Source organism: uncultured Brevundimonas sp., assembly GCF_947305955.1.
GTDB lineage: Bacteria > Pseudomonadota > Alphaproteobacteria > Caulobacterales > Caulobacteraceae > Brevundimonas.
Genome location: NZ_CAMZFB010000021.1, coordinates 1 through 45,660, shown reverse-complemented (window position 1 = coordinate 45,660; position 45,660 = coordinate 1). Strand labels below are relative to the sequence as shown.

Genomic DNA, 45,660 nt, shown 5'->3' with positions numbered 1-45,660 from the left:
GGTGCGCTGGCGCGACGAGTCGGGTCCTGTCCTGTTCGCGGGCGAGCGCCGCCCCGAGCTGATCACCCAGTTCGAGCGATCCTATGTCCTGTTGGGCGATGCCGATGTGACGCGGGGGGATGGCCTGACGGCGGTGATCGATCCTGCCTTGCCGGAATGGATGGCTGGCACGCTGGCCGATGCCGCCCCTGCGACGGGGCGGTGGTATCTGCAACGACTGGGCGCAGCCTCGGCAGGGGCGGAAAAGCCGGTGCTGATGGCGGCATGGAACGGCCCGACCCAGCGCATGACGAGCATGGGCGGCAGTGTGCTGCCCGGCCTGATCGTCATGAATTTCGAAGGGCGCGGCATTACCGAACCGGATGAGGAAATCCGCGAACGCGCCCTGTGGTTCATCGCCCATGAGGCGGCGCATTTCTGGCTGGGCCAGACGGTGCGCTATGAATTTGCGCGCGATGCTTGGATTACCGAGGGCGGGGCCGATCTGATGGCGGTGCGGGCACTGAAGGCGCGCGATCCGTCCTATAACGACAAGGCCGAGCTTCAGACCGAGATCGACGACTGCGTGAAATATGGCCGCCAACCTATCGCCACGGCAGGGGATCGGGGCGAGCACCGCGCCTATTATGCCTGTGGAGCCGTTTTTGCCATGGCCGCCGAAATGGTCGAACGCCGCAAGAGCGGCGGGGACTTTGTCGATTTCGTACGCCAGTTGGTCAGCGAAAACCGCCGCGACGGGGTGGTGACGGTTCGCGACTGGACCGACCTTTATGTCCGGCGTGGTGGGCGGCCGCAGGACGTGGCCGTGATCCTCGACTTCATCAACAACGGCTCGCGTGACCCGCAGGCGACCGTCGCCGGTATTCTGGCGGGCTGGGATATCGCCCTTGAGGGCGATCGCGTCGTCCTGCGCTGATCAACCCGCCGCGAATGGATAGGGGCTGAGTGACTTGGCCCAGTCATCGACGGCCAGCGGGCGATCGATGGGGGCGGCGGCCCGCTCGGCGCAGGGGTGGCGGTGGCAGAGGCGACAGGCGGGGCCGATGGGGGTGACCTCGGGGTTCTGGAGGTCCAGCCCCTGGGCATAGATCAGGCGGTGCGCGTGCTGCAGCTCGCAGCCCATGCCGATAGCCAGATCCTGCGCCTCGCCGAAGCCGTCGCGGCCCTGACGTTCCACCGTGCGGGCGAAGGTGAACCAGCGACCGCCGGGTTTGCCGTCCTGTTCCGGCGTTTCGATGATCTGGGTGATAATCCGGCCCGGCGTGCGGAAGGCTGAATGCAGCCGCCAGCGCGGACAGGCCCCGCCGAAGCGCGAGAAGGGAAAGGCCCCCGTCGCATAGCGTTTGGAGATATTGCCCGCCTGATCCACCCGCATCAGGAAGAAGGGCACACCCCGTGCCGTGGGGCGCGACAGGGTGGTCAGCCGGTGGGCGACCTGTTCGTATGACACGCCAAACCGTGCGGCCAGACGGTCCAAATCATAGCGCGTTTCCTCCGCCGCCCGATGGAAGGCCGTGTAAGGCATCAGGATGGCGGCGGCCAAGGTATTGGTCATGGCCACTTTCAGCAGGCTGCGCGTGGCCGGATCGGGCGCGCGGGCGGCATCGGCCATGGCGTTGAGGTCGCCACCGTGTTCGGACAGGGCCAGTTGATAGGCCACGGCGAACGCCCGCGAGGACGGGCCGAGACTCTCGCTCAGCAACAGGCGGCGGCGGTGCAGGTCAAAGCGACGCGTCCATTCCACCATCACCTCCGACGGCACGGTGCGGACCGTCAGGCCATGGGCGACGGCCAGCCGCTGGCGGGCGGCGGCCTCGAACCCCTCGGCATGGGGCGGTTGTTCCCGCGCAAGAGTATGTGCCAGTGCCTCGCCCATCTGGTCGAGGTCGGGGAAGTGGTTGCCGCGTGACTGAACGAACTCGCGCACCCAGTCGGCGGGGGCGGCATCGTCCAGCCCCTCGCCATGTTCGGCGGCGGCACGGGCGCGGGCGCGCTGGTCGTCAAAGGCCTGATAGAGGCGCAGCAGGGCGTCGGCCACGGCGGGCGCTTCCTCGATCACCTGCATCAGTTCGTGGCGCGGGGCCGAAACGCCCTTGAACACCGGATCGGCAAGGATTTCGCCCAGACGCGCTTCGTCGATCTCGCCCGCGCGGTTCAGGGTCCGCAGATCGACATCATAGGTTTCGGCCAGCTTCAGCAGCAGTTGCGCCGAGACGGGCCGCTGGTTGCGCTCGATATGGTTCAGATAGGAGGGTGAGACCGACAGGTCCTCGGCCATGGCGGTCTGGGTCAGGCCAAGGTCGCGGCGCAGCCGTTTCAGGCGCGCCCCAAGGAACAGTTTGCGGTCGGCATTATCCTGCATATCGCAGTTAGGTCATAATGTGACTGATTTGGTCAAGTCATATTGTGACTAAGTGACTTCAATATCGGGCCTGTTGCTGTGTCTTTTGTGACTGGCCCGTGTTCTTTGACCTGTGACGCGGCGTTGACCGCACCATCGCAGAGACGAGAACGCACATGACCACCTTCGCTGATCTGGTTCCCGCCCCCAAGGGCCGCTTTGACGGCATCGAGCGCCCCTACACGCCGGAAGACGTCCTGCGTCTGCGCGGCTCCGTGCCGATCACCCACACCCTCGCCGAGCGCGGTGCCAACCGCCTGTGGGAGCTGCTGCACTCTGAGCCCTACATCAACGCTCTGGGTGCCGTGACGGGCAACCAAGCCATGCAGATGGTCCGCGCGGGCCTGAAGGCCATCTATCTGTCGGGCTGGCAGGTTGCTGCCGACGCCAACACCGCCTCGGCCATGTATCCGGACCAGTCGCTGTATCCGGCCAATGCTGCGCCGGAACTGTGCCGCCGCATTAACCGCACCCTGCAACGTGCCGACCAGATCGAGCATGCCGAGGGCGGTGCCAAGCGCGACTGGTTCGCTCCGATCGTGGCCGACGCGGAAGCCGGTTTCGGTGGTCCGCTGAACAGCTTTGAAATCATGAAGGCCTTCATCGAAGCCGGTGCCTCGGGCGTCCACTTCGAGGACCAACTGGCTTCGGAGAAGAAGTGCGGCCACCTGGGCGGCAAGGTTCTGATCCCGACCCAAGCCCACGAGCGCAACCTGATCGCGGCGCGTCTGGCGGCTGACGTCTGCGGCACCCCGACCCTGACGGTGGCCCGCACCGACGCGGAATCGGCCCAGCTGATCACCTCGGACATCGACGAGCGCGACCACCCCTTCATCGACCGCGAGAACCGCACGGCAGAGGGCTTCTTCCGCCTGAAGGAAGGCACCGGCCTCGACCACTGCATCGCGCGCGGCCTGAACTATGCCAAGTACGCCGACCTGCTGTGGTGGGAGACCTCCTACCCGGATCTGGACGACGCCCGTAAGTTCGCGGAAGCCATCCAGAAGAAGTATCCGGGCAAGCTGATGGCCTACAACTGCTCGCCGTCCTTCAACTGGAAGGCCAAACTGGATGACGAGACCATCGCCAAATTCCAGCGTGAGCTGGGGGCCATGGGCTACAAGTTCCAGTTCGTGACTCTGGCCGGTTTCCACAGCCTGAACAACGGCATGTTCGAACTGGCTTCGGGTTACCGCGACCGTGGCATGGCTGCCTATTCGGAGTTGCAACAGCGCGAGTTCGCCAACGAGGCTTCGGGCTACACCGCGACCCGTCACCAGCGCGAAGTCGGCACCGGCTATTTCGACGATGTCGCCACCGTCATCTCGCAAGGCCAGTCCTCGACCACGGCCCTGAAGGACTCCACCGAAACGGCCCAATTCCACGCCGCCTAATCCCCCGCGGAGCCGGCACCGTCCGGCTCCACACTTCCTGCGAAGGAGAGACTTTGATGACCACCTACACCAGCCCCCGCGCGATCATCGACTACTGCCTCGCGCCGCTTGAACTTGATGCGGGTGCAGACACGACGCAGGAAGTGCGCCGCCGTCTGGAACACGTCATCAAGACCTTTCAGGCCAAGGCCAGCGCCCCGCTGAGCGTGGACTTCTCCGCCATGCCCAGTCAGGTGATCAACGAAGCCGCGCACGGCTACGAGTAAATCCGCCGCTCATAGCTGTGTTTCGGTCAGCCCGCCTGAGAGATCAGGCGGGCTGATTGTTGTGGGTCAGGTTGTAGGTCAGCTCCAGCATCTGGGCGACGTTGAACGGCTTGGCCAGATGGGCATCGGCGCCCGCTTCCAGCGAGGCTGCAATATGCTCGGGCATGGCATTGGCGGTCAGCATGATCAGCGGCGTGCGACCACGCCCGCGCTCGGCTTCCATACGCCGGATTTCCCGTGTAGCGGCCAAGCCGTCCATGACGGGCATCTGCATGTCCATCAGCACCAGATCAAATCGGCTGGCCGCCACGGCCTCGACCGCTTCCTTGCCGTTCTCGACTTCGACCAGCTGGATGTTGTTGGCGTCCAGGATGAGTTGGACAACGCGGCGATTGGTGGCGTTGTCATCGGCCAGCAGAATACGCAGCGCCTGTCCTTGCTCGGGCGTATTGAGCTGTTGGGCCGTTTTGTTGATGCTCTCGTCGACCAGGTTTTCTCGCTTTGGAAGCGGAGCGTTGATGGGGGGGAGGGGCACGACGAAGGTGAACGTCGAGCCTTTTCCGGGCTGGCTTGTGGCGCTCAATTTACCGCCCATCAGCTCAGCCAACTCCGCGCAGATGGCGAGGCCAAAGCCGGAGCCCCCAAAGCGGCGCGTGTGCTGGTCATCGGCCTGCCAGAACCGCTCGAAGATCCTTGAGGCATTGGCGCTATCGAAGCCGATGCCGGTGTCTTCCACGCGGATCGTCACCTGATCGGCGTTTCGGGTGACCGAGAGGGATATCTCGCCACGGTCCGTAAATTTTACGGCGTTGGAGAGCAGGTTGTTCAAGATCTGGCGGGTGGCCTTGGCATCACCTGTGGCCCAGCTGCCGACATTGGGGTCGAACCGGTATTTGAACGTAATGCCCTTTTCGTGGGCCGCATTGGCCCACAGCTGCTGGGTTTCATTCAAGGTGCAGGCCAGATCGAACGGGGCCTTCTCGATCTTCATTCCGCCTGACTCGATACGGGCCAGATCGAGAATGTCGCTAAGCAGGGTTTGCAGTGTCCGGCTGGAGCTTCCGATCATCTGGACCATTTCGGCCTGACGCGGGTCGAGATCGGATCGTGACAGCGCATCGGTCACCGCGATGATCCCGTTCAGTGGCGTGCGGATTTCATGGCTCATCGTGGCCAGAAATGTCGTCTTGGACGCACTCGCACTACGGGCGCGCTCAAGCGCCTCGGCCAGCTCGGCTTCATGGTTTTTTTCGTCGGTGATGTCCGAGGTGATCGTCACCATGCCGCTGTTGGGCAGGCGGCGGTTCCAAAGCCGGATCCAGCGCTTGCCGTCATACGATTGAAGGACCCAGTCACCTGGTCCGCGCTCTTTGAGGCGCTGCTCGAGCCATTTCGGGTCATGCGCGCTTCCGGGAGGGAAGAGGCTCGCCTTCATGCCAGCCTTGAGCGCTTCGGAATATTCCATGCCCCATTTCAGTTTGTGGGCATTGGGACCAGCCAAATTGGCATAGTGCCTGCTCCACAGCAGCAGGCGGTCGCGATCGTCGTAGAGCGCAAGGCCGATGGGCAGGGCATTGATGGCGCTAACGAGGTTTTTCATGAACCGCCGCTGGCCATTCCATAGATGGGCCGCGAACAGGGTCCCGCCGGTCGCCAGACTGACGAAAACCGCGATCATCCATGCGACATAGAGGGGGACGCCGCCGTTAAAGGGCACGGCACCCGCGATGGCCATTTCATAGCCGTGCAATATCGACAGGCTGCCCAGCCCGCCGAGCGCGGAGGCGCACATAACCTGCTGGACCGGCGTGCCCCGTAGCAGAGCGATGGACACAAGTCCCAGGTTCAGCGGAACCGCAAAGACGAAGGTGATGGTCCGCGCATCAAAGGCCCAGCTTCCGGCCTGTGTGAAGGCCAGTACCGCCAGCGTTATGGAGGCCAGATTGCTGAAGGTGAGGGCGCAGACCGTGATCGTCGCGATGCGTATCGGATGATCTGTCTTGCGGCGAAAGATGTGGCTGCGCAGCACGGATACGCAGGCCACCGTCAGGATCGCCTGACCCAGCGCTAGCAGCCAAGGATTGGCGCTAGCTTGAAGATCGGGTTGCACCTGCAGGATCGGAATGAGCCAGAGCGCGTGAGACAGTACAGTCATCACCGAGAAGCCGAACATTCGCCGTTCGGATGTCGGCCTGTTGCGCACAAGAAGAACCGCCAGCATGGCCAAACAAAAGGCGGCAAATATGCTGCTGGCAGAAAGCCACATCTGCATTGGTGGCAGATGGACGCTCAGCTGCGTACCCCGACTCATCACACTGCCTCCCACTCGCGGAACAACGTTATGCTTAAAATGGGGTGGCGTATAGCGGCGCTTCTTCTCGATCGCCTGTCGTGCCTTTGTTGCAGGGGTGTGCGACAAGGCGGAGAACAGCCAGAGACTTCGCGGAACCCCATGAGTTACGAACCGAACCAGTCGCCTGTCGCCCCGATGGCGTCGTCCCGCTTGTGGACGGCAGGGGCCAGCGGTGGGCTGGCCGTTATCATCATGCTGGTGATTGCTGTGCTGCAGCCCGCCGTGGCGGTGTGGATGGTGCTGGGTTCGCTTGCAGTCGCCTTCACCACCTGGTTCGTGAATCGTGCGCCGATCAGCGTGGACACGGCCGAGGCGGGCACCACGGGGACCGATGTGGAACTGCCTACGGATGGCGGTCTGCTGGCCGATGCGTTCGAGGTCAGTCACGACCCGATGCTGATCATCGCGGGCGGCGAGGCCGACGATATCGCGGGGCGCCGCATTGTGCGGGCCAACGCGGCGGCACGTGAAGTTTTGCCGATTGGCTCAGCCGGAGGGCTTTTGGTCGCGGTCATCCGCGAACCCTTCGTGCTGGAGGCCGTGGACGATGCGTTGTTCACGGGCGAGGTGTCGCGCGTCGACTATCTGGCGGGCGGCTCGCAGGACCGCCACTGGCGGGCGCAGGTCCATCCTCTGCCGGTGCGCGAGATCAACGGCCAGCAGGAGCGGATGGTCCTGTTGACCCTCAAGGACGAAACCGACCTGCGTCGCAGCGAGAAGATGCGCGTCGATTTCTTGGCCAATGCCAGCCATGAGCTGCGTACGCCGCTGGCATCGCTGTCGGGCTTCATCGAAACCCTGAAGGGCCACGCCAAGGATGACCCCAAGGCGCGTGACCGCTTTTTGGATATCATGTCCGCGCAGGCCGACCGGATGAGCCGTCTGGTCGCGGACCTGCTGTCACTTTCCCGCATCGAACTGAACGAGCACATCGCGCCCGCCGGACGGGTCGATCTGGCGCGGGCGACGTCCGACGTTCTGGATGCGGTCAGTGTCCTGTCGCGCGAGCGTTCGGTGACGATCAACGCCGATCTCGGCGTCGGTGGTGCCGATGTGATCGGCGAGCGCGACGAGATTTTGCAGGTGGTGCAGAACCTCATCGACAATGCGCTCAAATATTCATCCGAAGGCGGTGCCATCGAGGTCGTCATCGAGCGCGACTTGACGGTGGACGATGTCTTCCAGTCGCGACTGGCTGACAGCACGCGTCTGTCGCTGGTCACGCCGGACCGCGAGCAGGGCGCGCGCTATGTCGCTGTGACCGTGCGCGACCATGGGCCGGGTATGGCGCGTGAACACCTGCCGCGTCTGACGGACAGATTCTACCGGGTCGAAGGACAAAAAAGCGGCGAGCGGCAGGGCACTGGACTTGGTTTGGCCATAGTGCGTCACATTGTCATTCGCCACCGCGGCGTACTTTCTGTGGAAAGTGCGATGGGATCAGGCGCTTTATTTGCGGCTGCCTTCCCTATAGCCCCGCAAAGACCTCAGGCCCTTCCGGAACGATTGGAAGAAATCTTATAGATTTTAAAGACTTCGCATTATTCTTGCGGTTGTCTTGGGGCGGGATTGTGTCTCGCGGCGTGTGTAACAGAACTGTCATGCATCCGTCTTAATCCGCTCGCCTTTCGCGGGCAGGTTCTGCCCCGAATTGAGGCCCGTCCTGCGTGGGTCGAAATCTAAGTTTCTGCGGATCTGAATGACCTGGATTTTCGTGATTTTCATGGCTGTGTTCGCCGTGCTGTCCTACTGGGGCGGTGCGCGACTGGCCGTGCGCCGTAGCCAGGGCCAAAAGGCCCATTCGCGTCCGCAACAACACGGCCGCTATGCCCTGATCGGCGTTCTGGCCCCGTGTCTGGCTGTCTTGATCCTTGGCGGTGTTTTCTCGGCCCCGATCGAGCGCCAGCTCGTTACGGCCGGTGCTCCGGCGGCTGTCGAACAGCTGGAGCCGCTGCGCCGTCAGGCGTTCGAGGCCGATGCCCGCCGCGTGGGGCAGGGCGATACCCCGCACCAGATCTGGACGGCCCCCTATGCCGAACTGCTGGCCAGCGAAGGCGGCCGCATCCACAACATCCATAACGCCTTGCAATGGGGCGGTATGACTGCAGCCATTCTTGCGGCTATTCTGGGCGCTGTTTTTGTGGCGATCCGCATCCGTCCGCAGCTCCGCGCGCGCAACAAGGTCGAGGCCTGGATTGTCGGTGTGCTGCTCGCCTGTGCCGCAGTGGCGGTTCTGACGACGGTCGGCATCATCTTCTCGCTGGTCTACGATTCCCTGCGCTTCTTCAGCATGGTGTCGGTGTTCGACTTCCTGTTCGGCACCCAGTGGAGCCCGCAGATGGCCATCCGCGCCGATCAGGTCGGCTCGACCGGTGCCTTTGGCGCTGTGCCGCTGTTCGCCGGTACCTTCCTGATCATGCTGATCGCCATGGCGGTGGCGGCTCCGGTCGGTCTGTTCTCGGCCATCTATCTTTCGGAATATGCCAGCAAGACCACCCGCGCGGTTGTGAAGCCGCTGCTGGAGGTGCTGGCCGGTGTTCCGACCGTGGTTTACGGCTTCTTTGCCGCCCTGACGGTCGGTCCGGCGCTGCGCGTCTTCTTCAACAACATCGGCAATATGCTGATTGGCGGTCCGCTGGACGGTCTGGGCCAATACCTGTCGCTGGTTCAGAACCAGATGGCACTGGTGGCGGGCTGCGTCATGGGCATCATGTTGATCCCGTTCGTGTCGTCGCTGTCGGATGATATCATGAACTCGGTGCCGCAGTCGCTGCGTGACGGCTCCTATGCCATGGGCGCGACTAAGTCCGAGACGGTGAAGAAGGTTCTTCTGCCGGCCGCCCTGCCGGGTATTGCCGGTGCCATGCTTCTGGCCATGTCGCGTGCGATTGGCGAGACCATGATCGTGACCATGGCCGCAGGTCTGGCCGCAAAGCTGACGCTGAACCCGCTGGAAACCGTCACCACGGTCACCGTCCAGATCGTCACCCTTCTGACGGGTGACCAGGAGTTCAACAGCCCCAAGACCCTCGCCGCCTTTGGTCTGGGCTTGACCCTGTTCGTGGTCACGCTCGCCCTCAACATCGTCGCCATGCGTATCGTGCAAGCCTATCGTGAGCAGTATGACTGACGCCGTTTCCCAAACCGGCGCCGTGAGCGCCCGCACGCAAAAGCTTCAGGCGCGCCTGAAGAGCCGCTACGCGCGTGAAGCCCGTTTCAAATGGGCAGGGCGCGGGGCCATTGCTGTGGCTCTGGTGTTTCTGGCTGTGCTGCTCGGCAGCATTGTCATGCAGGGCTATACGGCCTTCTACGCCCATACGGTGACCCTGCCGGTCTATATGGATCCGGCCCGTATCGACCGCGCCTATCCGCAAGGCGCGAACTATGAGCTGATGGTCGCCGAGCAGCAGCTGGCCCGCATGGGCGTGGTGGATGATGCCGACGGCACCAAGGCCGATGCCATGCGTAAGCTGCTGTCGTCGGAACTGAAATTCATCTCTGCGGACCGTATCCGCTCGCAGCCGGGCCTGATCGGCAAGACCCTGCCCATCGCATCGCCGCTGTCGGACGATGCCGAGATGTACCTCAAGGGCAAGATCACCCGCGCCACCCCCGAGGACCAGCGCCGCGTCAGCAACCAGCAGATGGAATGGCTGGATGCGATGAAGAAGGACGGCGTCATCCGCGCCCACTTCAACACCGCCATGTTCACCAATGGCGACTCGACCCAGCCGGAACTGGCGGGCGTGTTGGGCGCGGTCATCGGCTCGGCCCTGATGCTGATGGTCACCGCCATCATCGCCATTCCCGTGGGCGTTTTCGCCGCCGTGTGGCTTGAGGAATATGCCCCGCGCAACAAGCTGACGGCCATTATCGAGGTGAACATCAACAACCTCGCCGCCGTGCCGTCGATTGTTTACGGCCTGCTGGGTCTGGCGCTGTTCATCAACTTCCTGCACCTGCCGCGTGCAAGCCCGATGGTGGGGGGGCTGGTTCTGGCGCTCATGGCGCTGCCGACCATCATCATCGCCACGCGCTCGGCGCTGAAGGCAGTGCCGCCGTCAATCCGCGAGGCTGCCCTCGCCATGGGTGCCAGCCGCACCCAGACCGTGTTCCAGCACGTTCTGCCGCTGGCCATGCCGGGCGTGATGACCGGATCGATCATCGCCATGGCGCACGCGCTGGGCGAGACGGCCCCGCTGCTGCTGATCGGCATGATCAGCTTCGTGCCGGGTATTACGGCGGCCATTGATGCGCCCGCCGGTGCCCTGCCGTCCCTTATCTATATCTGGGAGAATGCCTCGGAGCGCGCGTTCCACGAACGGACCGCTGCGGCCATCCTTGTCCTTCTCGCCTTCATGATCGTCATGAACGCCGCCGCCATTGTTGTGCGTCGTCGCTTCGAACGTCGGTGGTAATGTCTATGAGCTCCAAGATCACCCGTGCACCGGAAGGCCTGTCGGCCGGTAACAGCTCGGCTCCGGCCATGTCGTCGGCAGCAGCGCTGGGCGATTCCGCCCGCGCCCCGCTGGGCCCGATCAAGATTTCGGCCAAGGACATCAAGGTCTTCTACGGCGAGAAACAGGCCCTGCATGGCGTTAGCCTCGACATCCCCGACAAGGCCGTCACCGCCCTGATCGGCCCGTCGGGCTGTGGCAAGTCCACCTTCCTGCGGACGCTGAACCGCATGAACGATACCGTCCCCGGCGCGCGCGTCGAGGGCCGTATCGAGATGGATGGCATGGACATCAACGACAAGAAGATCGACCCCGTGCTGCTTCGCGCACAGGTCGGCATGGTGTTCCAGAAGCCCAATCCCTTCCCGAAGTCGATCTTCGAGAACGTGGCCTATGGCCCGAAAATCCATGGCCTCGCGTCGTCCAAGTCGGAACTGGAAGATATCGTCCAGTCGGCGCTGAAGCGTGCCGGTCTGTGGGATGAAGTGGCCGACCGCCTGCACGCGCCGGGGACCGGCCTGTCGGGTGGCCAGCAGCAGCGTCTGGTCATCGCCCGCGCCATCGCGGTCGAGCCGGAAGTCATCCTGATGGACGAGCCTTGCTCGGCACTGGACCCGATTGCTACCGCCAAGATCGAAGAGCTGATCGACGAACTGCGCGAGCGCTACTGCATCGTCATCGTCACCCACTCGATGGCGCAGGCCGCCCGCGTGTCCCAGCGCACCGCCTTCTTCCACATGGGCAACATCGTGGAAACGGGCGACACCGAAGACATCTTTACCAACCCCCGCGAGCGTCGCACGCTCGACTACATCACCGGACGTTTCGGTTAAGGTCGATATGAACCAGCACACCGTCAAAGCCTATGGCGACGAACTGAACCAGCTGACGGCGGAAGTCGTCCGTATGGGCGGCTTGGCCGAGGCTCAGGTCGCGGACGCCATCGAATCCGTCGCACGCCGCGATGTGGCACTGGCCCGCGCCGTGATCGAACGCGATGCCAAGCTGGATGCCCTGCACCACGACATCGAAAAAAAGGCCATCCGCCTGATCGCCCTGCGCCAGCCGGTGGCCAGCGACCTGCGCCGCACGCTGGGCGCGATCAAGCTGGCCTCGGACCTCGAGCGCACGGGTGACCTCGCCAAGAACATTGGCAAGCGCGCCCTGATCCTCGCCGAGGGCGAGCCGATGCAGGTGCTGACCCGCTCGATCGAGCGCATGGGCCGACTGGTGTCCAACCGCCTGCGCGACGTGCTGGACGCCTATACGGCCTCGGAGGTCGAGCGCGCCATGAGCGTGTGGCAGACCGACGACGAGGTGGACGAGCACTACAACGCGCTCTTCCGCGAGCTGCTGACCTATATGATGGGCGACCCGCGCACCATCACGGCCTGTACCCACCTGCTGTTCATGGCCAAGAACCTTGAGCGCATCGGGGACCACGCGACCAATATCGCCGAGGCCGTCTATTACGAGATCACCGGCGAGGACATGATGGGCGAGCGCCCGCGTGCCGTGCCCGCACCGGGGGAGGAGGCATCGCCCACCCCGACGGTCTCGACCGACCCGAACGCCGACGACTGACCTTGCCGTTGAACTGACGTCTCACGAACCGGAGAGCCAGCCATGCAGCCCTACATACTGGTGTTGGAAGACGAGGACGCCCTGTCCACCCTGCTTCAGTACAATCTGGAGAAGGAAGGCTATGAGGTGGCCATCGCTGGTGACGGCGAGGAAGGCTGGCTGATGATCGAGGAGCGCCAGCCCGATCTGATCCTGCTGGACTGGATGCTGCCGAAACTGTCGGGCATCGAACTGTGCCGCCGCATCCGCGCCAAGTCGGAAACCCGCAACCTGCCGATCATCATGCTGACCGCGCGGGGCGAGGAAACCGACCGCGTGCGCGGGCTGGATACCGGTGCGGACGACTACATGACCAAGCCGTTCTCGATGACCGAGCTGACGGCGCGTATGCGGGCCGTGCTGCGCCGCCTTCGCCCAGGTCTGGCCGATGATCGTGTGAACCACGCCGATATCATCATGGACCGCGTGGCCCACCGCGTCTCGCGCGCGGGCAAGGAAATCCACCTCGGCCCGACGGAGTTCCGCCTGCTGGACCACTTCCTGAAGCACCCGGGCCGCGTCTTCAGCCGCGAACAGCTTCTGGATGCCGTCTGGGGCTCGGACGTCTATGTCGAGGCCCGCACCGTGGATGTCCACGTCGGCCGTCTCCGCAAGGCCCTGAATGTGGACGGCACGGTCAATCCGATCCGCACCGTCCGTTCGGCAGGCTATTCGCTCGATCTGAACAACTAGGCGATCTCGCGCCGGATTGTGAGGCGACAGATTCTCGCATAGCGTGCCTTTCAGGGAGGAATGCTATGCGAGCCTATCGCCATGTTGGCCTGTTGATCGGGATGTCGGTGGTTTTCGCTTCGGCGGCCGCCCACGCCCAGACTGTGGCGCAGTTCTTGGAGACGGCAGACCGAATTCCCCGCAATCCCAGTGCCATGTTGCACCCGGGGTTCAGGCGATTGCGCGGTCAGCTTTCGGATAGTTTCAGAACCATCCGGCAGGAACAAAATGCGAGGGTGGCTCGGTCGCAGCCGCGCACAATATGCTTGCCGGACAGTGTGCCAATCGAGCCGCAGGCCCTGCTCAATCGCTTTAATGCCATTCCTCCGGCTCGTCGGGATATGACGGTGACCCAAGCGGTTAGGGAATGGATGGCAGAGCGCTATCCGTGCTGATCGCAGATCGAATCTGACCATTAAAAAAGGGGCGCTGTGGCCGAAGCCGCAGCGCCCTTTATTGTTTATGCGACAGCCTTAGTGGCGGCTGGCGGCGGCGTCTGCGTCGGCGGCCACCACTTCGCTCGGGTCGATGATGTAGTCGGTCGAGCAGTATTCGCAGTTCGCGTGGATCTTGCCGTCGTCTTCGAGCATGTCGTTACGGTCTTCTTCCGAGAAGGACTGAAGCACGGTGACGATACGCTCGCGCGAGCAGCGGCAGTGGGCGATCAGCGGGGTCGGGCCTTCCAGACGCACGCCGTCCTCGTGGAACAGGCGATAGAGCAGGGTCTCCGGCGTGATGGTCGGATCGACCAGCTCGTCGTCGGTCAGGGTGGCGAACAGGGCGCGGGTGCGCTCCCACACTTCCTCGGTCGAACCACGGGCTTCGTCGCCAGCGATGACCTGGATCAGTGCGCCACCGGCACGCCATTGGGTGCCTTCGTCGGTGGTGATCTGGCCAACGGCGAGGTTCACCTTGGTCGGAATCTGTTCGGACTGCACGAAATAGTGCTCGGCGCAGGACGACAGGCTGTCACCCTCGATGGGGGTCATGCCCTGCGTACGCTCGAAGTCCGGACCACGGTCCAGCGTCATGATGAAGATGCCCTTGCCCAGAAGCTCTTCGGCACCGGGGCGGGCGTTCTTTTCGCAAGCGGCGGCCAGTTCGCCTTCGTCGTAGCGGCAGAAGCCGCGCATGGTGCCATCGGTGCCATAGTCGGCCAGCACATAGCGCACGGGGCCGTCGCCTTGGGCCTGAACCAGCAGGCGGCCTTCAAACTTCAGCGCCGAGCCGACCAGAGCGGCCAGCGCGCACGCTTCGCCCAACAGGTTGGCGACAGGGGCAGGATAGTCGTGCGACGACAGAATGGTGTCGATAGCCTTGCCCATCCGAACCAGACGGCCGCGCACCGGCCAGCCGTCGATCTGGAAAGCCGCGGCCAGATCATCATGCAGGGCATTGATAGGGGCGGTAACGTCGGTCACTTTGGGTCCTGAAAAAACTGAACGGTCTTGAAGCCGCGCAACATAGGGATGCGCAGGGCGTTTTGTAAGGGGCAGGGGACAGGTGCATGGTTGCACGGCTCCCGCCCGATTGTTGTTTGTTATTGCTGCAGTGCACGAAAATCGGGAACTCCTTCGTTCGCAAACCGCTGAATCGCGCAGGAACCCATAGATCATCAGAAGGTAGGCATGTTCGAGGATAAGACCCTGACCGAAGACATCGTCGCGGAAATCCGTAAGCACCCGGGTATCGTCGGCGGCACTGTCGCTATTCTTGCAGGCGTCGGTTTCGCGACCCTTTTCCTGCGCCAACGCACCGGCCCGCGCCGTTATGAAGTGATCCGCGATCGTCTGGACCCGCGCGTGTGGGCCGACGAACTGTCGCTGGGCGAGCGGCTGGGCAGCTTTGGCCGCCGTGTGCGCGACGATGCCGCCGATGTGGCCGACGTGACCCGTGACCGCGCCGCCGATTTTGGCGAGCGCGCGCGCGACTTTGGCCATGATCTGGGCGACCACGCCCGCGATCTGGGCGATCGTGCACGTGACCTTGCGGACGAGGCCCGCGACCGCTTCGACCGCTGGCGTGGCAAGCGCGGCCGTCGTCGCCAACAGCGCGCCTTTATGAACGCCACGCGTGATGCGGCCAGCAATGCCCGCGATTTCGCGCAGGATCACGCCCGCGAGGGTGCGGCCCTGCTGACGGTGGCTCTGATTGCCGCCGCCATCGGTGCCATCGCTTTGGAAAACCGCAAAGTCAGCGGCGAGTGATCACCTGACGCACCGTCTTGGAAAATTCATGCGTCTGAGGGGGCTTAATGCCCCCTTTTTATTGCTGCACTTGCGAAGCTGAGCTAGTTGCGAGGCATGACCTCGCCCAACACTGCTTCGCCCGTATTCGTGTTCGATTTCGATTCGACTCTGGTTCGGATCGAGACGTTGGAGGCTCTTGCCGAGCTTTCACTCGCTGCTGCGCCTGATGCCGATGAGCGCAAGGCGAAGATTGCCGAACTGACCGAAAAGGCCATGGGCGGTGAGCTGGGCTTCGGCGAAGCGTTGAAGGCGCGTCTTGAGCTGCTGGGTCTTCGCAAGGAACACGTCGAAGCGCTGGCCGACCGTATTCTGGACGAGGCCACTGTTTCGGTGCGCCGCAACGTCGATTTCTTCGAGCGCAACGCCGACCGCATCTACATCCTGTCGGGTGGCTTTACCGAGATCATCGCCCCGCTGGCGGATCGTCTGGGCGTGGCGCGTGACCACATCCTGGCCAACGACCTTGTCTATGATGACGAGGGCCGCGTGACCGGTGTGGACGAGGCCAATCCGCTGGCCCGCGAAAACGGCAAGCCGACCGTCATCAACAGCCTGAACCTTGAGCGCCCCATCGTCATGGTCGGCGACGGCTGGAACGATGCCGAGGTCAAGCTGTCGGGGGCTGCCGACCGTTTCTATGCCTTCACCGAAATCGTCACCCGTCCCAAGGTGGTCGAGGTGGCCGATGCCGTCGCTAGCTCCATGGACGAGCTGCTCTATGCCGAGGGCGTACCGGGCCGCTGGTCGTATCCGCGCAGCCGCATCAAGATGCTGTTGTTGGAGAACGTTCACCCCGCCGCCGTCGAGCGTCTGGAAGAGGCGGGCTATACCGTCGAGACGATGAAGGGCGCTCTGGATGAAGACGACCTGATCGAAGCGATCAAGGGCGTCCATGTTCTGGGCATCCGTTCCAAGACCACGGTGACCAAGCGCGTTCTGGAACACGCCGACCGCCTGATGGCGGTGGCCGCCTTCTGCATCGGCACCAACCAGATCGATCTGGACGCCTGTGCCGACAAGGGCATCGCCGTGTTCAACGCGCCCTATTCCAACACCCGTTCGGTGGTGGAACTGGCCCTGGGTCTGATGATCGTCATGATGCGCGATGTCGCCGACAAGTCGCGCCAGATGCACAAGGGCGTGTGGAACAAGTCCGCGACCGGATCGCGCGAAGTGCGCGGCAAGACGCTGGGCATCGTCGGCTATGGCGCTATCGGCAGCCAGCTGTCGGTGCTGGCCGAGAACCTCGGCATGCGCGTGCTGTTCTATGATCTGAACGAGCGTCTGGCGCTGGGCAACGCCCGCCGCGTCCGCAAGCTGGACGATCTGCTGGCCGAGGCCGACGTGGTGACCCTGCACGTCGATGGCCGCAAGGAGAACGCCAAGCTGTTCGGCGCGGACCAGTTCGCCAAGATGAAGAAGGGAGCGCTGTTCCTCAATCTGGCGCGCGGCCACATCGTCGATGTCGATGCTATGGCCGAGGCCGTGAAGTCGGGTCATCTGGGCGGTGTCGCCGTGGACGTCTTCCCCGAAGAGCCGCGCACCAACTCCGACCCGTTCGAAAGCCCGCTGATCGGCCTCGACAAGGTCATCCTGACCCCGCACGTCGGCGGCTCGACCGAAGAGGCGCAGGAAGCCATCGCCGAGTTCGCAGCCGAGCGCCTGCTGAACTATCTGAACCGTGGCGATACGACCTTCTGCGTGAACCTGCCGAACGTGCAGCTGTCGGAAGTCAGCCTCGCACACCGCCTGCTGCACATTCACAAGAACCAGCCGGGCGTTCTGGCCGAACTGAACAAGGGCCTGTCGGAAGCGGGTCTGAACATCCTCGGCCAGCACCTCAAGACCGACGAGCGCACCGGCTATGTCATCATCGACGTGGATCGCCACTATGACATCGAGGCCGTCAAACGCCTCAAGCTGATCCCCGGCACGGTGAAGTTCCGCATGTTGCACTAATGCTTGTGTTGTGACCGGAAATCGCTCCCAAGGCGATTTTTGACGTAACGCTGTATTGTAATCGCCACAAACGGGCGCATCCTCCCCTGATTACAGCCACGCAAATGATGGCTGACGGGAGGATAATATGAAGGCTTTGATGACGGGCGCTGCGTCGGCAGCGCTGGCTGTGGCATTGACTGTGTCTGCAGGGGCGGCCTCGGCCCAGTCCTATGACCGTCTTGTCGTTCTGGGTGACAGTCTTTCGGACAATGGCAACCTATACGGCGCGACGCAGGGCGCGCAGCCCACATCTCCGCCTTACTGGCAGGGCCGTTTCTCGGATGGCCGCACCTTTGCCGAGCAACTGGGCTTTACGACCGCGAATTTCAGCGGCCCAGTGACGGGCAGTATCAATCTGGCCTTCGGCGGTGCCCGCACGGACGCCCAGACCATGCCGCCCGGTATGCAGGTCCAGCTGGCCAGCTATCTGCAGCGCGGTGGCCGTTTCGGCAGCGGCGATCTGGTCAGTGTGCTGGGCGGGGCCAACAACATCTTCCAGGGCCTGCCGGTGGCGGGGGCGTCGACCAACCCGACAGCCTCTATCGCGGCGGTGTCCAAGTCGGCGGCCAATGATGTTTCTGGCATCGTCGGCTCCATCGCTCAGGCAGGGGCGGGGACGATTGTGGTGACCAATCTGCCGCGCCTCAGCATTACGCCCCAGTTCCGCGGGACGGCTGCGGCCCCTCTGGCCGACTATGCGGTGACCCAGTTCAACTCGGCCCTGGCGACCAATCTGGCCAGCGTGGCGGCGGCGAACGCCAACACCAACATCATTCAGGTGGACTTGTTGGCGACCGGAGATGCGCTGGCCGCCAACCCCGAGGCCTTCGGGATCAAGAATGCGACGGGGGCCTGTTTCAACGGAGTGACGGTCTGTTCCAACCCCAATGAGTATTTCTATTTCGATGGCGTCCACCCGACGACCAAGGGCCATTCGCTGATGGCGGCCATGGTCGAGGACTACATCTATTACGGCACCTTCGGCACGCGAATGGCAGTGCTGGGCGAAACCTCGTGGCGTCACCGCGAGGACGATCTGGACGAGGCGACGCGCCTGCTGTCCACCCGCGAAGGGTGGGGCGAGGGCACCCGCATCGCCATGAGCGCCTTTGCCAGCAGCGCAAGCGTTGATGCGCGCGGTGTCATCGGCGAGACGGACACCGAGGGCTATGGTGTTCGTCTGGCGCTGGAAACCGGCAATGAGACGTGGCGCTTTGGTCTAGCCGGCGGTCTGCGCCAGTCCGAACTGGATGCCGGCGTGGTGAAGGCCGACATCGATAACTACAGCCTCGACATCTATGGCGCGTGGCGTTCGGACAATGTCTTCATCAACGCCGCTGGCGGTGTCGCGACCGATGACTATGACGATGTGCAGCGTCTGACGGCTCTGGCTCCGCTGGTGCATACCTCCTCGGCGCGGGGGCAGTCCTATGGTGCCCGCGTGCAGGGCGGCATGTGGTTCGAGAGCGGCAGTCTGTCGATCTCGCCGCGCGCCGCCGTCGCATGGGTGAACACCAATGTGGACGAGTTCTTCGAGGCCGGTCCGGTGGCCGACTATCTGTACGCTGACCGCACCTTGTCGGCGGTGACGGGCGAGATCACCGTGCGCGTCGAACATTCGACCGACCGCACCCAGATCTTCGCGGAAGGCGGCTGGCGCGATGTGCTGAGCGACAGCAGCGATGACGCCCGCACCCGTATCTATGGCAACACCGCCCATGTGCTGGGCCAGCAGGTCGATCTGCCGTTCGGCTCGCAAGGTCTGGCCACGGTCGGCTTGCAAACCCAGCTGGGTGAGCGGGCCCGTGTGGAGCTGGCCTATCGCGGTCGGTTCGGCAGCGACTTCAGCAGCCACAATGGCGGCATCCGGTTGAGCTATAACTTCTGACGACGCTCAAAGTCTGACGACAACGGCCAGCGAGGGGAGACCTTCGCTGGCCGTTGATCGTTTCGGAAGGATTACAGCCATTTAATATTCACCGCCCTGACGGCTGGGTGCGTGGCTGCTACCGTCGGGCTCTAGACGACTGGAGGTTCAATGGCGGCGGTTCTGGAGCTGACGAATGTCAGCAAAAACTATGGAAGCTTTCAGGCCGTACGGAACCTGAGTTTCAGCGTCGAAAAGGGCGCGATCTGCGGCTTTCTCGGTCCGAACGGGGCGGGCAAGACCTCGACCATCCGTATGATTCTTGGCCTTCAGGCGGCGTCCTCGGGACGGCTGATGGTGCTGGGCGCGGACGATGGCCGCAAGGTGCGCGACCGTATCGGTTTCCTGCCCGAAGAGCGCGGCCTGTATAAAAAGATGACGCCCGTCGAGGCGATTGCCTATCTCGGCTCGCTCAAGGGGCTTCCGGCGTCCGAAGGGGCCAAGCGCGCCCGCGACATGCTGGAGCAGATGGGTCTTGGCGACGCCCAGAAAAAGAAGATGAAGGACCTGTCCAAGGGCATGGCCCAGAAGGTCCAGCTGATTGCCTCGGTGGTACATCGTCCCGAGTTCGTCATTCTGGACGAACCCTTCTCGGGCCTCGATCCCATGAACCAGCAGGGGCTGGAAGAGATGATCCGCGCCTTGGCCGCCAATGGGGCAACGGTGCTGTTCTCGACCCACGTCATGCAGCACGCCGAGCGCCTTTGCGACAAGGTGGTTTTGCTGGCCCGTGGACAAAAGGCCTTTGAGGGCACGGTGGACGAGGCCAAGGCGACCTCGCCGCGCTACCTCGAGATCGAGGGGGCGCTGGACATGATGTCGGTGGCGGCCCTGCCGGGGGTGACGGGGCTGGAACTGGTGTCGCAGGTTGGTGATGTGCTGACCCTCAAGGCGGGCCTTAACCCGACCGTAGAGGCGCAGGAGACGCTGCGCGCCGCCTTTATGAGCCATCTGGACGTGCGCCGCTTCCAACTGCGCGAGCCGTCGCTGCACGATGCCTTCATTTCCCTGACCGGAACCAATCCGGATGACGACCAACGACAGACTGTGGCCGATGCCGCGGAGGTGACCCGATGAACCGCGCGCTCCTGATCGCCCGACGTGAGATCATGGCCTATGTGAAGACGGTCGGCTTCTGGCTGTCCTTGCTCAGCCTGCCGTTCTTTGCGGTGCTGGGCGGGTTTGTGCCGGTGCTGATGAAACGGGCCGAGCCGGTCAGCGCCTATGTGCTGGTCGATGAAAGCGGTGGCCAACTGGCCGATGCCGTCCGTGACAGCTTCGAGCGCGAATACCAGCGTGAGGCCATGTCAGGGCTGGCAATGGCCGCCGTGGGCGAGGCTGGCATCAATGGCCGCGACAAGGTGCGCGAGGCCACCAACACGGGCGGCTATGAGGCCGGTCTGGCCGAGTTGAAAGTCGTCGCCCCGCGCGCCGGTGCCAACTACAAGCCGCCGCGCCGTGATGCGGTGGAACTGGCCGCTCCGGCGGAACTGGCTGCGGCCGCAACGCCGGATGCCCGCGATGCGCTGGCCCGCGAATGGGTCGGCGAGGATCGCACGCTGGAAGGACAGGAACTGTCGGCGGTGGTGATTCTGGCCAAGGACGCCGATGGCGCGCCGACCTCACGTATCTGGAGCCGCCGTGCGGGCAATAATCCGTTGGAAAGCCGCGTGCGCGATGCCCTGTCGGATTCCTATCGCCGCGAGATTCTGGGCGCGGCGGGCATCGACCATGCACTGGTGCAGAAGGCGGACGACTTCCGCCCCGAGGTGAACCTGCTGTCGCCGCGTGCGGCCTCGGGCGGCAAGGTCAGCCTGCGCGACCGCCTGCCGTCGCTGATTGGCGTGATGTGCGGCTTCATCATGTGGTCGCTGGTCCTGACGGGGGCCACCATGCTGATGAATGGCGTGATGGAAGAGAAGTCGAACAAGATCCTCGAGGTCCTGCTGTCGTCCGTCACATCCACCGAACTGCTGGTGGGCAAGGTGCTGGGCGTGGCCATCCTGACCCTGACGGTCATGGGGGGCTGGACCCTCATCAGCGCCGTGGGCCTCAGCATCGCCCTGCCGGATGTGGCGCGCGATGTCGGCGCGGTCATGATGGCCAATGGGCTGTGGCTGTATCTGTTGCTGTATCTGGTGGGGGGCTATCTGATGTATGCGGTGCTGTTTGCCGCCATCGGGGCCTTCTGCGAGACGCCGCGTGATGCCCAGACCCTGATGGGTCCGGTGATGATGGCGCTGATGGTGCCGCTGCTGTTCATGCAGCTGGCGATCCGCTCGCCCGACGCGCTGCTGCTTAAGATTCTGAGCTTCATCCCGCCGTTCACCCCCTTCATCATGTCGGCCCGCGCCCCCAGCCAGCCGCCGCTGGTCGAGATCGTGCTCAGTCTGGTGGTGATGTTCGCCTTTGCCGTGCTGATGATCTGGCTGTCGGCCCGCGCCTTCCGTGCAGGGGCCATGTCGGACACCAAGCTGTCGTGGAAGTCCTTCCTGCAGGGCATCCGCGGCCACTAGGGGCTGTATTCCCAACGTCGAAAGGCGGGCCAGCGATGGCCCGCCTTTTTCGTATCCCGCGTCAGGGTAGGGGGCCGGCAACAGGCAAAAGAAAACCCGCCCTGCGACATCGCGGGGCGGGTTTTCTAGAAGCCTTTTAGAAGGCGTCGTTCTTAACGACGGCCCTTCGGTGCCGGCAGCAGGCCTTCGCGTTGTGCGCGCTTACGAGCCAGCTTGCGAGCGCGACGGACAGCTTCAGCCTTTTGACGGGCGCGCTTTTCCGACGGCTTTTCAAAGTGCACGTGACGCTTCATTTCGCGGAAGCTGCCTTCACGTTGCATTTTCTTTTTCAGAGCCTTCAGGGCCTGATCGACATTGTTGTCGCGAACGAAAATCTGAACCAGGGTTCTCTCTCCTTTGGCCGCCCGCCGCGTCCTGATGAAGGGAAGACGGGCAGACAAAACAAAATTCTGGTCCAAAGAGACGGGCCCCTTTGGATGAAGGCGGCGGAATACATGATCTTTCCGGACCTGTCCAGACTTCGGCAGCAATCGTGATGGGTCGAAACCCAATCATTATGCGGGTATTATGCCTTTATGACCGATACCGAGCACACCACCCGCACCGACTTTTCGGATGCCGATGATACGGCAGGGCCTGCAGACTGGGCCGTTCGTACCGAACAGGCTGTGCTGGATGCGGCGATTTCGCGGGCCGGACGGCTGGGCTGGAACGCCCAACTGGTGCGCGCGGCTTGCGAGGCCGAGGGACTTTCCCTTGGAGATCAAGAACTTCTGCTTCCACATGGGGCGCGCGATCTGGCGGCCCTGTTGTCGCGCCGTCATGACGCCGCCGCGCTGAAGGCGCTGGAAGCCACCCCTGCTTCGACGATGAAGATCCGCGAGAGAATCGCCGCGGCCCTGTCGGCGCGTCTGGAAGCGGCGGCGAACGATTTTGATGCCTCGCGCAAATGCGCGGGCTTTCTGGCCCTGCCGTTCAATGCCGATCTGGGAATCAGCCTGACGTGGGAAACCGCTGACAAGCTGTGGCGCTGGGCGGGGGATACCTCGACCGATCAGAACCACTATTCCAAGCGCACCATCCTGAGCGGGATTTTGGCTCCGGCCCTGACCATCCGCCTGTTCGAGGGCAAGGAAGCCGCTGACAGGTTCTGCGCTCGCCGCATCGAGAACGTGATGCAGTTCGAGAAGTGGAAGGCCGGAAAGGATTTCGACGCGCCGATGCGTAAGATCACCGACTTCCTCGGTCGCCTGCGATACGGCGACAAGGTCGCCTGAATGAAAAGGCCGCCCGATGGGGCGGCCTTTTTTGTGGTCAGAGGCGCTCCAGCACCTTGTTGATGTGGGCCATCTTGCGGCCCGCGCGGGCTTCGCGCTTGCCATAGAAATGCAGGTGGGTGTCCGGATCGGACGCCATGGCGTGCCAGCCGTCGATCTCGTCCCCCAGCAAATTGGTCATCTCGATGCGGGCATGGGCCTTGGTGGACCCGAGGGGCCATCCGGCGATGGCGCGGATCTGTTGCTCGAACTGGTCGCAGCCACAGCCGTCCTGCGTCCAGTGTCCGGTATTGTGGACACGCGGGGCGATCTCGTTGACCAGCAGCGAGCCGCCCAGATCGAACAGCTCGACCCCGATGACGCCCACATAGTCCAGCCCGTTCAGAATCGCCGTGGCGATCTCGATGGCGCGGCTCTGGGTCGCAGGATCGACTTGGGCGGGGGCGATGGTGGTACGCAAGATGCCGTTTTCATGGGTGTTCTGGCCCAGCGGATAGACGGCGACCGTGCCGTCCACGCCGCGCGCAGCGATTACGGACAGTTCCTGCGTGAAGGCGGCGCGGGCCTCCAGAATCGCGGGCTTGTGGCCGATGGCATCAAGTGCGGATTCGGCGTCTGCGGCGTCCTTGATCCAGACCTGACCCTTGCCGTCATAGCCTTCGCGGCGCGTCTTCAGCAGGGCGGGCAGGCCCAGTTTTTCAATCGCGGCGGTCAGGTCGTTCAGGTCATCGACCTTGGCGAAATCGACCGTGGTGGCGCCCACGCTGTTCAGGAAGGTCTTCTCGTCCACGCGGTCCTGCGCCGTGGCCAGTGCGCGGCCATTGGGGGCCACGCGCACGCCCTCGGCCTCCAGCACCGCGACGACCGAGGCGGGGACGTTCTCGAACTCGGTGGTGACCACGTCGCTGAGGGCGGCGAGGCGCTTCAGTCCCTCGATATCGTCATAGGCTGCCTGAATGTGGTGCGCGGCCACGCGCGAGGCGGGACAGTCGGCCTGCGGCTCCAGAATCGCGACGTCGAAACCCAGCGTTGAGGCGGCCTCGGCCAGCATCCGGCCCAGCTGCCCACCGCCGAGAATGCCGATGGTGGAACCGGGAGCAAGGGCGGCGGGGAGGGCAGTCATCAGGGCTTAGTCCTCGACGGTTTCGAGTACGGATTCGGTCTGGGCGGCGCGGACATCGCTCAGACGCTGGGCGATGCCTTCATCCGACAGGGCGAGGATTTGCGCGGCGAGGATACCGGCATTGGCCGCACCGGCTTCACCGATGGCGAGGGTAGCGACCGGAACGCCCGCGGGCATCTGGACGATGGAAAGCAGGGAATCGAGGCCCTTGAGGGCCTTGGACTTCACCGGCACGCCCAGGACAGGAAGCTGGGTCATGGAGGCGGCCATACCCGGCAGGTGGGCGGCACCGCCGGCACCGGCGATGATCACCTTATAGCCGTTGGACTTGGCCGAGGTGGCGAAGTCATAGAGGCGATGGGGTGTGCGGTGGGCGCTGATGACCTTCGCCTCCCATGCGACACCAAGCTGATCCAGCTTGTCGGCGGCCAGCTTCATCGTCGGCCAGTCCGAGCGGCTGCCCATGATGATGGCGACGGGCGGGGTGGAGGCGGTCATGTGAATAGCTCCCCATGCAGAAAGTGGCCGCTTATAGCAGGAGCGTTGCCTCCGCAACCGACAGCGTTAGGCTAAAGGCCAAGAAACCACTGAGTCGCACCTCTTCGCGGCGCCAAAGGCAGGATCCAATGGATACGGTCGATGACAGCCCCGCCGCGTTGAAAGCGGAGATAAGGCGACTGGAAGCCGAGGTGGCGGCCCTGCGTCAGCGCGCCGAACAGGCCGAGGCTCTGGCGTCCCACGATGTTCTGACGCCCGCCCTGAACCGCCGTGGCTTTCTGGAAGTGCTGACCCGCCAGATGGCCTATTGCCGCCGTCACGGACAGGTGGCGTCGCTGCTCTATGTGGACATGGACGGGTTCAAAGGGCTGAACGACAGTCTGGGCCACGCCGCTGGGGATGCGGCCCTGATTGCCGTCGTACACCATCTTCAGGACCAGACGCGCCAGTCGGATGCCGTGGGCCGTCTGGGCGGTGACGAGTTCGCTGTCCTGCTGATGAACGCCACCTTGGACGATGCGCGGGCCAAGGCCGAATCCATGTCTGCTTATCTGGTGAGCGAAGGTTTCGAATGGGACGGGCAGACCCTGCCCCTGTCCGCCTCTATCGGCGCGCGCGCCCTGACAGGGCAGTCGGACGCCGAGGTCTGGCTGGCCGAGGCCGATGCCGCCATGTGGCTGCGTAAGGGGCGCGGCCGAAGCTGAGGCTCAGGCAGTTGCCAGCCGCCACGTCTGCTTTTAAGTCGAGCACGAGGATCAACGGGCGGGACGGCTTTCGATGAGCACATCCGATTATAAGCTGGATGACGCGGACCGCCGTATCCTGCGCGTGTTGCAACAGGATGGCCGGATCACCAATCAGGATCTGGCGGCGGCCTGCAATATGTCGGCCTCGTCGTGTTTCGAGCGTGTGCGCCGCCTGCGCGAGCGCGGGGTCATTCTGGGCTATACGGCCCTGATCGATCCAAAATACGCCGAGCGCGAACTGCTGATCTTTATCGAGGTCCTGCTGGACCGGACCACTTCGGACATTTTCGACCAGTTCGCGGCCCGTATCCGCCGCTCGCCCGAGGTTCTGGAATGCCACATGGTTGCGGGCGGTTTCGACTATTTGGTCAAGGTCCGCATGAAGGACATGGCCGCCTACCGTGCCTTCCTGGCCGACACTTTGGTCGTTATGCCGGGGGTGCGCGAAACGCGGACCTATGCGGTGATGGAAGAGGTCAAGGACACGTCGGTCCTGCCGCTGTAAGGCGTCAGGCGATGATGTCGGGCAGGATTTGATCGCGGATTTTGACGATCTCTTCCTTGAGCATCAGCTTCTTGCGTTTCAGGCGTGCGATCATCAGCTGATCCGGCGACGGCATCAGGCCCAGCGCCTCGATCGAGGCGTCCAGATCGGCGTGCTCCTGTTGCAGAAGCGCCAACTGCTTGTGCAGTGCCTTGTCCTCTTCGGACAGGATCGGATCGTGATCATTCATAGTCTGTCCCCCGCGGGTGCAAGCTTATACCCAAAGGGCGCTCAGGCTGAAAGTCGTTGTGCCAGTACCGTGAGGGCAGGGCGGGGGACAACTGCCTCCCACTGGCGGGCGGCGGCCACCATAGCGTCCATCACCGGCACAGGCTTGCCGTTGGGTTCCGGCACCAGTGCCTCCAACTGGGCCAGCAGATGGCGCTCGGCTTCCAGTTCGATGGCCTTGATCCTGTTACGGACAGCCTCGCGGGCCTCGGTATCCAGATCGGGCACAGGCTTTTTCAGCGTGCGGCGCACGGCCCGCAGCGGCGCGATGGTGGTGTCCTGCCATGCGCGGGCGATGTCGCAGGCGGCCTCCAGATCGTCATCTGCGGGCTTGCGTCCGGTCTCGCCGCACCATGCCGCCCATAGCAAAAGGCAGACGTTCTGCTCGAAATAGTCCTGAAGCTGAAGGCAGGCTTCGGATACACCGTCCTTGCCATAGGCTTTGATGGCCCAGTCCCACAGGCTCATTCGCCGGCTCCACGTGCGCTTGGGCCCTTCAGTCCTTCCCAGCGGCGCACAGGGGACCACTCCAGACCGAACAGGTCCAAGGCGCGGCCGACTGACTGGTCGATAATGTCTTCAATCGTTTGGGGGCGGGTGTAGAGGGCCGGAAGCGGCGGCGCGATGATGGCCCCCATCTCGGTCAGACTGGTCATGGTCCGCAGATGGCCAAGGTGGAACGGCGTCTCGCGCACCATCAGAACCAGCGGGCGGCGCTCTTTCAGCACGACATCGGCGGCGCGGGTCAGAAGCGACGAGGTTACCCCCGTGGCGATCTCGCCCATGGTCCGGACCGAGCAGGGCGCGATCAGCATGCCCATGGTGCCGAATGAGCCGGAGGCGATGGTCGCGCCGATATCGGTAATCCGGTGAACGACCGAGGCACGCGAGGTGACATCCTCGAGCGTCAGATCAGTTTCTTGTGATAGCGTCAGCACCGCGGCGCGCGACATCACCAAATGGCTTTCGATGCCCAGATCCTTGAGCGCATCAAGGGCGCGCACGCCATAAGCCACGCCGGATGCACCGGAAATTCCGACGATCATGCGCGGCGTTTTGCCGGACCTAACGGTAGAGTTCACAACATTGACCCTTTCGATACCTACGGTACGCGCCGTGGGGCAGAGATGAAGCGAGGCAGTCTCACTGGAATGTGATTCCACCTTCGCGAAATTCCTGCGCTCACTGTAGTGGTCCCTTAGCTATGGAGGCGCAAGCCATGACCATTGAGGCGCGTATTCGCGAGTTGGGAAACCGGCACAGGAACCTGGATGACGTCATCCAGCAAGAACTCCGACGGCCGGCTGCCGATGCCACACGATTGCGGGAACTCAAGCAGCAGAAGCTGAGGCTCAAGGAAGAGATCAGTTCGCTTCAACAGTCACACTGATCCATATCGAATAACAGAAAGGCCCCGTAGCGCGACGCTACGGGGCCCTTTTTCATCGCGGATGCGAAGATCAGTCGCGCGAGCCGAAGACCGATTCTGCGGTCGGTTCGCCGTTGGCGTAGCGATCTTCTTCTTCCTCTTCGATCTCGACCGGAGCTTCTTCGGTCACGACCGGCTGGAGGATGCCGTTGGCGGCGTCGTCCTTGGCCTTCTTGTCGGCAGCCTTGCGGATGACTTCATCCAGTTGCAGCTGGCCAACCAGACCCAGGGTCACCGGATCGACAGGCTTGATGTTGGCGCTGTTCCAGTGGGTGCGGTTACGCACCGACTCGATGGTGGCCTTGGTGGTGCCCAGCAGCTTGGCGATCTGGGTATCCGGCACTTCCGGGTGGTTACGCACGAACCACATGATGGCGTCCGGACGGTCCTGACGACGCGACACCGGCGTGTACTTCGGTGCCTTCTTGGTCGGCTTCAGAAGCTCGGCGTGGCGGCTGACCACGGCCTTCATGCGGTAGGTCGAGTCGTTCTGGGCTTTTTCCAGCTCTTCGCGGGTCAGCTGACCGTTGACGAGCGGGTCGGCACCACGGATGTCGCGGGCCACGTCGCCATCGGCGATGCCGCGCACTTCCAGCGGGTGAAGGCCGCAGAATTCGGCGATCTGCTCGAACGTCAGCGAGGTGTTTTCCACCAGCCAGACCGCAGTGGCCTTGGGCATCAGGATCTCGGTCATGGGCATATATCCCGGTGGTTCAGGCCCGAAAATCGGGCGTTGGATACGACGGCGCCCGACCTTTTCGGCCGGGCGCGATGCGAAACTTATAGGACGGTTTCACCGAAAAGAAAATGTTGTCTGCTATCCTTATACAGATGCCGTTCATATAGAGCATTGCAATAAGGCTCACCACGTTCGCTGAGGGCGTCATACCAAGGAGGAAAGAAAATGAGGAAATCGGTTCTGAGCGCGATTTCTGGTTTGGCAGTCGTTGCTGGCGGTTTTGCTCTGCTTCCCGCCTCGGCCAACGCCCAGCCCGGTCGTGGTCCGTCGATCCCGAGCGGCAGCTATACCCGTAGCTGTGAAGACATGCGTATGAACGGCGGCCGCCTGTACGCCGTTTGCCGCGATATGCGTGGCCAGATGCGCGCCTCGACGCTGGAAATCTCGCGCTGCGGCCGTTCGGACGTCGTGAACCGTGACGGTCTGCTGATGTGTGGCAACATCGCCGGTCAGCCGGACCGTAACTACCGTCCGGGTCAGCCGAACCGTCCGGGCCAGCCCCCCATCCCGAACCGTCCGGGTTTTGACAACCGTGGTGGTTCGATCACCCTTTACCGCGACTCCAACTATCGCGGTCAGGAACTGCGTTTCGATGGCGAAGTGTCGAACCTGCGCAACGTCGGCATGAACGATGCCGTGTCCTCGATCCGTCTGTCGCGTGGCAGCGGTGACTGGCAGGTCTGCACGGACGCCAACTTCCGCGGTCGCTGCGAAATCATCTCGACCGACGTTTCGGACCTGACCCGTATGCGTCTGAACGACCAGATCAGCTCGATCCGTCCGATCGACCGTCGTCACCCGGGTCGTCGTTAATCGACACCCGTTGCAGAAATGAAGAAGGGCAGAGCCTCGCGGTTCTGCCCTTTTTTGTTTTCTTAGGGGATCAGGACGATCTTGCCGACGTGGTCGCCGGCTTCCAGTTCGGCGTGGGCCTGTGCGGCCTGATTCAAGGGGAAGCGGGCGTGGATTCGGGCCTTGACCGCGCCGGCCTCGACCCACGGCCAGACCGTGGCTTCGACAGCGGCGGCAAGGCGGGCCTTTTCATCGGCTGGGCGGCTACGCAGGGTCGAGCCCGTCAGCACCAGCCGTTTCAGCATGATCCGCTGCAGGTCGATCTCGGCCTTGATGCCGGTCAGGCTGGCGATCACCACCCAGCGCCCGCCGGTTTTGAGCGACTTCAGGTTCAGATCGGCATAGGCCGCACCAACCATGTCGAGCACCACATCGGCACCGCCCGCCGCCTGAATCTCTTCGGCAAGGTTCTGGCTGGAGGCGTCCAGACTGATGTCAGCACCCAGAGCGCGGGCGGCCTCGGCCTTGGCGGCGGTGCGGCTGGTGGCGACGACGCGGGCCCCTGCGGCCTTGGCCATCTGGATGGCCATCACGCCGATGCCGCTGGTCGCGCCGTGGATGAGCAAGGTCTCGCCCGCCTTCAGCTGGCCGCCTTCGAACACATTGGTGAAGACGGTAAAGGCCGTCTCGGGCAGGGCAGCGGCCTGTTCAAAATCCAGACCCTTGGGGATGGGCAGGGCGTGGCGTGCATCGACCGTGGCGTATTCGGCATAGCCACCGCCACCCAGAAGGGCGCAGACCTCGTCGCCCACCTTCCAGCGGGTGACGTCCTCACCGACCGCGACGACCACACCGGCCACCTCAAGACCCAGAACATCCGACGCGCCGGGCGGCGGCGGATAGCGGCCTTCGCGCTGGACGATGTCCGGTCGATTGACGCCTGCGGCCTTTATCTGGATGCAGATTTCACCGGATGCCGGTGCGGGGTGGGGGCGTTCCGCAATATGCAGAGCCGAGGCGGGGCCTTTGCCATTGGCGATTTCAATGACGCGCATGTCATGGGGTCCATATTGCAAATTGGGGGGTTCGGGCGTCTTCTAGGGGGTCTTACAGGCCTCGGCCAGTTTTGGTTCTGCAGTTTCGCTGGGAGGAGCCCATGTCTTTTGAAGATCTCGAGCCCCGCTTTGAGGCATCGGACAAGCTGCAGGCCCTGATCCGAGAGGATCTGGATGGCTATGCGGTCGTTGATCTGGAAGCGCGGATCACGGCTCTGGAAGCCGAGATTGTGCGTGTACGCGCCGCCATCGAGGCGAAGTCTTCCCAGCGCAGCGCCGCCGATGCCCTGTTCAAATTCTGATCGCCCACAGCCACTGCACCGTAACGCAGTTGTCTATAAGCCTTGCTGTAGGGTACAGGCTGACATTGGTTACCTCATTGGGGTGGGGCAGGCGTGAACCCGATTCAGGATCAGTCACCGGATAATACGGCGCGTTCTGCCGAAGTTCTGAAGTTCACCGCTTCGGAGCTGTTTCAGCGGCTGTTCCGCGAAGGCATCGAACTGGTCGAGGAAACGGCGTCCTATCTGGACGGCGATGGCCGTACGGAATCGCGTCTGCTGACCCGCTCTGCCGCGCTGTCCTATGCCAGCGAGAGCATGAAGCTGACCACGCGCCTGATGCAGGTGTCGTCCTGGCTTTTGGTCCAACGGGCCGTGAACGAAGGCACGATCACCGCCGAGGTGGCCAGCAACGACCGCTATCGTCTGGCCCCGCGTCCGCAGCAGGCGGAACCGCTGCCTGGCGATCTGCCGATTGCGCTGGTGGAATATATCCTGCGGGCCGAGCGCATCTATGACCGCGCCTATTATCTGGACCAGAAGATGTATGTGCAGGTGGCCGAAGAACCGTCGGCCAACAGTGTGCTGAGCCAGATGGAGCGGCTACGCGCAGCCTTCGGCTAAGATCGGCGGGCGGAAAACAAAAGGGGCGGCGGATGTGCAATCCGCCGCCCCTTTGTTTTGGCCTAAACTGGATCAGAGCCAGTCGTCGTCCTTGTCCTTGGGCGCTTCGGTAACAACTTCCGGCAGGCTGACGTCGATGCCCATGGCGCGGGCCAGCTTGGCATCGCGGCGATAGGAGTCCTCGCGGAAGGCGACGCGGCCCTGACCGTCCACAAAGGCCGTCCAGTACAGCAGGCGCACACCGATCGGGCGACCGGTCTGGACGCGGGTGGTGGTGCGGTCAGCCTGAGCATTGTCGAAGATCGCCAGCTTGGCCGGATCGGGCGACAGCAGCAGGCGGGCGAACTCGACCGCATTGTGGACGCGGACACAGCCGTGGCTGCGCTGGCGCATCGACAGGTTGAACGCGCCCTTGTTCGGCGTGTCGTGCAGGAAGATGGCGTAGCTGTCGCGCAGTTCGAACTTCACATAGCCCAGCGACGAGCGAGGGCCAGCGCGCTGCACCACCCATCCCTGATCGTTGACGTACATGTCGTTGGCAGCGAGATAGCCCGGACCCCGCGGCAGGATTTCGCGACGGGCGATGCCCATCGGCACGGTCCACGGCGGGTTGGCCACGACCGAGGCAAACGGCCGCTCGAGGCTGGGGGTCTGGTTCTCGACCGAGCCGACCACCACGCGGTTGGAGTGAACCGGACGATTGTCCTTCCAATAGACCATGATGGCCGCGGCGGTGTTCACCTCGATACGCTCGGGTTGCAGTTCGCGCTTCAGCCAGCGACGGCGTTCAAGGTTCAGGGCGATCTGGCGGGCACGATCCTCGGCGGTGGCCGAGAGCGAGCGCTGGGTCGCCGGACCCACGCGGCCATCGACGCCGAGGCCGTGACGGGTCTGGAAGCTGCGGACGCCTTCTTGCACCGCCGAGCTGTAAACCGTGCTTTGACCGATGGATGCGGCAGCGGCGGCGCTCAGATCGCCTTCGGCGACGAGGCGACGTACCAGTGCCGGAACGCGCGGGTCAGAGGTGCCCGGTTCAATCTGGGCACCGGTACGGAAGGCCGGCCAGCCGCCTTCGCCCGCGATACGGCGATAGCGCAGATAGCCGGTCGAAAGGTTCTTATAGCCGATGTCCTGCGGGGCGAGGCCGTCGAACCATTCGGCTAGACGGTTGCCATTGATGGCTTGAACAAGGCCCGACGCGACGTCGACGCTGTTCTTTTCCATCTCCCACAGGTCTTCGACCGATTCCGGCGCGATGCGGCCATGGGCCAGAACCTTGGCGTAGGAGAGGGCAGAGGCGGTGGCGCGCACATCGGCGCTGTCCTTCTGGGCGGCCAGACCCACGAAGTCGAAATAGTCGCCAGAGTGCAGGGCGTGCTTGTCGGCACCGGCAGCGACCTGTTGCAGGATGCGGATGCGCGCTTCGTTCCAGACGGGGCGGCCATTGGTCTGTTCATAGACCTTGCGAACGTCTGCCTGAATGTTCTGGGGCAGGCGGCCGATCTGGGCCTGAAGCGTCTCGGTTGAAACCGCGCCATTCGCGCTTTGTGCAAAAGCCTGCTGGCTGGCACCCAGGGCCAAGGTTGCCGAGGCAACACCAACGCCCAATTCCCGACGATTCATATCCGTTCCGTTTCGACCGACACCACTTCCGATAGCACTATGCTACAGGAACAAGGTGAACGCTCTGTGATAGCTGATGTTCCGGACAAAGAAAAAGCGCCGTCTCGATATGAGACGACGCTTTTTTACTTTTGGCAGGGCCTGAAGGCTTACTTCTTGAGGAAGCCGCCGAACTTGCCGTTGAAGCGCGACACGCGGCCACCGCGGTCCAGCATCTGGCCGTTGCCGCCGGTCCATGCCGGGTGCGAGCTCGGGTCGATATCCAGGTTCAGCGTGTCACCTTCTTTGCCGTAGGTCGAACGGGTTTGGTAGGTGGTGCCGTTGGTCATCACGACAGTGATGAAGTGGTAATCCGGATGGGTGTCGGCTTTCATCGTAGTAATTCCGTCTCTGCGCGACGACGATTCCGACCGTCACTGCGCTTAAAATTGAGAATCCCGCCGCGTTAGGCGGTGGGAGCGAGGTCGGGCGTTTACACCGAGGGGCGTTACGGGGCAAGAGCAAGCCCATGACTCAGATAGACGCGCGTCAAGATTATCAGGCCAATGGCCGCCCCGGTGTGGGGGCGCAACTGGCGGAACAGATGTCCGAACAGGCGGGGAAGCGTGATCGCAGCAAGAATGTGCGCTCGCTTGGCCGCCTTCTGCCCTACCTCGCCCGACACAAGGGGCACGCGGCCCTGTCGGCCCTGTTTCTGTTGTTCTCGACGGTGGCGTCGCTGGCGCTGACGGCGACGGCGCGCGGCGCGATTGATCGTGGCTTCGACAATGGCGGGGCGCAGCTGAACTTCTGGTTCACCCTGCTGGCCGCCAATGCGGTGGTGCTGGGTCTGATGACCGCGCTTCGCTATTATTTCGTCACCAAGACCGGCGAGCGGATGATCGCCGACCTTCGTCAGGGCCTGTTCGGGCGCATCCTGTCGCTGGATCCGGTCTTCTTTGCCCATATCCGCACGGGCGAGGTGCTGTCGCGTCTGACGACCGATATTCAGTTGGTCGATACCCTGCTGACCACCTCGATCAGCTATGCGCTGCGTAATTTCCTGACACTCATCGGGGCGACCATCCTGCTGTTCTTCGTCAGCCCCAAGCTGACGGGTCTGGTGCTGTTGATCGTTCCGGTGCTGATCGTGCCGCTGTTCATCTTTGGCCGTCAGGTCCGCAAGCTGACCGTGCGCTCGCAGGACCGTTTCGCCGGAGCCGTCGGCTTCGCGGGTGAAAGCGTCGATGCCATCGAGACGGTGCAGGCCTTTGGCCGTGAAAAGAATGCCACCAGCCGCTTTGCCGGAGCCGTCGAGGAAGCCTTTGCCGCCTCGCTGCTGCGGATGCGGGCGCGGGCAGTTATGACGGCCCTGATCATCACGGTGATGTTCGGCGGTGTGTCGCTGGTGCTGTGGCTGGGCGCACAGGATGTGGTGGCCGGTTCGATGACGCCGGGCTCGCTGCTGCAGTTCGTTCTATTGTCGGTCTTTGCGGCAGGTGCCGTGGGTGCGCTGGGCGAAAGCTGGGGCGATGTGCAAAAGGCCGCCGGGGCCATGGAGCGTATCGACGAGCTGATGCGGGCCGAGCCGACCATTGCCGCTCCGGCCCAGCCGTCCGTCCTGCCGACGCCTGCGCGTGGCGAGGTGTCGATGTCGGGCGTGGACTTTGCCTATCCGGGCCGTCCCGATCTTCCGGCGCTCAAGGGCTTCAGCCTGACGGTGCGTCCGGGCGAGACGGTCGCGCTGGTAGGCCCTTCGGGGGCGGGCAAGTCGACGGTCTTCCGTTTGCTGCTGCGTTTCTATGATCCGCAATCGGGCATTGTAACGGTCGACGGCGTGGACGTCCGCAAGGCCGATCCGGTCGAGGTCCGCAGCCGCTATGCGTGGGTCTCGCAGGAAGCCCCGCTGTTCTCCGGATCGGCGCTGGAGAACATCCGCTTTGGCCGCGAGGATGCGACGCTGGAAGAGGCCCGCGAGGCAGCCGCAGAGGCTCAGGCTCTGGGCTTTATCGAAGCCCTGCCGCAAGGGTTCGATACCCCGCTGGGCGAGCGCGCCAAGAGCCTGTCCGGTGGTCAGCGCCAGCGTCTGGCCATCGCCCGCGCGCTGGTACGCGATGCCCCGATCCTGCTGCTGGACGAGGCGACCAGCGCACTGGATGCCGAGAACGAGCGTCTGGTTCAGGCGGCGCTGGATCAGGCTATGGAAGAGCGCACGACGCTGGTTATCGCCCACCGTCTGGCCACCGTCCTGCGGGCCGACCGCATCGTGGTGATCGACAATGGTCAGGTGGTCGAAGAGGGCACCCACGCCGAACTGACGGCCAAGGGCGGTCTTTATGCCCGTCTGGCGCGCCTTCAGTTTCAGGCCGACTGATTAGTGCGAGCGCGGTAGGCGGGCCTTGACCGCCGCCGCCGGAAAATCACAAAAGAGGGCATCGATGCCGAGGTCGTAAAACGTCCTCAGACAGGCATCGATGTCGCCGTGATCGGCAGGGCTTTCGCCCTTGCGATATTCACGCGGCAGGAACACGTTTTCGGCCCGCAGCGTCCACACCACTACATCTAGCCCCTCTGCATGGGCATCGCTGATGAGGGAGGTCGGCTGCATGCCGTGGTCGCCATTATCCCACGGTACGACCATCCGCATATTGACCCCGATCATGCGGGCATAGCGGGCGATTTGCTCCAGACCCTCGCGGGTGGACATCTGCTCATAGGACAGGTCCGGCCTGTCGGCAGGGCCGCCGGTGATGTCCATCAGTTGGAGCAGGGGGGCGCTGATCCGGCCTGACAGTCGCTCCAGAGGGCCGACCTCGAAACACTGCACGATCAGGCGATCCTTGGCATCGGCCAGACCCAGACGCTGGACCTCGCTCAGGAAGGCATCCTCGATATCCAGCCCCAGCGCGGCGAAATGCGACGGGTGTTTCAGTTCGGGCGCCACGCCGATGGTGCGGCCTGTCTGCTGGCTGCCCTGTTCGGCAATCGCCACCACCTCGGAAAAGGTCAGAATGCTGTTCTCGCCGTCATGGGCGGCGGACGAGGGGCGCAGGTGGGGCAGGCGCTCGCGGGCCTTGAGCGTGCGCAGCTCCTCAAGGGTGAAGTCCTCGGTGAACCAGCCCTCTATCATGGTGCCGTCCACGTCGCGGCGGGTCCTGCGCTCGGCAAATACGGGATGGTCGGCCACGTCGGTGGTCTCGCCGATCTCGTTCTCGTGCCGGACGATCATGTGGCCGTCCCTGCTCATCACCAGATCGGGTTCGATGAAGTCCGCGCCTTGGTCGATGGCCCGTTCATAGGCGGCGCGGGTGTGTTCGGGGCGTTCACCGCTGCAACCGCGATGGGCTATGACGCGCGGACCAATCATGGCAATACTGTGACCTGTTCAACCCTCGGCTGTGCGCCTTGGTTGTCGTGATTTGAAGATTTGGGCTGCAATTTCAAAACTTTGAATCCTTACAGCTTGTTAAGGGGCGCGCCGCCGTCAACCGTGGTTTCTTAACGTGAACCCGCCGTCATCTGATCCGTTGGGGTCAATGGTTTCGCAACAACCTAGGACGGACCCGGTCCGTTTGGGAGGGCTTATGAAGAACAATCGACTATTGGGAGCCAGCCTCGCTGCTGTGCTGGCCGCCATGGCCAGTGGCACGGTGGCTGTGGCTGCTACGCCTGCCGCACCCCCGGCGGCAGAGAGCGCCTTCAGCGTCTCGCCGAAATACTACAAGCTGGACAACGGGCTGAAGGTCATCCTGCTTCAGGACAACCGCGTGCCGACCGTGACCGTCGCGGTCCACTACGGTATCGGTTTCCGTATCGAGCCGCAGAACCGCACGGGGTTTGCCCACCTGTTTGAACACCTGCTGTTCCAGGGGTCGGAAAACGCGCCCAAGGGCACCTTTATCGATCTGGTGACCAACTCGGGCGGGGCGATGAACGGCTCTACCCGTTTCGACTACACCAACTATTATCAGGTGGTGCCGTCGGGTGCGCTGGAAGCCATGATCTGGGGCGAGGCTGACCGCATGGCCCGTCCGGTCCTCAATGACGAAGTGCTGAAGAACCAGCAGGAAGTCGTTTCCAACGAAGTCCGCGTCAATGTGCTGAACCAGCCCTATGGCGGCTTCCCGTGGCTGTGGATGCCGCAGGCGGCCAATACCAACTGGTATAACGCCCACAACTTCTATGGCGAGCTGGCCGAGATTCAGGCCGCCACGCTGGAAGACGCCAAGACTTTCCACGACAGCTTCTATGGCCCGAACAACTCGGTGCTGTTCATCGCCGGTGATTTCGACGAGGCCCAGACCCGTCGCTGGGTTGAACAGTATTTCGGTCCGATTGCCGCGACCGCGCCCGTCGTGCTGCCGGACATCAGCGAGCCGCGCCAGACCGAGCCGCGCCGCGTCGTCCGTCAGGACCCGCTGGCCCCGCGTCCGGCATGGGCCGCAGGCTGGCACGTGCCGCCGCGTAATACGCCGGAATGGTACGCCATGGGCCTGATCAACCAGATCATGGTCCAGGGCACCGACAGCCGCCTGTACAACAAGATCGTCCGCGAGAAGTCGCTGACCTCGGGTGTCGGCGGCGGCATCAACCTGCTGGGCAATATGTACACCTATAACGGCCCGATGCAGCTGATCATCAGCCTGATGCACGACCCGTCGAAGTCTGAGGCCGAGATCACCGCAGCGGTGGACGAGGTGGTTGCCGATCTGCAGAACAACCCTGTCTCGGCGGCGGAACTGCAACGCGCCAAGACCAAGATCCGCTCGTCGCTGTACAGCACGGTGGACAGTGCCTCGCGCTTTGGTCTGGCGGAAATCCTGTCGTCCTACGCGCTATTTGATGACGACCCGTCCAAGTTCAACGAGGTGGAGGCGGGCTTTGCCGCTGTCACGCCGGAACTGATCCAACAGGTCGCGCGCGAATATCTGCGCGAAGGCAACCGTACCCTGCTGATCCTTGAACCCGCCGCCGCAGCGCAATCGGGAGAAGAGCAATGATGAACCGTTTGAAGCTCTCGGTCGCGGCGCTGGGCCTGTCGGCAGCGCTGGCCACGGGTGTGTCGCTTCCGGCGATGGCCCAGTCCATCCCGATGCCCGCCGTCGGCAAGCCCAAGGCCATCTCCGTTCCTGCCGCAGACACCTATCAGCTGGCGAACGGCATCACCGTCACCCTCATCCCCTATGCCACCGTGCCCAAGGCCAGCATCTATGTGGCCGTGCCCGTGGGGAACAACGACGATGGTGAGCATGTCTGGATTTCGGACATGACCTCGTCCCTGATGCGCGAAGGGGCAGGGAACCTGTCGGGTGCACAGATTTCCGAAGCCTTTGCCGATATGGGGGGTGGTTTGGGAACGGGCGTGTCGCGCGATGTGTCCAGCTTCCAGACCTCGGTCCTGACCGAGCGTGTGCCGGATGCCATTGCCACCCTCGCCACCATCATCCGCCAGCCGACCTTCCTCGAAGGCCCGCTTGAGCGCGTGCGTCAGGGCATGATCCGCAACGTCGCCATCGGCAAGAGCCAAGCCAGCGGCCAGCTGTCGGAAGCCTTCTTTGCCACCGTTTATGAGGGCCACCCGTACGAGGATGTCTATCCGACGCCGGAACAGCTCCAGTCCTATACGATTGACCAGCTGAAGGCTTTCCACGCCGAGCATTTCGGCCCGCGTGGCGTGCGTATCTATGTGGCGGGTCAATATGACCCAGCAGCCGTCAAACAGGCCATCGAGAACGCTTTCGGCGACTGGCAGGGCAACAATCAGCCCGCACAGGTGGCCGCACCGCCGCGTATCGCCCGCCGTGTCGTTCTGGTGAACCGTCCGGGGGCAGTGCAGTCGACCCTGCGCCTTGCCTTTGACGTGCCGACCCTGTCGTCGCCGGATGCGATCAAATACGAGCTGATGGACAGCCTGCTGGGCGGTGCGTTCAACTCGCGCATTACCCGCAACATCCGCGAGGACAAGGGCTACGCCTATTCGCCGGGCAGCTCGATCGACAATGTCGACCGCAACACCTCGCACTGGGTCTATGACGCCGACGTCACGGCGGCCAACACCGGCGATTCCTTGCGCGAAATCTTCAGTGAAATCCGCAAATTCCAGTCAGAAGCGCCGACCGCCGCCGAGGCAGAGGGCTCGCAGAACTATAATGCGGGGCTTTATGTGCTGGGTCTGGCCACGCCCTCGGGTGTGCTGAACAAGACCGTCTGGGTCGATCAGTGGGGCCTGCCGCGCAACTATATCGAGCGCTATGTGCCCGAGGTGATGTCGGTCTCTGCCACTGACATGCAGCGTGCCGCACAGGGTCTGGATTTCAACAAGATGACGCTGGTCGTCGTCGGTGATCTGGAAACCGTGCGCCCGCAGCTTGAAGCCCTGCCGGAGCTTCAGGGCGTGACATTCGAGGTGTTCCAGCCCTAAGGGCAGGGATACCTTGATCAAAAAAGGGGCGCTTCCCGATGCGGGAAGCGCCCCTGATTTTTTGCGGTGCTGCCAGCCTTAGGCGGCTTGCAGAACCTTGCGCAGCTTGGCGTGGATGTCGGGGTTGCCCGCGACAATCGTCTTGCCCGACTTGGCATCGCCATCCAGTTCGATGGTGGTGACAACGCCACCGGCCTCGGTCACCAGCAGGATGCCAGCAGCGACGTCCCACGGCTTGAGGTTACGCTCGAAGAAGGCGTCGTAACGGCCAGCCGCCACCCATGCGAAGTCCAGCGAGGCAGCGCCCAGACGGCGGATGCCGGCGACGCGCTGACCCACGGCGTGGATGTCCTTGATCGCCTGGGCGTGGCCGGTCTTGCCGATGAAGGGCAGGCCGGTAGCCACCAGCGATTCTGCCAGATCCTTGCGGCCTGCCAGACGGATGCGGGTGTCGTTCAGATAGCAGCCCTTGCCCTTTTCGGCCCAGAACATCTCGTTCATGACCGGATTATAGGTCACGGCCGCGACGATTTCCGAAGTGCCATCGGGGTGGGTGCGTTGCAGGCCAACCGTGATCGCAAAGTGCGGCATGGCGTGCATGAAGTTGGTGGTGCCGTCGATCGGATCGACGATCCACATGTGGGTCTTGTCGGTGCCTTGCACCAGACCGCGCTCTTCGCCGAGGAAGCTGTAACCCGGACGGGCCTTCATCAGCAGTTCGAAGAGGGTGTCCTCTGCCTTCACATCGGCAGCAGTGACGAAATCGGCAGGGCCCTTGCGAGAGACCTGAAGCTGCGAGACTTCACCGAAGTCGCGGAGCATCGGGCGGGCGGTCTTGCGGACGGCGTCCATCATGACCTGAAGAAGTGCGGAAGCGAGAGCCATTAGTCGATCTCCTGGTCCGTGCATCCTGACTAAGGGCGAAATCACCCCGGATGGACGGAGAAGTCAAAAGGGGTGCGGACCATCCGCACCCCTGAAGTGATAATCTACCTTTGCAGGTAGAAATCGGCGAATTTTAGTCCGCGCGACGGACGTATTCACCGGTCGCGGTATCCACGACGATTTTTTCACCGGCCGACATGTACGGCGGGATCATCACGCGCACGCCGTTGGAGGCGATAGCCGGCTTGTACGACGACGAAGCGGTCTGGCCCTTCACGGTCGGCTCGGTCTCGGCAACTTCCAGAACCACTTGGTCCGGCAGTTCCAGACCGATCGGACGGCCTTCGTGCATTTCGATGACGACCTTCATGCCTTCGACGAGGTAGGCGATGCGGTCTTCACCGACCCAGTCCTTTTGCAGTTCGATCTGCTCGTAGGTGGCATCGTCCATGAACACGAGGCTGTCGCCGTTGTCGAACAGGTAGGAGAAGTCCTTCTGTTCCAGCGTGGCGCGCTCGACGCGGTCTTCCGAACGGAAGCGCTCGGCCAGCTTGTTGCCGGTTTCCAGGTTCTTGGCTTCCACGTTGGCGAAGGCGCCGCCCTTGCCGGGCTTGACGTGGTTGACCTTGGTGACGACCCACAGACCACCGTTGTGCTGCAGGACCATACCCGGCTTGATGGTATTGGCGTTGATTTTCATGAGGAACCGTTCGGGCTCGTTGATGGGCAGGCGGGCGCCGACCGGTTGGGGCGCTCCAAATCGACGCGAGCCGTAGAGGAAAGGCGGAAAAAGGGCAATGGGAATGGCCCTAATCCGCTTTCGGTTTTGCGTTATTTCATAAGGTTTGTGGCCGAAGACACAGGGTCGATCTCGGCCGATACGCCACGAAGCTTGCGGGCCTCATAGGCGAAGGCTGCGGCCAGCCCTGCGGATGCCATGGCGGCCCCGATCTGGCTCCAGCGATTTTGCGGGCGGGCGGCCAGCCACCAGGCATTGGCGGTCTGGGCCAGCGCCCAAAGACCCATGGCCTCGACGCGACCCTTGCGGGCAGGGGAGTTCCACACGCGGATGGCCGACATGGTGTTGGCTGAAAAGACGGCTGGCATCAGCCAGTTGCCGGCCTTGACCTCGGACTTCATGCGGCGGCCGAATGTCTTGGGCGTCTGGTCCGGCGCAATCTCGCGGGCCAGCACCGTGACCGCCAGCGCAAAGCCCGCCGTCAGCAAGGCCCCCGTCAGGACGTGGGACATATCGCGGTTGCCGATATTCAGCAGTTCGTCGGCCTTGTCGCGGGCGGTGTCGAGCAGGTCTTCAATCTCTTCCATGCGCCCCAAAATGAAGGGGCGGCGAGGATGTTCCCCGCCGCCCCGACACAAGTCCGTCAGAACCGTCAAAAAAGGTCTCAGTGACCTTCGCCGACGATCTCCTTCATGGCCGACTGCAGATAGTTCTGCGCGCCCATCAGCTCGACCAGCTTCAGCTGGTTTTCGAGGAAGTCGATGTGGTGCTCGGTGTCGGTCAGGATTTGTTGCAGGATCTCGCGGCTGACATAGTCGCGGGCTTCCTCGCAGGCGGTCAGGGCGTCGCGGGTGGCGGCGCGGCTGTTCAGTTCCAGTTGCAGGTCGGCCTGCAGGCATTCGATCGGCTCTTCGCCGACCTTGAGCTTGTGCAGGTCCTGAAGGTTGGGCAGGCCGTCAAGGAACAGCACCCGCTTGATCAGCAGGTCGGCGTGTTTCATCTCGCCGATCGATTCCTTGTAGATGATGTCGCCGAGGTGGATCAGACCCCAGCTTTCGAACATGCGGGCGTGCAGGAAGTACTGGTTGACCGCCGTCAGCTCGTTGGTCAGCACAGCGTTCAGCGTGCGGATGATTGCGGGATCGCCCTTCATGGTCCTAGCCTTCTGTCTGGTGACAGATATGGCGACCGGCAAACTGTCGTCGGGGCCATCACTGTCTGATCTACAGGCAGAGTAACACCGAAAACGGCCAATTGTTTATTTGAGAATTACTTTCACCACATTGATAATGCGAGCGTTTTTCACTCGCATAAGCAGGGTGGTCTTATTCGGCGGCCAGGGCGTAGGACGCTTGGGCTTCCTGGATCATTTCGCGCATTTCGCAGACGCATTTGGCGCACTGGGCCTTGCAGCCCTGCGAGGCGAAAATGTCCTTGGGACGCGTGGCACCAGCTTCAATCGCAAAGTGGACGTCGCGGGCGCGGATGCCGTTACAGTTACAGACGTACAAGGCTGATGCCCTTGGTCAGTTGCTGAGAATGGTTCTCCATATCACGAATTTATAACCATGCAAATTATTCTCAATACGCTGAGACGATAGTGCTAGGGCGTTGACGTCGGGGCCGCATAAGGGCAGGGCGTTCGTCATGGCTCGCGAACCCCAAGTCCCACCCCGTCCGACCTGTCAGCTCTATCTGATCACGCCGCCGTCGATTGACGATCTGGGCGCATTTGCTGTGCGTCTGGATGCTGCCTTGGCCGCAGGCGAAGTCGCGGCGGTGCAGATTCGTCTGAAGCCTGCCACCGACGACCGGATTCGCGAGGCCGTGGCGGCTCTGAAACCTGTGTGCCACCGCTATGGCGTGCCGGTTCTGTTGAACGACCGCCCCGATCTGGCCAAGGCCACCGACTGTGACGGCGTTCATGTGGGGCAGGAAGATACTCCTGTAAAAGATGCGCGACGCATCATGGGCGAGGACGCCATGGTGGGCGCGACCTGTCATGACAGCCGCCACTTGGCGATGGAAGCGGCAGAGGCAGGGGCCGACTATGTGGCCTTCGGGGCCTTTTTCCCGACCGACACCAAGGAAACCACCCACCGTCCGGAACTGGATATCCTGACCATCTGGCAGGAGACGATGGAGACGCCGTGCGTGGCCATCGGCGGTATCGGTATCGACACTGCTGCCGAGGTGGCCCGCGCGGGGGCCGACTTCATCGCCGTCAGCGGCGCGGTGTGGAACCACCCCGAGGGCGAGGCTGCCGCGGTCAAGGCCTTGGTCGCCGAGTTGAACGCCGCCTTCTAACGGCAAAGCTTCAGACGATATTAAAGTCCCGCTTCTAGAACCGCTGTTCGTTTGGACGCGTATTCGGGGCGGGTTTCGTCATGGGGATGGGGCAAGTGTGGGCAGCCGACAGGCGTGGTGCTGCGCCAACGGCAGGCGAGGCGGCTGGATCAGCCCCGCGCAAACGTTTCCATGACCGTCCGGTGCTCCCGAATTTCAGTTTCTTTCGGGCACCCTTTGCATTGGTTGCGACCATTGGGGCGCTGTGCCTTCTGGTGGTTATCTCGGTGCGCTTCATGGCGGCGGGACCCGGCATTATCTCGACGCTTTGGATCACCAGCGGGGTCGCGGCAGCGACGTGGCTGAAGGCAGGGCGCGGCATCCGGTATGATCTGGCCTTCGCCTTTCTGACGGCGACGGCACTGATGGCGGGCGAGCTTATTCTCGGCAATCCACCGTCGCGGGCGATCATCTTTGTCGGGTTGAACCTGCTCGAAATCTTTTTAGCCGTCAGCATCCTCCGCTACGTGTTCCCTCGGTTGGACCTGAGCTCGGTCAAGGGGCAGCTCAAGCTGTTGGCCACCTCGGGGCTGGCCACTTTTCCGGGGGCGCTGCTGTGCGGGGCGCTGATCTATCACGGGGCCAGCGACGGCTATTTCGGTGGTGTCCGGATGTGGTGGCTGGGCCATGCGTTGGGCATGCTAACCGTGCTGGCAATCGTTCTGCCGTTTGTGAAGACGGGCCTGTCGCTGCGCCAACCGCTAAAGCGGGTGATTGAAGCGGTTGTGGTGTTCGGAGCGCTGATTACGGCCTCGGCCTTTATTTTTGGTGGGCTGCGGGTCCCGCTGACCTTTTCGCTTTTGCCGCTGATGCTGTTGATTGCCGTACGGTTTCGTGTGGCAGGGACGGCAGTCGGCCTGATGATCGTGTCGGTGTTCGCTATCAAAGGCACTATGGCGGGATACGGGCCGTACTTCGCCATGCCTCTGGATCGGGCTCTGGGCATGGTCCAGATGCTGATCCTGTTCGGCTATGCCCCCGCCTTGCTGATGGCGGCGCTTCTGGAAGAGCGTGACCATCTGGCGGATCGCGCTCGCATCGGCCGCCAGAAGGCGGAAATGGCCTCTGCGGCCAAATCGCGCCTGCTGGCCAATGTGGCACATGAGATCAAAAGCCCTGTCGGCGGGATCATCGGCATCGCCGAGATGTGGGCATCCGGGCATTTGGGCGAGGTCACGCCTGCGCAAAAAGACATGGCCGAGATGATGGTTCGCACCGGACGCCAGATCGAAAATCTGGCGCACGATCTGCTGGATATCTCGCAGGCGGAATCGGGCGCTGTGCGTATCGAGGTGCGCCCGACGGATGTGGCCGGAGCGCTGGATGACGCCGCCAAATCTGTCCGCCTGATGTCCGACACGACTGCCTTGCAGATATCGATTGAGGACATGCCGACCGGACTGCGGGTGATGGCGGATTCGCAGCGACTGGCGCAGATCCTGTCGAACCTTGCCAGCAATGCCGTGAAATACGGCCGCGAGGGCGGATTTGTGCGGTTTGTCGCGACGCGGACCGATTCCGGCATGGTGCGACTGGCCGTCGAGGATGGCGGGCCGGGCCTGTCGCCCGAGAAACAGGCGCAGCTGTTCGAGCCGTTCAACCGTCTTGGGCTTGAGCGTTCGTCCATCGAAGGCCACGGGATCGGGCTGGCGCTGTCCAAGCGTCTGGCCGAGCTTCAGGGCGGGCGAATGGGCGTGGACTCCGAGCTGGGCGCGGGCGCGTCCTTCTGGATCGAACTGCCCGAGGCTGAATAGGGTGGGCTTGCCGCCGAACCCGCAGCGGAACATTGTAGGCGCATGAAAAACGCAAAGCCCCTGGCCCTGACCTCGACTGCCCTGTGCGGGTGGCTGGCCCTCGCTTCGCTGGCGTCGGCCCAGTCTGGCAACTCCACGGCGCAAAGCCTGACGCGCGAGTTGAACAGCCGACTGCCTTCGCAGACCCAGACTGCTCCTGCTCCTGCTCCTGCACCTGCACCGCGTGGAACGACCAGTGCACCGGCAGTGGCAGCCCCCGCAGCCGCGACACAGGCTCCGCGCGCATCAGCACCGAGCGCTCCGGCACCTACGGCTGCAGCCGCTCCAGCCACCGGGTCCGCTGCGGCAGCGCCTGAGGCCGTCGAAGACGCCCCGCCGCCGCCCGTGCGTCCGGTACAACTGTCGCCACAGGCGATTGCCGCCCTGCCGTTCAGCCTTGATCTGAAAGGCACACGCGTCACGGAGCGCAGTGGTCCGTCCGGCACCAAAATCTATACGGTGGCTAAGGGCGAGGTGCCCTTGCTGATGATCTATACCGGCCCTCAGGCGGACTATCCGATCTATGCCGGCGAAGAAGCCGTCGTTGCGGGCCGCACCAGCATCCTTGTGAGCGATGGTGGCTCGCGCAAGGCGGTCGAACATCTGTTCCGCCGCGATG

At 63.2% G+C, this 45,660-nt stretch carries 45 protein-coding genes and 2 pseudogenes; 28 read left to right on the top strand and 19 right to left on the bottom strand.

Annotated features, from left to right (window positions below; genetic code table 11):
* Positions 1–916 (top strand): annotated as a pseudogene (locus tag Q0Y42_RS07275) (M1 family aminopeptidase); the annotation flags it as partial.
* Here Q0Y42_RS07275 and Q0Y42_RS07270 read toward each other — a convergent pair.
* Complete coding sequence (locus Q0Y42_RS07270; RefSeq protein ID WP_297801791.1) at positions 917–2,362, bottom strand: helix-turn-helix transcriptional regulator; 1,446 nt, start codon at positions 2,360–2,362, stop codon at positions 917–919. It lies immediately after the preceding pseudogene.
* 155 nt (positions 2,363–2,517) lie between these two features.
* On the opposite strand from Q0Y42_RS07270, the gene aceA reads away from it, so the two are divergent.
* Positions 2,518–3,795, top strand: a complete 1,278-nt coding sequence (gene aceA / locus Q0Y42_RS07265; RefSeq protein ID WP_297801789.1) for an isocitrate lyase — start codon at positions 2,518–2,520, stop codon at positions 3,793–3,795.
* A 56-nt stretch (positions 3,796–3,851) separates the two neighbouring features.
* Positions 3,852–4,061, top strand: a complete 210-nt coding sequence (locus Q0Y42_RS07260) for a hypothetical protein (RefSeq protein ID WP_292051001.1) — start codon at positions 3,852–3,854, stop codon at positions 4,059–4,061.
* 43 nt (positions 4,062–4,104) lie between these two features.
* Here Q0Y42_RS07260 and Q0Y42_RS07255 read toward each other — a convergent pair whose 3' ends face one another.
* On the bottom strand, positions 4,105–6,216 hold the full coding sequence (locus Q0Y42_RS07255) for an ATP-binding protein (RefSeq protein WP_297801786.1): 2,112 nt from the start codon (positions 6,214–6,216) through the stop codon (positions 4,105–4,107).
* A gap of 297 nt (positions 6,217–6,513) precedes the next feature.
* Here Q0Y42_RS07255 and Q0Y42_RS07250 point away from each other — a divergent pair, with 297 nt between their 5' ends.
* From Q0Y42_RS07250 to phoB, 6 genes are all read left to right on the top strand, one after another.
* Positions 6,514–7,938: an ATP-binding protein gene (locus tag Q0Y42_RS07250; protein ID WP_297801784.1), complete on the top strand. Its 1,425-nt coding sequence runs from the start codon at positions 6,514–6,516 to the stop codon at positions 7,936–7,938.
* A gap of 175 nt (positions 7,939–8,113) precedes the next feature.
* Positions 8,114–9,544, top strand: a complete 1,431-nt coding sequence (pstC, locus tag Q0Y42_RS07245) for a phosphate ABC transporter permease subunit PstC (protein WP_297801782.1) — start codon at positions 8,114–8,116, stop codon at positions 9,542–9,544.
* Complete coding sequence (gene pstA, locus Q0Y42_RS07240) at positions 9,537–10,832, top strand: phosphate ABC transporter permease PstA (protein WP_297801780.1); 1,296 nt, start codon at positions 9,537–9,539, stop codon at positions 10,830–10,832. Before pstC ends, pstA begins: the two co-directional genes overlap by 8 nt.
* Positions 10,833–10,900: 68 nt before the next feature.
* Complete coding sequence (gene pstB, locus Q0Y42_RS07235) at positions 10,901–11,704, top strand: phosphate ABC transporter ATP-binding protein PstB (protein WP_297801799.1); 804 nt, start codon at positions 10,901–10,903, stop codon at positions 11,702–11,704.
* 7 nt (positions 11,705–11,711) lie between these two features.
* On the top strand, positions 11,712–12,455 hold the full coding sequence (gene phoU / locus Q0Y42_RS07230; RefSeq protein WP_297801778.1) for a phosphate signaling complex protein PhoU: 744 nt from the start codon (positions 11,712–11,714) through the stop codon (positions 12,453–12,455).
* Positions 12,456–12,497: 42 nt separating this feature from the next.
* A complete protein-coding gene (gene phoB, locus Q0Y42_RS07225; protein ID WP_297801776.1) occupies positions 12,498–13,187 on the top strand; it encodes a phosphate regulon transcriptional regulator PhoB in 690 nt (229 codons plus the stop codon).
* Between the two features lie 512 nt (positions 13,188–13,699).
* Here the strand turns inward: phoB and Q0Y42_RS07220 are convergent.
* Positions 13,700–14,647 carry an Hsp33 family molecular chaperone gene (locus tag Q0Y42_RS07220; protein ID WP_297801774.1) on the bottom strand — a complete coding sequence of 316 codons (948 nt, stop codon included), beginning with the start codon at positions 14,645–14,647 and terminating at the stop codon, positions 13,700–13,702.
* A gap of 207 nt (positions 14,648–14,854) precedes the next feature.
* Here Q0Y42_RS07220 and Q0Y42_RS07215 point away from each other — a divergent pair, with 207 nt between their 5' ends.
* The 6 genes and pseudogenes from Q0Y42_RS07215 to Q0Y42_RS07195 all read left to right on the top strand — a co-directional run bounded on the left by Q0Y42_RS07215 (position 14,855) and on the right by Q0Y42_RS07195 (position 21,919).
* Positions 14,855–15,433: a hypothetical protein gene (locus Q0Y42_RS07215; RefSeq protein WP_297801772.1), complete on the top strand. Its 579-nt coding sequence runs from the start codon at positions 14,855–14,857 to the stop codon at positions 15,431–15,433.
* A gap of 96 nt (positions 15,434–15,529) precedes the next feature.
* Positions 15,530–16,069: pseudogene (locus Q0Y42_RS14050) on the top strand (HAD-IB family phosphatase); the annotation flags it as partial.
* 108 nt (positions 16,070–16,177) lie between these two features.
* On the top strand, positions 16,178–17,434 hold the full coding sequence (serA, locus tag Q0Y42_RS07210; RefSeq protein WP_366108164.1) for a phosphoglycerate dehydrogenase: 1,257 nt from the start codon (positions 16,178–16,180) through the stop codon (positions 17,432–17,434).
* Positions 17,435–17,561: 127 nt separating this feature from the next.
* Positions 17,562–19,364 (top strand): autotransporter domain-containing protein, encoded by a 1,803-nt coding sequence (locus tag Q0Y42_RS07205; RefSeq protein WP_297801748.1) that lies wholly within the window; start codon positions 17,562–17,564, stop codon positions 19,362–19,364.
* A 150-nt stretch (positions 19,365–19,514) separates the two neighbouring features.
* Positions 19,515–20,480, top strand: coding sequence for an ATP-binding cassette domain-containing protein (locus tag Q0Y42_RS07200; protein WP_297801746.1), 966 nt, complete (start codon positions 19,515–19,517; stop codon positions 20,478–20,480).
* Positions 20,477–21,919, top strand: coding sequence for an ABC transporter permease (locus Q0Y42_RS07195; protein ID WP_297801744.1), 1,443 nt, complete (start codon positions 20,477–20,479; stop codon positions 21,917–21,919). Before Q0Y42_RS07200 ends, Q0Y42_RS07195 begins: the two co-directional genes overlap by 4 nt.
* 152 nt (positions 21,920–22,071) lie before the next feature.
* On the opposite strand, the gene rpsU is transcribed toward Q0Y42_RS07195, so the two are convergent.
* Positions 22,072–22,302: a 30S ribosomal protein S21 gene (rpsU, locus tag Q0Y42_RS07190; protein ID WP_292040692.1), complete on the bottom strand. Its 231-nt coding sequence runs from the start codon at positions 22,300–22,302 to the stop codon at positions 22,072–22,074.
* A 192-nt stretch (positions 22,303–22,494) separates the two neighbouring features.
* Here rpsU and Q0Y42_RS07185 point away from each other — a divergent pair, with 192 nt between their 5' ends.
* Positions 22,495–23,196: a COQ9 family protein gene (locus Q0Y42_RS07185; protein ID WP_297801742.1), complete on the top strand. Its 702-nt coding sequence runs from the start codon at positions 22,495–22,497 to the stop codon at positions 23,194–23,196.
* 37 nt (positions 23,197–23,233) lie between these two features.
* Here Q0Y42_RS07185 and Q0Y42_RS07180 read toward each other — a convergent pair whose 3' ends face one another.
* Both Q0Y42_RS07180 and purE read right to left on the bottom strand, forming a co-directional pair.
* Positions 23,234–24,319, bottom strand: a complete 1,086-nt coding sequence (locus Q0Y42_RS07180) for a 5-(carboxyamino)imidazole ribonucleotide synthase (protein WP_297801740.1) — start codon at positions 24,317–24,319, stop codon at positions 23,234–23,236.
* A 6-nt stretch (positions 24,320–24,325) separates the two neighbouring features.
* Positions 24,326–24,817 (bottom strand): 5-(carboxyamino)imidazole ribonucleotide mutase, encoded by a 492-nt coding sequence (gene purE, locus Q0Y42_RS07175; RefSeq protein ID WP_297801738.1) that lies wholly within the window; start codon positions 24,815–24,817, stop codon positions 24,326–24,328.
* 128 nt (positions 24,818–24,945) lie between these two features.
* Between purE and Q0Y42_RS07170 the strand changes: the two genes are divergently transcribed.
* Positions 24,946–25,521: a GGDEF domain-containing protein gene (locus tag Q0Y42_RS07170; protein ID WP_297801736.1), complete on the top strand. Its 576-nt coding sequence runs from the start codon at positions 24,946–24,948 to the stop codon at positions 25,519–25,521.
* 73 nt (positions 25,522–25,594) lie between these two features.
* Positions 25,595–26,068, top strand: coding sequence for an Lrp/AsnC ligand binding domain-containing protein (locus Q0Y42_RS07165; RefSeq protein ID WP_297801734.1), 474 nt, complete (start codon positions 25,595–25,597; stop codon positions 26,066–26,068).
* A 4-nt stretch (positions 26,069–26,072) separates the two neighbouring features.
* Here the strand turns inward: Q0Y42_RS07165 and Q0Y42_RS07160 are convergent, their stop codons facing one another.
* The 3 genes from Q0Y42_RS07160 to Q0Y42_RS07150 are packed head-to-tail and all read right to left on the bottom strand — an operon-like array spanning position 26,073 to position 27,381.
* The gene (locus tag Q0Y42_RS07160) at positions 26,073–26,297 is read right to left on the bottom strand and encodes a DUF465 domain-containing protein (RefSeq protein ID WP_297801732.1); all 225 of its coding nucleotides are present in this window, start codon (positions 26,295–26,297) and stop codon (positions 26,073–26,075) included.
* A 41-nt stretch (positions 26,298–26,338) separates the two neighbouring features.
* Positions 26,339–26,803 carry a TIGR02444 family protein gene (locus tag Q0Y42_RS07155; protein ID WP_297801730.1) on the bottom strand — a complete coding sequence of 155 codons (465 nt, stop codon included), beginning with the start codon at positions 26,801–26,803 and terminating at the stop codon, positions 26,339–26,341.
* Positions 26,800–27,381: a UbiX family flavin prenyltransferase gene (locus Q0Y42_RS07150; protein WP_297801719.1), complete on the bottom strand. Its 582-nt coding sequence runs from the start codon at positions 27,379–27,381 to the stop codon at positions 26,800–26,802. Before Q0Y42_RS07150 ends, Q0Y42_RS07155 begins: the two co-directional genes overlap by 4 nt.
* 173 nt (positions 27,382–27,554) lie before the next feature.
* On the opposite strand from Q0Y42_RS07150, the gene Q0Y42_RS07145 reads away from it, so the two are divergent.
* Positions 27,555–27,725, top strand: coding sequence for a DUF465 domain-containing protein (locus Q0Y42_RS07145; RefSeq protein ID WP_297801717.1), 171 nt, complete (start codon positions 27,555–27,557; stop codon positions 27,723–27,725).
* A gap of 70 nt (positions 27,726–27,795) precedes the next feature.
* Here Q0Y42_RS07145 and Q0Y42_RS07140 read toward each other — a convergent pair whose 3' ends face one another.
* Entirely contained in the window at positions 27,796–28,458 is a 663-nt protein-coding gene (locus tag Q0Y42_RS07140) for a cell cycle transcriptional regulator TrcR (protein ID WP_297801715.1), read from the bottom strand.
* Between the two features lie 210 nt (positions 28,459–28,668).
* Here Q0Y42_RS07140 and Q0Y42_RS07135 point away from each other — a divergent pair, with 210 nt between their 5' ends.
* The gene (locus Q0Y42_RS07135; protein ID WP_297801713.1) at positions 28,669–29,316 is read left to right on the top strand and encodes a beta/gamma crystallin-related protein; all 648 of its coding nucleotides are present in this window, start codon (positions 28,669–28,671) and stop codon (positions 29,314–29,316) included.
* A gap of 62 nt (positions 29,317–29,378) precedes the next feature.
* Here Q0Y42_RS07135 and Q0Y42_RS07130 read toward each other — a convergent pair whose 3' ends face one another.
* Positions 29,379–30,350, bottom strand: a complete 972-nt coding sequence (locus Q0Y42_RS07130) for an NAD(P)H-quinone oxidoreductase (RefSeq protein WP_297801711.1) — start codon at positions 30,348–30,350, stop codon at positions 29,379–29,381.
* 101 nt (positions 30,351–30,451) lie between these two features.
* Between Q0Y42_RS07130 and Q0Y42_RS07125 the strand changes: the two genes are divergently transcribed.
* Positions 30,452–30,652, top strand: a complete 201-nt coding sequence (locus Q0Y42_RS07125) for a DUF1192 domain-containing protein (protein ID WP_297801709.1) — start codon at positions 30,452–30,454, stop codon at positions 30,650–30,652.
* Between the two features lie 93 nt (positions 30,653–30,745).
* Positions 30,746–31,255: a DUF1465 family protein gene (locus Q0Y42_RS07120; RefSeq protein WP_366108156.1), complete on the top strand. Its 510-nt coding sequence runs from the start codon at positions 30,746–30,748 to the stop codon at positions 31,253–31,255.
* A gap of 72 nt (positions 31,256–31,327) precedes the next feature.
* Here Q0Y42_RS07120 and Q0Y42_RS07115 read toward each other — a convergent pair whose 3' ends face one another.
* Both Q0Y42_RS07115 and rpmE read right to left on the bottom strand, forming a co-directional pair.
* On the bottom strand, positions 31,328–32,878 hold the full coding sequence (locus tag Q0Y42_RS07115) for a L,D-transpeptidase family protein (protein ID WP_297801707.1): 1,551 nt from the start codon (positions 32,876–32,878) through the stop codon (positions 31,328–31,330).
* Positions 32,879–33,027: 149 nt separating this feature from the next.
* Positions 33,028–33,252 carry a 50S ribosomal protein L31 gene (rpmE, locus tag Q0Y42_RS07110; protein WP_297801705.1) on the bottom strand — a complete coding sequence of 75 codons (225 nt, stop codon included), beginning with the start codon at positions 33,250–33,252 and terminating at the stop codon, positions 33,028–33,030.
* Between the two features lie 134 nt (positions 33,253–33,386).
* Here rpmE and Q0Y42_RS07105 point away from each other — a divergent pair, with 134 nt between their 5' ends.
* Positions 33,387–35,231, top strand: coding sequence for an ABC transporter transmembrane domain-containing protein (locus Q0Y42_RS07105; RefSeq protein ID WP_297801704.1), 1,845 nt, complete (start codon positions 33,387–33,389; stop codon positions 35,229–35,231).
* On the opposite strand, the gene Q0Y42_RS07100 is transcribed toward Q0Y42_RS07105, so the two are convergent.
* A complete protein-coding gene (locus Q0Y42_RS07100) occupies positions 35,232–36,224 on the bottom strand; it encodes a glycerophosphodiester phosphodiesterase family protein (protein ID WP_297801702.1) in 993 nt (330 codons plus the stop codon).
* 217 nt (positions 36,225–36,441) lie between these two features.
* Here Q0Y42_RS07100 and Q0Y42_RS07095 point away from each other — a divergent pair, with 217 nt between their 5' ends.
* Complete coding sequence (locus Q0Y42_RS07095; RefSeq protein WP_297801700.1) at positions 36,442–37,857, top strand: pitrilysin family protein; 1,416 nt, start codon at positions 36,442–36,444, stop codon at positions 37,855–37,857.
* Entirely contained in the window at positions 37,854–39,278 is a 1,425-nt protein-coding gene (locus Q0Y42_RS07090; protein WP_297801698.1) for a pitrilysin family protein, read from the top strand. Before Q0Y42_RS07095 ends, Q0Y42_RS07090 begins: the two co-directional genes overlap by 4 nt.
* 78 nt (positions 39,279–39,356) lie before the next feature.
* Here the strand turns inward: Q0Y42_RS07090 and Q0Y42_RS07085 are convergent, their stop codons facing one another.
* The 5 genes from Q0Y42_RS07085 to Q0Y42_RS07065 all read right to left on the bottom strand — a co-directional run bounded on the left by Q0Y42_RS07085 (position 39,357) and on the right by Q0Y42_RS07065 (position 42,413).
* A complete protein-coding gene (locus tag Q0Y42_RS07085) occupies positions 39,357–40,163 on the bottom strand; it encodes an inositol monophosphatase family protein (RefSeq protein ID WP_297801696.1) in 807 nt (268 codons plus the stop codon).
* A gap of 133 nt (positions 40,164–40,296) precedes the next feature.
* Positions 40,297–40,863 carry an elongation factor P gene (gene efp / locus Q0Y42_RS07080; RefSeq protein ID WP_297801694.1) on the bottom strand — a complete coding sequence of 189 codons (567 nt, stop codon included), beginning with the start codon at positions 40,861–40,863 and terminating at the stop codon, positions 40,297–40,299.
* 131 nt (positions 40,864–40,994) lie between these two features.
* Positions 40,995–41,489 (bottom strand): TspO protein, encoded by a 495-nt coding sequence (locus tag Q0Y42_RS07075; RefSeq protein WP_297801693.1) that lies wholly within the window; start codon positions 41,487–41,489, stop codon positions 40,995–40,997.
* Positions 41,490–41,566: 77 nt separating this feature from the next.
* On the bottom strand, positions 41,567–42,055 hold the full coding sequence (gene bfr, locus Q0Y42_RS07070; protein WP_297801691.1) for a bacterioferritin: 489 nt from the start codon (positions 42,053–42,055) through the stop codon (positions 41,567–41,569).
* A 172-nt stretch (positions 42,056–42,227) separates the two neighbouring features.
* Positions 42,228–42,413, bottom strand: coding sequence for a (2Fe-2S)-binding protein (locus Q0Y42_RS07065; RefSeq protein ID WP_297801689.1), 186 nt, complete (start codon positions 42,411–42,413; stop codon positions 42,228–42,230).
* A gap of 136 nt (positions 42,414–42,549) precedes the next feature.
* Here Q0Y42_RS07065 and thiE point away from each other — a divergent pair, with 136 nt between their 5' ends.
* From thiE to Q0Y42_RS07050, 3 genes are all read left to right on the top strand, one after another.
* A complete protein-coding gene (gene thiE / locus Q0Y42_RS07060; protein ID WP_297801687.1) occupies positions 42,550–43,209 on the top strand; it encodes a thiamine phosphate synthase in 660 nt (219 codons plus the stop codon).
* A 221-nt stretch (positions 43,210–43,430) separates the two neighbouring features.
* On the top strand, positions 43,431–45,002 hold the full coding sequence (locus tag Q0Y42_RS07055) for an ATP-binding protein (protein ID WP_297801685.1): 1,572 nt from the start codon (positions 43,431–43,433) through the stop codon (positions 45,000–45,002).
* Between the two features lie 42 nt (positions 45,003–45,044).
* Positions 45,045–45,660: hypothetical protein (locus tag Q0Y42_RS07050; RefSeq protein WP_297801683.1), on the top strand; the 616-nt coding region annotated here is incomplete at its 3' end.

Excerpts from the sequence above, each read along its gene's own strand:
- Q0Y42_RS07270 (WP_297801791.1), bottom strand. The coding sequence starts at position 2,362 with ATGCAGGATAATGCCGACCGCAAACTGTTCCTTGGGGCGCGCCTGAAA.
- aceA (WP_297801789.1), top strand. The coding sequence starts at position 2,518 with ATGACCACCTTCGCTGATCTGGTTCCCGCCCCCAAGGGCCGCTTTGAC.
- Q0Y42_RS07260 (WP_292051001.1), top strand. The coding sequence starts at position 3,852 with ATGACCACCTACACCAGCCCCCGCGCGATCATCGACTACTGCCTCGCG.
- Q0Y42_RS07255 (WP_297801786.1), bottom strand. The coding sequence starts at position 6,216 with ATGACTGTACTGTCTCACGCGCTCTGGCTCATTCCGATCCTGCAGGTG.
- Q0Y42_RS07250 (WP_297801784.1), top strand. The coding sequence starts at position 6,514 with ATGAGTTACGAACCGAACCAGTCGCCTGTCGCCCCGATGGCGTCGTCC.
- pstC (WP_297801782.1), top strand. The coding sequence starts at position 8,114 with ATGACCTGGATTTTCGTGATTTTCATGGCTGTGTTCGCCGTGCTGTCC.
- pstA (WP_297801780.1), top strand. The coding sequence starts at position 9,537 with ATGACTGACGCCGTTTCCCAAACCGGCGCCGTGAGCGCCCGCACGCAA.
- pstB (WP_297801799.1), top strand. The coding sequence starts at position 10,901 with ATGTCGTCGGCAGCAGCGCTGGGCGATTCCGCCCGCGCCCCGCTGGGC.
- phoU (WP_297801778.1), top strand. The coding sequence starts at position 11,712 with ATGAACCAGCACACCGTCAAAGCCTATGGCGACGAACTGAACCAGCTG.
- phoB (WP_297801776.1), top strand. The coding sequence starts at position 12,498 with ATGCAGCCCTACATACTGGTGTTGGAAGACGAGGACGCCCTGTCCACC.
- Q0Y42_RS07215 (WP_297801772.1), top strand. The coding sequence starts at position 14,855 with ATGTTCGAGGATAAGACCCTGACCGAAGACATCGTCGCGGAAATCCGT.
- serA (WP_366108164.1), top strand. The coding sequence starts at position 16,178 with ATGGACGAGCTGCTCTATGCCGAGGGCGTACCGGGCCGCTGGTCGTAT.
- Q0Y42_RS07205 (WP_297801748.1), top strand. The coding sequence starts at position 17,562 with ATGAAGGCTTTGATGACGGGCGCTGCGTCGGCAGCGCTGGCTGTGGCA.
- Q0Y42_RS07200 (WP_297801746.1), top strand. The coding sequence starts at position 19,515 with ATGGCGGCGGTTCTGGAGCTGACGAATGTCAGCAAAAACTATGGAAGC.
- Q0Y42_RS07195 (WP_297801744.1), top strand. The coding sequence starts at position 20,477 with ATGAACCGCGCGCTCCTGATCGCCCGACGTGAGATCATGGCCTATGTG.
- Q0Y42_RS07185 (WP_297801742.1), top strand. The coding sequence starts at position 22,495 with ATGACCGATACCGAGCACACCACCCGCACCGACTTTTCGGATGCCGAT.
- Q0Y42_RS07180 (WP_297801740.1), bottom strand. The coding sequence starts at position 24,319 with ATGACTGCCCTCCCCGCCGCCCTTGCTCCCGGTTCCACCATCGGCATT.
- purE (WP_297801738.1), bottom strand. The coding sequence starts at position 24,817 with ATGACCGCCTCCACCCCGCCCGTCGCCATCATCATGGGCAGCCGCTCG.
- Q0Y42_RS07170 (WP_297801736.1), top strand. The coding sequence starts at position 24,946 with ATGGATACGGTCGATGACAGCCCCGCCGCGTTGAAAGCGGAGATAAGG.
- Q0Y42_RS07165 (WP_297801734.1), top strand. The coding sequence starts at position 25,595 with ATGAGCACATCCGATTATAAGCTGGATGACGCGGACCGCCGTATCCTG.
- Q0Y42_RS07160 (WP_297801732.1), bottom strand. The coding sequence starts at position 26,297 with ATGAATGATCACGATCCGATCCTGTCCGAAGAGGACAAGGCACTGCAC.
- Q0Y42_RS07155 (WP_297801730.1), bottom strand. The coding sequence starts at position 26,803 with ATGAGCCTGTGGGACTGGGCCATCAAAGCCTATGGCAAGGACGGTGTA.
- Q0Y42_RS07150 (WP_297801719.1), bottom strand. The coding sequence starts at position 27,381 with ATGATCGTCGGAATTTCCGGTGCATCCGGCGTGGCTTATGGCGTGCGC.
- Q0Y42_RS07145 (WP_297801717.1), top strand. The coding sequence starts at position 27,555 with ATGACCATTGAGGCGCGTATTCGCGAGTTGGGAAACCGGCACAGGAAC.
- Q0Y42_RS07140 (WP_297801715.1), bottom strand. The coding sequence starts at position 28,458 with ATGACCGAGATCCTGATGCCCAAGGCCACTGCGGTCTGGCTGGTGGAA.
- Q0Y42_RS07135 (WP_297801713.1), top strand. The coding sequence starts at position 28,669 with ATGAGGAAATCGGTTCTGAGCGCGATTTCTGGTTTGGCAGTCGTTGCT.
- Q0Y42_RS07130 (WP_297801711.1), bottom strand. The coding sequence starts at position 30,350 with ATGCGCGTCATTGAAATCGCCAATGGCAAAGGCCCCGCCTCGGCTCTG.
- Q0Y42_RS07125 (WP_297801709.1), top strand. The coding sequence starts at position 30,452 with ATGTCTTTTGAAGATCTCGAGCCCCGCTTTGAGGCATCGGACAAGCTG.
- Q0Y42_RS07115 (WP_297801707.1), bottom strand. The coding sequence starts at position 32,878 with ATGAATCGTCGGGAATTGGGCGTTGGTGTTGCCTCGGCAACCTTGGCC.
- rpmE (WP_297801705.1), bottom strand. The coding sequence starts at position 33,252 with ATGAAAGCCGACACCCATCCGGATTACCACTTCATCACTGTCGTGATG.
- Q0Y42_RS07105 (WP_297801704.1), top strand. The coding sequence starts at position 33,387 with ATGACTCAGATAGACGCGCGTCAAGATTATCAGGCCAATGGCCGCCCC.
- Q0Y42_RS07100 (WP_297801702.1), bottom strand. The coding sequence starts at position 36,224 with ATGATTGGTCCGCGCGTCATAGCCCATCGCGGTTGCAGCGGTGAACGC.
- Q0Y42_RS07095 (WP_297801700.1), top strand. The coding sequence starts at position 36,442 with ATGAAGAACAATCGACTATTGGGAGCCAGCCTCGCTGCTGTGCTGGCC.
- Q0Y42_RS07090 (WP_297801698.1), top strand. The coding sequence starts at position 37,854 with ATGATGAACCGTTTGAAGCTCTCGGTCGCGGCGCTGGGCCTGTCGGCA.
- Q0Y42_RS07085 (WP_297801696.1), bottom strand. The coding sequence starts at position 40,163 with ATGGCTCTCGCTTCCGCACTTCTTCAGGTCATGATGGACGCCGTCCGC.
- efp (WP_297801694.1), bottom strand. The coding sequence starts at position 40,863 with ATGAAAATCAACGCCAATACCATCAAGCCGGGTATGGTCCTGCAGCAC.
- Q0Y42_RS07075 (WP_297801693.1), bottom strand. The coding sequence starts at position 41,489 with ATGGAAGAGATTGAAGACCTGCTCGACACCGCCCGCGACAAGGCCGAC.
- bfr (WP_297801691.1), bottom strand. The coding sequence starts at position 42,055 with ATGAAGGGCGATCCCGCAATCATCCGCACGCTGAACGCTGTGCTGACC.
- thiE (WP_297801687.1), top strand. The coding sequence starts at position 42,550 with ATGGCTCGCGAACCCCAAGTCCCACCCCGTCCGACCTGTCAGCTCTAT.